Here is a 55,911-nt window from a genome sequence, read left to right on the forward strand (position 1 = left end):
GAAAGTAGTTTAGAGAGTGGTATGAGTGCAATGGCTAGTGCCAACCGTTGTTACGGTACTGGTGTTAAATTTCTTGACGTACAAGTGTGTCTGAACAGCAATGGTAATATTAAGGCTTCTGTTGGGGTATTTGGGTTAGTGGCAGATAGCATTGTCATTAAACCTGGTCAGGCACGCAGAAGTGGTCATGTCACCACTGCAATTCCTGGTCTTCCAGGTGTTGTTCAAGAATTCTCGACCACCTGGATTGTCCAGTGGTCAGGCACAACCGTTAGAAGAGTTCGTGTTCAGGCTACTCTCAAAGGCTGGGACTTTGGCAGAGGATGGTATAAAATAGCCAGTTTGGATAGAGTAATAATTGATTAATCTATAATAAATTCCCTATGGTGCCAATCGGTTCTTCCGGTCCTTCATCTTCTCCTCATAGTACGCAAACGTGAGTGGACACCACTCGGCAGCCCGCTTCAGCTCTTTTTATCCATGACACACCAAGTGACATTCTCGGATATCATCGACCAGCGAACGCTCACGGAAAGCGCGAATGCTGCGACTGACGATACCCCCGAGACACCGACGGCTCTCCTCGACCGAGCACGACAGCACGCGGCCGACGTTGCCACCGAACACTTCCCGGATCTACCGGTCGAAGCAATCGACTGGGAGGTCTCACATCGAGCACAACGACAAGCAGGGGTCACCAAGTACGACCCGACAACAGAGGGAATCACGATTACGCTGACCTGGACAGCCTACGAGAAGCACGGATGGGAGCAATTCAGTGCGACTGTCCGGCACGAACTCATTCACGCCTGGCAGTACCACGAGTTCGGTGACGCGGACCACGGTGCAACGTTCGCTCGATGGACGGACCGCCTCGACACCTCGCAACACTGCGAACGCTTCACCACGCCAAAGTGGTGGCTCGTCTGCGAGGACTGCGGCGGTCGGATTGCCCGGTATCGACGCTCGAAAACAGTACGTAACCCCGAACAGTACAGTTGTGGTGAGTGCGGCGGTGCGATTCACGTCGAGAAGGGCGATGGCCACTGACCGAATTCTCGTTTAAGTGGTTCTCGCGATAAGGAGTAAATACGAGGAAGATTTTCGCGGATTACTGCCTGTTGCGCAAATGGTTAGCATCGCTTTTGATTTTTGAGTAGAGCATGTTCTGGTTAGTATCTTATTCTAATCACACTTAATCCTCAAATACTCTGCCTCCATGCTGTCCAAACCCATGGGAGATGCCAGGAGAATTGGTACTTCAAAAAGACGCACGTTCCCATCGTTGAGCCAGCGATCTTGCCCATTGTGACTCTATTTTGGACTGAAGTAACGGAGGAACGGAGTGGAGCGAGGGATGGATCAGGGTGATGGCGCCAGATCCGGTGATGTCAAAGCATCCTCGCTACATGCTACCATTCGACATGGACAGTTAAATGTCTTGTGGTCATCTAAAAATGAATGTTCATCCTCAGAAAACCAATCAGAACGGCTTCTCTAATGACGTGAAACAATCACGAAGCGTTACAAGAGGTCTGTCGGTGGTAAAAAATGATGCCAAGCTAGAAGGCTGTGATTGTGATGGTCTCGATAACTTCCCGTGATGGCCCAGTTTAGGAATACAACTATTGTTGATCCGTAATTGGTGAAGATCCTGAATGAGAGGGCAATTTAATACTGTTGAATATACAAATAGGAAACACCAATATGACAGAGGAAGAAGATTTAAACGATTCTGATCTGGACTCTGCCTCTGATGACTGTCGTAATGAGCCAAAGTCTGACGAGTCAAAAGATTCCATTGCAGCCTCTTCTTCTGAGTTAATGGAGACGTTAGACATGATTGACACGTCAACAATTGCTGCAATGATGGGTGAATTAGATTCATTGAGGGCACTCCCCTTGTCAACAAAAGCAGCTATGATCGGGAAATCAGATGCACTGAAAGCGTCCAATCTATCAACAACAGCTGCTATGTTGAGAAAATTAGACTCGCTGGAGACCTCTAAACTTATTTCATCCCGAACTGCAACCCAGGCAGTTGCGTTATCGGTAGAGCATTCAGGTCTATTCCCAATGCATCGTGCATTTCAAGAAGCTACAAAATCGATAAATCAATTAGGAAAATATCCTGTTTCGAACACATTCCAGGAGGTTGCACAGTCTATAAATTACTTAGACTCATTCCCGACACAAAATGTATTTCAAGAAATCACACGATCAACAAATAATTCAGGACTTTTTCTAAACCAAAATGCACTAAATACCGCTTCTCTAGCCGTAGCACCGATAAATCATTCTCTAAAGATGAGTGCTCTTAACCAATTTATCAATCATCAACCTCTGTACTCTCAGAGCAAACTGTATAAGTCAGCGATTGCTTCTTTATCGGCGATCAACTCTACAAGTATTCAAAATGATTTGTCACTAATCTCATCAAAAACGAAATATAACACATTTAATGAGAATATAGAAAATGGTCAACCAAAAACTGAAATAGACGAAATTCGGCCACCTGAACTACGGATACATGATAATCTCATATGGGACGATGGAGGGTGGTATCGAAAAAGGTGTAGTAAAATTTCAATAACGGTTGTAGACTATATTTTCTGGAAAGCTAAAGAAGCAAATGAGCTATCTGATGCCTCTAATAACGAAATAGTTTCGGGTATGATCGCTTTAACACTAATCTTGACCTATATCCTAACTCAGGATTTGTTTTCATCGGTTACACTCGCGAGTCTTTCTAGTACGAGCAAAATGATGATGGAGGCAGCAGACGACCGATCCGAACGAAAGGATTTAGATGAAAAGTTTAGCAGGTAAACGCCACGAAGTATTCAACAATATGTAGACTGGGGGTGATTAAGCTGTTGTCGTAGTCGTATTCCAGCGACCGTAACTGCGGTGTTTGGCCTGCTGCTGTTTACGCATGAATTCCTTGCGCTTGCTGAACTGGTTGTCAGGCACGCGAGCGTAGCCGATACGGACCAAATCCGTGTTGAACATGAAATTCCCGATGTAGACGTACGCTTGCATGCGACTGTCGTCTGTTGTGTCCACCTGTGGATCAGAGACGACTGTCACGACTTGGTGATCCATTTGGGACTTCGTATAGCGAACTGCCTTCCTGTGAATCTGGCCACTATAAGGGACGCTCACACCAATCAAATCAACAGTGCGACTCTTCCCACTGTGGTTGATCTTGAGGCTCGTCGGATCGATGACCTGGGTCACACGTGCTTGGAAGCACTCGCTATTCTCTGGAGTATCAATATTCGTGGTCTTTGATTGCCGTAGATACGTCGTCTGCGTCCGTGCCCCCGCCTGAGGTTCTGTGATGGTTGTTGTAGCAGTCGGTTCTACTGTGGTCGTACTAGCGATCGAGGTCGTCATGTAGGGTTCGAGTGGCTGCATGACCCCGAGTACATCCGCTGGCTTCCGTTCCTGTACGAACTCACCTCCCTCTTCTCGTCTTCATCAGGTATTGCTTTCCTTGCCGTCGCTTGGTCTCTCTTCTCATCACGATAGTGGTCTCGGTGTTAGGATTTTATACTAACCTTGGACAATCTTGCAAACCCTAATCGCTTCCCAGACTACCCACACCGACAACCGTCCCATCACCCTACCACCCCCCAATAACTGGGACTGAGAACTCCCGTTCGCAGTTTTCAGCTGGGAATAGCAGCTCACAGCTGCCAAAGGCAAACTTATAACCGTCTTTACCAAGTAGAGATACATACGAACATGGCGCTGGAAAAGATACTCACGGTCGAACAATTGGCCGAGACAACGGGCCAATCGGAAGAACAACTCCGAAAAGACCGCGAAGCCGCAGAGAAGATGGCTGGCGACGCTGCAGACGACTAGCGCTACACCTTTTCATGACCGGTAGTGGTTCGACGAACACGATAGACCAATTACTCGGTCATACTGATGGTCCATCGAAGCCAATTGCAGACCGTGATCTGACTCGCGTTCGCTCATCTGCATATATTGTCCACGGTAATTTCGCCAGACTTGATGAGATCTGTGACGACATCACAACGTCTGGGCTCATCAGTGCCCGTGAGTCTGCAGCAAAGACAGACGTACGAAACGAAGTCTATCGACGCACGCATAATTATCTCTCGTCGCTCTACTCCTACAACGAACAGATCCGAACCATTCTCAACGACCGTCTCAGCGAGAACATCCACAAAGGCTACTTTTTACCAGCCCGCGACAACAAAGGCAGCCCGGAGTACATTCGACGAGGTACGTTTCTTTGGGGACTGAGAAATGACTTCCAGCACGGTGATTATTGGTGCCTATCGATCGAAAAACAGGGTTCAATGGATGGGCAGGACAAATACCACTTATTCTTTAAGAAAGAGTATTTCGAGGCGACTGCAAAAGGGAACCTCGATAGTTCCGGCGATTATCTGGCTCATGCACCCGATTCAGATTTAGAGTACCCACTGCCGTACATCGGTGATTTTCATCGAAATCTCTTCAACGAGTTCGAAACCGCGTTCGAGAATTGGTGTACTCGGAACTCTACCTAACTCTGTCTTGCTCTATCCCGGAAATCCCGAAAGAAGTATGCTAAGTCGAAATTATGCGTGAAACTCTGCACCACAGTTTCGGCAAGTCGTCCACTGTTATTGATACACCTTCTGCTTCTTCCCGCACTCTGGACACTCACGCCATACCGATCGATTTTGATGGGACATATTACCACTATCAAAGGATTGGGTAAATCTCTATCTCGTGTGGGTTCGATTTCGCACCCCGAGAGATTACTTTCACCCCGGTTAGTCAACATTCATGATATTCTGATGCATAGACAAAAATGCGCTAAAACCATGAACAATGTGATCTGCAAAGCAATTCAAGAGAAGAAGACAATCGAGTTCACCTACGATGGTCATCATCGGACAATTGAGCCCTACTGCCATGGCAGGAGTAAAGCGGGTAAAGAATCGCTCCGTGGTTACCAAATCGCGGGAGGCAGTAATTCGCGACGAGTCCCGTTTTGGCGGCTCTTCACGGTGGCAAAGATGGGGAATCTAACGCTAACAGATGAACATTTCACTGGGAACCGCCCTCACTATAACCCGAACGATAAGGACCTATCTCCGATTCACTGCAACATCTGAGTTGAGTAGTGGAAACTTTATTCCTCATTGTTTGGAATCCACCAGATAACCACCCGCGGACTCAACTTCCCGCGTTCTAACTCACCTCGCTCATGCAACTCCTCGAGCCGCTGGTGCACTGGCCGCCGCTCCATCTCCACCGTATCTGCGACCCACCGAGCGGTAACCGCCGGAAACTCGGACTCACGAATCACCCGAAGCATATCGTCATCGCTCGTTTGCTCCGCAAATCGCCCCTGCTCGTCGCGTTCACTCTCCCCCGATACTTCGCAAACGCATCATAGCTCGTCCTAACTGCTCGAATCCTTCTGAACCACTATATGGTCACAAACGCCATACTAAACCCGGGGAAGTCGAGCTAACGAAAAACGCTAGTCTTCAAGGTCGGCAACGTGCGCTGCAACAGCCGAAAGACTCTCAGCTGCAACACCGTTCTCTCGTGCCTCAACCCGCTCACGGGCACTCCGGATGTACTCCCGAGCGTCAATGTGCACGGATTCGTTCTTGCTCATACTACTAACTCGGGACAAAGGAACCATAACGATTGGGTCATAATCGATTTACGAAGGCGCGTTTCCCATCATCCCTCTGCGTAAGCAATTCAGGGGCCCCCGCTCGTTGGAGATAGTCTGTCGCAAACTCCTCCCAGACGTGTTCATGTTCGGCCGCATAGTACGCCCACGGATCGTCAACATCGGGCGGATACGTCTCAACTGAATCTGGCCCTTTCACTTCATTTATTAACCAAATAGAACAAACAATTTATATGTGCATCTGAAACAAAATGCTGTGAATTTCATCATACAGCTTGCTGCTATCGCGACGGGCCTACTCGGACTTGCATATATCATTGCTCCAAGGGCAGTCCATCGATATGAACTCAAATTTGCCTCTACTTCGGATGAGCCATCTCAACGAATGATCTGGGTGTATCGATTCCTTGGAATTGGGCTCATTACAATCAGTATCTCCCATATTGTCTAAGAACTATTTCGCGATCGCTTTGTCAGGAACATTAATCGCTACCCGCTGATTCTGGCATTGATTTCTGACCACAGCAAGCACCTCCTCAATACGACGCTTTTCAAGGAAGATCATATTGTAATCATCCGCAACCCATGACATTGCTGAGACGGCACAGAAACGCGCACAGGCCGACCAATTTGCCTTCGACATCGATGCCCCTGGACTCCTCACTGTCACCAACGAGAGCCATGACAAGCCTGTAGACCACCAGTACACAGTCACCATCGACGACATGACCGAGGAACTGATGGCCTGTACGTGCCCGCACCACGTCCACCGCAATCTCTGCTGCAAACACATGGCCGCTGTCGAAACCGCAACCGACGATGGGACGCTCGACGCCTTCTCATCGGACGACGAGCGTATCAGTGGCCCGTACACTGGCTACGACACGTACGGCAACCTCGATCACAAATACTGGCAGTGTAAGGACTGTGGCGCGGAAGCCACTCGGGAAATAGTACCCTTTTATGGGTTCAAAATTGTCTTAGTGTTGCCTAACACTCTTGACATCTCAATCTTGCCCAGGAATTGTAACCGTTGATTCGCCATCGACCACCCGAAAGCCACCGGCTTCTTCTCGAGCCAATACCTCTTGCTGTGGATATGGAATTTTGATTCCCTCTCGGTCATAGGCGAGTTTGACTGCCCGAACCACGGCGGTCACTGCCCGCCATTTCTTGCGGCTACTCGGCTTCTCGATCCAGAACCGAAGTTCAAGAAGGACTGAAGACTCCCCGAATTGCTTTAGAACGACGTCTGGACTCGGTACCGCCAAAATCTCGTCGATACCCTTCATTGCCTCCTTTGCAACTGCCATCGCATGATCGGGGTCAACTTCATAGTCTACCCCGACTTCCACACCGAGTCGAAGTCGTCCTTTGCGCCCGATATTGATGATTGTACTACTACTGACAACATCGTTTGGGAGCATGATGTATTTTCCTTCGAACGTCTCGATACGAGTCGTAAAAATCGTGATGTCAGTCACGATCCCTTCATGCTCATCGATTTGTACCCAGTCACCAATCTCAAACGGTCTGGAGAACATGAGTTGAAAGCCAGCAAGCAACGACCCAAGCGTTTCATTCGCTGCTAATCCAATCACGGCACCAAGCAGTCCAGCACCTACAAATAGCCCTTGGAGGTTTATTTTCCAGACACTTAATATCGCGAAAAGACCAACGATATATACACCAATAATAGACAACCGGGAAACGACTTTTCCCTGGTGGCGTGTAATCTCTTCGGTCTGTTGCAAGAGTCGGTCAATGACCCGATTGACCATTCCAGCACTAACATACGCTGCTGTACATACACCGAGTGTCAGCACGATCTGAACTCCCATCCTTTTGACTGTGCCGAGTGCTTTTACACTCTTTACCGCTTGATGCGTCTGTTCCCAGATTATAACGTAGAGGCTCCCACTCAACCCAATGAGAATCAAACTCGCGACAAGTATACTGACATTTACTAGACGATATGGATACTCACGCTTTGCAACCCGTGAGAGTTTCCAAAGTATCCACTCACAAAGGATGAACCCGATACCCACAATGAGTGAGAGGACAAACTGGCCCTCAGAACCTGGAAATTGGTTAACAATCCACTGAAGAAGCGATGCGAGAATCATCGATATTTCCTTCCATTGAATTGGTGGTGTGAAGTACTATCTGGGTGGTGTATCCAGGTTTGGGGGTGTAGTTTTTCTACGATGCGTGCCATGCGTCACATTGGAAGACAGTGGCGTCACAAGAGTGTACCGAAATTATATCTCACCAAATTCAGATATAATTAATCCACCGGCATTCCCGGACTCCTCACTGTCACCAACGAAAGCCACGACAAGCCCGCAGCCCACCAGTACACCGTCGCCATCGACGACGTGACCGAGGAACTGATGGCCTGCACGTGCCCGCATCACGTCCACCGGAACGCCGTCTGCAAACACATGGCCGCCGTCGAAACCGCGACGGACGACGGGACGCTTGAGGCATTCCCATCGGAGGACGAAAACGAACCCGAAGACTGCGACTGTGATGGCCTCGGCGGCTTCCCGTGCTGGCCGTGCGTAAGGATGGGACGAAAGGAACTGCCGAACTAACCCCCCGCTTCAGCTCTTTTTATCCAGAGTACGGCAAGTGACGGTCTCAGATAGCACCGACCAGCGAACGCTAACGAAAAGCGGGAATACAATGACGATGACATCTCCGAAACACGGGCGATCTTGCTTGACCGAGTGCGAACACACAAAGTGTACGTCACCGCTATGTAGTTTCTTGATTTCATTTGCTGAGTAAGTATCTGAAAAGATCCTGCGAATTGAAGACAGCCCTCGTCCCCCCTACAGGATTGGTTTGGCCATTTCTCCGTATCTATCGTCTACCCGAGTTCTAGTAACATATTTTTAACACAATATGCAGCAAGGATTTTTCCCGAAACGGTAGTCGAATCCACAAACAATATCGTCGGTGATTGACTAGGCTTTGATGAGAATCATGGCGACATTAGACACAATCTTTGACCTATTCAGTAAGGAGCGGCGGCGATATGCATTGTACTATCTTGATCAGCACAGCGGTACGGTGTCGGTTGATGAGGTTGTGGACTATGTTGCAAATCAGGAGAGTGATGCCCCTGATGGATCGATTCCCGACGAGCAGTACGATCGGATCGACCTCTCACTTCGCCAGGTAGATATTCCGAAAACAGCTGAAATTGACTCCATCGAATATAATCGCGATGAAGAGGAGATTAACATTCGGGGCACTTCAACGAAATTTAATGCAATTGTGGCCATTGCGAAGATCCTCGAACACCCCGACAGATCTGAGTAATTAACCGACCGATGGTCGCCTGTGGTGGCGCTCTCGGCAGTATACTTTCTGGATCTGGCAATCGAAGTAATTGCGAGGGAGAGTTCGAAGCACACCAGTGACAGATAGACATCAGGAAGTACGACCCAACAACAGAGGCAATCACGATTGCGCTCACCTGGACGGCTTACCAGCAACACGGCTGGGAGCAATTCAGTGAAACCGTCCGGCACGAACTCATTCACGCGTGGCAGTACCACGAGTTCGGTGATGCGGACCACGGCGCAACCTTCACCCGTTGGACGGATCGCCTCGATACCTCGCAGTACTGCAAGCGATTCACTACACCACAATGGTGGCTCGTCTGCGAGGACTGCGGCGGTCGGATTCCACGGTATCGATGCTCGAAGACCGTCCGCAACCCCGAGCAGTACAGCTGTAGCAAGTGCGGTGGTGGAATTCGTGTGGAAGAGGACAACGGCCACTAACCAATTCTCTTTTAAGTAGTTCTCGCGATAAGCAGTAGATATGAGGAAGATTCTCACGGCTCACTGCTTACTGCTTGAGTTCTTGCTATCGCTTCTCGTTCACAGAAAAGCCTGCACTCGTTAGTATTGTATACTAACTCTCGATGATCCAATTTCTCACTGTAACACAACCCGAGCAGAAGAGCTATTACGAATTATGCATAACTCATAACTACGATGGCACAGTCTGCCGCCTCCACCGATTCGATACCAATTGCGCAACTCCAAACAGTGGTCGAACTACTGGAGAACCCAACACTAGCGCGAATCTACACCTACGCGCTCCGTTCTGATGGCGCTACTGTCGCGGACTTCGTCACTGAACTAGATGTTCCACAGGGGACCGCCTACGACTACGTCCGAACGCTTGAGGGTGCGGGACTACTGACGAAACAAGAAGACAACCGTCCTTACGAATTCGAAGCCGAACCGCTCTCGCTCACGCTCACAACAGACGGCGAGACGCGAACCATCACGGACGAACTCGTAGACGCCGCCGCACGCCGCACAGAAAACGAGGATATCGACGTCTACATTGACCGGCATGGTATCGATGGCCTCGCAACTGCCCTAGAGTACGCTCATGAGTTCGTGGATGGCACCGTCAATCACCGAATCATGGCCCGTGAACTGGATCTGTCGCCACTCGAAGCAGAGATTATCTTGCAGGCCCTTGAACCGGTCATCCGTGCCCACTCCGACGACGAATGACGACGTACATCGCAGATACGGGTGTTTTTGTCCGGTGTGGCGGGCCGGACAACGAGAAGTACCAACGCCTTCGCCGCGCTGTCCGACAAGCTGATGTCCCGCTGCTTGTCCCTCGTCGAGTGTATGAAGAACTCGGTGGTGATCCTGACGACGAAGCCTATCCATCAAGCAACAGCCGGTGGCAAGAGGGAGTTGACGAGGGATGGATCCAAATTGCCGATGAACTCGATTACACCAATTCTCGAGTATCGCGGGTGATGGATGCAGCTCGACGGTTTATCGCGAACGACACTGATCGACCTGAGGACACAATCGAAAAGACGGATACTGCGCTTATCGGCCTCGGAGCACAGCTCTTCGACACCGGACAAGCAAACACCATTGTCTTGCTGACCACGGACAAACCAGCAGGACGGGCTGCCGAATCACTGCTTCCCAGCCATGGGTTCACAAACCATGTTGAATATCGGTATGTTAGTGTCGAATTCCTTGAAACGATCACAGCAGCTGAGTTCGACGACTAAGCTTCCACGAGCTCTTCACTCCATCGTAATAGTGTACAGAAGACAGGAGGGTTTTGACGACACGATACCTACCCGTTCCTAATGGCGGATTAACCACTAGACAACACCTCAGGACACCCTACAGCAAATGACGACTTTCCACCCAGAGATCCACGCCTCAGACTCGAATTTCATTCCGATGATCTCGCAAAGCCATTTCAAGAGGCGTTCGATGAACCGATAACGATCACAGTGAATTCCGTTGTCCAACTTGCCGATGGGACTCACCTCCAGTACTGGACGGTCACTCACACCTCCCCCGATCGACTTTCCAAAACAGTCGTGAACTTTCCAACCACTCTCGATGCCCGACTATTGAGCACGGTTGGCGATACCCACCGAATCGAGGTTCATGGTGATTCCTCGTCGTTATTCTCGACCTTCAATGCATTCGATGGTATCACTAGATCTGCTGTGTATGATGAGGATGGAGTCCATGTCCTCGCAGAATTTCCATCGAGTGTTGAAACAGACATGGTTGTCGATGCTGTTCACGACATCTATCCGGATCTCGATCTCGTGTCCTCTCGCACGATCCAAACAATCCCCGTCTTTCGACACATCATCGAAGACCAGTTGACCGACCGGCAACTGACTGCATTGCGGATCGCGTACTTCAGTGGATACTACGAGCAACCTCGAATGAGTACGGGTGAGGAACTAGCAGAGCGAATGGGAATTTCAAAGCAAGCCTTTCATGAACATCTCCGGAAAGCATACGCCACAATATTTGAACACCTCTTGGAGAACGATGAACTCAGCATGGAGGTTGACCAGTAAAGTACAATTTTAATGGGCCAGCAAATCCACTTTGCTGGCAGTGAAATTGATGGACTTTTCTTCGGACAACCCAGACAAGCGATGTTCGCTTGACGAGCTATTCAACCTCCTGGCAGATAGACACCGCCGTCATATCCTTACGTACCTCGTTACACATGCCGATCAACCTGTGCCGCTCGAAGCACTCGTTGAACATCTCGAGAGACACACAGACGCTGACCGAGAGCGCCTCGTGATCCGGCTCCATCATCTCCATCTGCCCAAACTTGCTGATTATGGCGTGATCGAGTACAATTCCTCACTGCAACTTGTTTCGTACACGGAACACCCTCGCCTCGAAGCACTGTTGCAGGCAGGAGAGAACCTCGGTGACGGTGGCAATGAGTCGGATATGAATGAATCCAACTCGTAGCACTCTAGCTCCTGATTGTAGGAGGTAGATCCGCCACGAGGCACCCCTAAAACCAGTGATCGACGTGGTTTCTCGAACGTTTTGTCCGTATACGCTTTTACCGTTGTCTCCACCGGTACTCTCATACTCATACCCCATCTTGTTCGCATATGCCAGAGTTTGTCGTCGAGATTGACGATCATCCGAAACTCGAGCTTGACAATCTTGACGTCGGCGTTGAAGAAGACGTCATCGCCTTCGATGTAACAGGCACGATCCGAGACCTCGACGAGGATCTCCTCGATGCACTCACTGACACAACCCTTCGACCAACCGAGGTCCACTTCACAACAGACGATTAGTGTACAGTACGACTTCTACTCGTCACTCGGCGACTGTTCACTGTCGGAACTTGATTCGGAGTGGTGAACCGTAATCTGCCCGCTGCTATCGACCTTGATGTGGTACGCATCGTAGTTGAACAGGACATGGCCATTCGGCTCACGTGGTTTCTCTGCAGCCCGTGCGCCGAAGAGCGCATCAAGTGCTTCGGGATCAACGAAATCCGAGAGGAGTGCTACTTCAGTTGGGTCAGCATCGTTCAGTGTCGCAACCGCTGTGATTAGCTCTTCACTGACGCTGTCCGTTATCGGATCGAATTCCGTTTGGTAGGCCGCATCGTCTTCCTGCTCGTGATCATCGTCGGATGGGGGTGTGTGATCAGTCATGGTGGGGTGCGAGAAGTACTAACTCTAGAATGCACCCCACATACGGCATGTGAAACAGCCAGACTGTTTCTGAAAGGTTCGCTTCCGCGCCTTGGAAACGGATACACAGTATGTTCTTGCTTCTCCGTCAGAGACCCTATGCACCCGTCACATAAAGTTCTGGCTGGGAACCGAGCACGACCTGAAGGACACACTTCGTACCACTCGTAAATCCGTTCATCCGGATGCAAGCGATAGACAGAATGGAGTCAGTCCCCGTACGCAGTAGGCTCGGACACCGTAATCCACCCATCACTGGCAACCTCGACGCGATACTGATTATATCGGAAGGAAACACTCCCATCGCTATCACGGGTATGCCCGGCGACCTTCGGCCCGAAGAAGCCGTCTTCAATCGCAGCGATATCCACACACTCGTATAACGGGGGATCCTTGAGATCCGTCGGCACGACGTCTGCGGCATCCGCAATCGCGAAGATGATTTCGGTGGTGAGATCGCGATGGCTCTCGCGTTCGTAGTGAGCCTGTGTTACAAACGTCATGCCGGGATCGTCGGGTTCGTTTCCGTCCTGTGCAAGTTTGGTGCCATCATCAGTGTGGTCATTACTTGACGTCATCTGTTATCCTCCGTCTGACCGTGTCCTATCGTACAGTCATGCCCGAGGTAGTAATACCTCTTTGGGTAGCCATGGGTTACTGAGTGTCTTCCCGGTCGAACTCGCTGCGAGCATGTGCTTCTTGTCGAGTGTCGAGACTGCCACCTGCACCCTCCAACGCCGCCAACACTTGCACTGCATGTGGACCTGGCGTGATCGTCTCAGTCTCGTCATCATACTCGATCACATCCAAATCCACGAGTTTCGGCACGTGGGAGTGATAGAGCGATGTATACATCTCCTGGTACGTGAGCGTCGCGATGTTCGCCTCTTTCGTATCAGTTTCCCACGCCGCGAGTTTGGTCGCGAGGTCATCGAGTGACCATTCTGTCTCTTCGGCGAGAGTGTAGACGAGGTAGCGTCGTCGTGGATGCCCAATCGCCTCGAAGACGGGTTGTAACTCGAGGACGACCTCTGAGACATCGATATCGAGATCGCGCTCGGCGGCGCTCTCCTCGCCGGACTGACTGGAATGGTTCTCCCACTCGTCGGGAGGTGGCTCGTTCCCCGTCATAGTCGATGCTGAGGCGTCAAACGAAAAAAAAAATTCCGGTAGACACTGTTTTCCCGACCATATTCGACAGATACGTACTTCGTCGCCGTATCGGACTATCCATAGGTACTGGTACATTCTCAGTGTGATTTTTCGAAGGTTCTCGATACTGACTAGCGATGATATCCAGAATCGTTGATGTGCCCGACCAGTGGACAGTCGGTCTGTATTCGTACGGAGGACAGTCGGCCATGCAGAAATAGTGCCCACCCTGACGTCAAACACCCCGCCTTTCAAGTGAAACCCAACAGCACAGACAACCAGCACTAGCCAGCCTGACAGTCCACTACTACCACACCGCAGTTCCGGAGTAAATCACCTGTCCACTACCGGGAGACACCTTCTCCTTCCACAATCACTCCCGGTCTCACAGACAGTCCCATTGGCTCATCCCCACTGACAGTCCGGCTGCTGATTCACGGAAAACAGTCCGGTGACCGCAACCAGTCCACGTCACACCTCGTCACAGCACGCTGGACAGTCCTCCCGGTCGTCACCAGATATGACCATCACCCGCTGGTGTCGGGATGACAGTCCCACGGGCTGTTACACTCCCAACGTCTGTTCTGCTAGTCGGTAGCGGACAGTCCAGAGTTGCTTTGTCCAACTCCGGGTTGGCTATCCTCACCTCCTGGAGCCAGTCCGGCAGTACGTTCATTGAAAACCCGGAGTCTCACCTAGTGGCACCCCCACCATAGCACCCGTGTTGGCACCCAGATCTTCGTGAAAACAGTGGGCACCCCAACCAATGCATCCACTGGCACCCCTCTCCCGTCGCTCATCGGATTTCATCACCTTGCCCGGGATAGAGGGACTGTCAGCACTCGTTGCTCTTAGTGACCGTCCTGTGCTGTCTCACAGCCAGAAAGTCATTCCGCTGGTGTTACCTCGTTGATCCGAAGTGAATACTGCTCGGGCAAATTCTCAATCCTCACCCGGATCTTCAACACCCGTTCCTGTGCTGCCAATTCCTCCATCACCATACCCTGCGATCGTTCGAACGACGCATTTCCTGTTTTGATCTCACAGTAGTACCTCGACAACACACATCCATCCCACCCATCCTTTGCCCGAACGATACAGTCGGGTGTCCACCGCTTTTCCCCATCTGGATGGGCAACCGAGATCGGCGTGCCTCTCTCAACCTCAAGGACTAGCCCAAACTCTATATCCCCATCATCGAATTCTAAATCCTCCCGAACAAAGTAGTAGAGTGCGTGCGGTTTCGATGCACCCGTCAAAATGGCCTCGCCAAGTGCCCCGTAGAGATTCGCACCAACATCGAACGTCCATGTCTTACCATCAGTTGCAGCCGGTTCCGAAATCGATGGTGTGTGATCAGCAAGAAGATAGGCATCCACATCGCGCGGGTCATTTACTGGTGCAGCTTGAATCCGTAGTGACCCATCGCCTGCCGACAACTGACTCGCATATGCCTCGGCATGGGCCCTTGATCCAAAGTCAAGAGTACGGTCATGCGTCGTAATGACTTCCGAAAGTGCGGAATTCACCGCGATGGCGTTGTCTTTCACTTCGACAGTGAATCCTATTCGATCGCCCGGCGTGATTGGTTCAGCGGTGTATTCCTCGCTCGCTGCCCCTTCCGGCGACTTCTTCACGAGACTCCCTTTGTCGAATTGTAGTTGTACCGTGTCTGACTCAGGATCGGGCATTGGGTCGATTTTGTCACCTCTTCATCTAAAGAGATTCGTCGATGGTTTCAGAAGTACCCTTGTTGGGTTGACCTCATCATCACGTACCTTGAGACAAAACTTGACGGTTGCAGACGAACCGTATGAGAGACTATAATAGTTAGAGGACGTGCCCCAACCAGCGAGCGACCCCTACCAACCAGGCGACAACGTACAGGTCTACATCTCCGAAACCGATCCCGACAGCGAACATCACGGAAAAGTTGACAAATAACCGTTGACAGTGGGGCCACCGATACGTTTTCACTCAAGTTCGATATCTCCCGAGATGACCCCAACGGCGAGAAGGGTATCCGACCATCCATGACGCTAGAATGAGGATCACTATTTATCCTAATTTTATTATGTTCGCCCTCGGTAGGATGCGCCTCTGAAAGATTTACTTACCAACCCTACGCCAGATTACCGTGTCTTCTCCAATTCAACAGTACAACCTGCCGACATTGAAATACCAAATACAACGAGGTCTACCAGCAAGCGAAGAGCCGAATATTTGAAACTATCTCTTTCAATAATGAGCCGATTATTTATGCACGTCCCTATCAGGCCAACAGGACAACCGAAACGTAGATAGGGTCGCAAGAAATAGAAAATTCAGAACGGATTGAAACACAATTGTCAATAAATCATAAAATAATCGGAGAGGGATTCCCGATAGTTATACTGCATGGCTGGTCTTTGGATCATCAAACGATGTCAAGCTGTTTGGAGCCAATATTCAAGGAACGAAGTGGTTGGAAAAGAATATATATAGATCTTCCCGGAATGGGCAAGTCACAGCCGCAAGAAGACATCAAAAATTCAGATGACATATTAGAGGTCATTCTGAAGTTTATTGATCAACTCATACCAAACCAGCCCTTCTTGCTTTGTGGACAATCATACGGTGGATATCTTGATCGTGGAATCCTTCATTTTCGCAGAGATCTGGTTCGTGGGATGTTGCTTATTGCGCCCGTGATTATTGCGGATCACGATGAAAGGAACGTACCTGATCATCAAATTTTGAGGAAAGATCCATCTCTTATCTCCCGATTGTCATCAGAAGATGTTGCCGAATTCGAACCAATGGCTGTGATACAAGGTGAACAAGAATGGAAGAGATTCTGTGAGGAAATTTTGCTTCCCTCACGAAACGCTAATACTGAGTTTATGGATCCTATTCAGCGGGACGGTTATGGGTTTACTTTCGATGTCGATAGTGACCCATCACCGTTTGAATATCCAACATTAATAATTACGGGTCGGCAGGATAGCAGCGTTGGATATAAAGATGCATGGGAGTTGATTGACGATTATTCACGGGCAACCTTTGCTACACTAGACATGGCAGGTCATAATCTGCAAATTGAACAACCCGATGTATTTGAATCACTAGTGAATAATTGGCTTGATAGAGCTGAATCTATACCGTCGGTGAAGCAATAAACAGTTTGTCCGATACGTGCAACGCGCTTGTCACCCCCGTCTTAGCACGTCCATCTCGTTGCCGTATCCCTATTCAACAGAGCAGGATGTTCCTGATTGGTATTTCGCTGAATCTCGCTTGTCGATTGGGTTGACTGCCAGAGTGATCTACAAGCTCGTCAGTTAGGGGTTAATCAGGGACCACCACTTCTTTACGCTATTTATTGCTTTCATGGCGATCCCGTCGTTGTACATTTACTTTCTCCGTCCCTGTACCCCCTATTACTTTGGAAGGATTTGGAGGTACAGATCGACATTTGACGGCTTTAAAATTGCATAGAATCGTGTAGGGCTGGTTTCCGGCCATAGAATCCAGCCTTAGGATTCTAAGGTTGGATCGAAATCATACATGTAGCCTTTCACAGCCTCAAACGACTGAAAACCGGTCTTACCCGAGTCGTCCTGGATGCTGTTACTCATCCAACCTTAGACGCTCCTACTCTTGTTACTATTCCAACCTTAGGTTTGTGGGTCGATATGGGCTCACACAGGTAGTATCACGGAATAGAACGTCTATATCCAGCCTTAGCTCCAAGATGTTAATATTCTATAAATGATTCCTCATATACTTGTGACTTTGGAGATATACTCTCCAACCCAGTCGTCGATTCAGGACATCTCTTGCCTTCCCAAAGTAGTTGGTACAGGAAGCCGTTGAGAAATGAAATGAGTCCTGGCTTCACTCAATGTCCTGACTGTGGATGGACCGGGAAGACAAGTGATCGCGTGATCGATGAACTCGAACGAAAGTGCCCTGTCTGCGACTATGTCTTTTGACGTAATTCGTGAACCGAGAGATTTATTCACTCTTTCTCCGGAATCCACCAGATCACAACCCGCGGACTCAATTTCCCACGTTCCAATTCACCTCGCTCGTGAAGCTCCTCAAGCCGCTGATGCACTGGGCGCCGTTCCATTGCAACTGTATCTTCGACCCACCGAGCGGTTACTGCCGGAAACTCGGACTCACGAATCACCCGAAGAATATCGTCATCACTCGTTTGCTCCGCAAATCGTCCCTGCTCGTCGCGTTCACTCTCGTTCTCAGTCAGAGCGCATCTATCACGGAATTCCGATATGTCGATGGCGGAAGAACAGATAGAGGCATGCAATTGGGACATTGAGCAGCGGAATGACCATGAGAAAATAGAGAATGGTTGGCTTCCACTCGGAGTGCTTCCGGACATATTGGCGGTCAGAATACACAGCCACCAGTGACAGAAGTGCAACTGCGTAACTCACGAGGATGATTCCCCCAGCAAGATACGTCGTCAAATACCCTGAGACATTGAGCGGGACAAATCTAGTGATACCCATTGTAAAGATCGTCACAACAGACCAGAGAACGAATAGCACCGGAATTGCGAGTATCACCAGCCACCATCCTCTCGAGTGAAGATATCGCTCGAACGACGACCTTGAAGAGAGTTCTGTAGTGACCATAGATGCTATATCGCTCCCCGGAGGTAAATCCATTCCTAGAATGATGAGTAACTTGTTCCCACACAAGAGCTTTGTTCAGATACGCACAACTACCAAATAATGCTTCAGCGTCCGGTACAGCGTACTCTCTTTGATCTCGCGTGTGGGATTTATACTAGCATTCTTGCAACAGTGGTCGTTACACTCCTCACGAGCACTCACTACTTCTCACGCATTTCACTCATTACAGCATGCTTCGGCCTCTTGTTTGGTATTGCTCTTGCAGTTGCTCGAGACGATCTCGCTGAATTGCTTGTTCGCACTCGTCTCTATCTCGCGCTCTCACTCGGTCCATTCTTGGTGTATCTGATCAGCGAAGGAGTTACCGCATTTAGGATGGGTCCAGATTCGACCGTACTACAGAATTGGATCGCTGAAGCTCTACTTCTCACAATTGCTGGATTCTTCCTCTATATCACAACGATGAACTACTATGCTGTGGTCCTCCGCCGTCATGAAGAAGTTCTCATCGAGTGGTTTGGGCGACCAGATACCTCGTATCTCCGTTTCGTTCGACTATTATCAATCGTGGGCGGTCTCATCTTCCTTGTGAGCGGATTCATACTCCACATCCCGATAGAACCAATCCAAGGTTTGTTCCCCTCGATCGGAGGCGTTCTCTTGGGCAATGCAATTGTCATAGGAAAAACCAAGCACTATACACTGGTTGAGAGCGGCCTCCTCGTAAAACGGAGTGGCACACTCGCTACCCGATTTATTCCACGCCAGCAGCTACGCTCGGTCGAATACAACGAAGATGTTCTCACGCTTCATCGGGGATTACCATGGCCACTGCCATTTCGATGCCGACTCGCACCGATTCCAGATTCTGACTCGGTTGTCCAGTCACTTCAGAAGTATGTAAACGAAAATTAGAACAAAGATTTCTACCGAGAGAGGACACGGCGAATCGGGGTCTGAACGAGATACAATGCGATTGTCGCACCAAGGAATGGCGTGAAAGCATCACTGACTGTGTGAATATTGCCGATGAGGAGATTGACGAGTACAGCAATGATTCCAACGAGAACAGAAAACGCCAGACGCTGCTTGTCGAATAAGAGTTCTCGAGAGGAGGGAGATGAGCGAGCGGAGTTTGCTGTCATACAAACCTATTGGATAGTGTTCTGAATAAACATTACGAGTGGATCGAAATTAGCGTATCCCTATCATTTTGAGGAACATTCAACACCCACTAAGTCATCGTACCGATGAATTGCTCTCTTTGTTCCTGGTCGGCCTTTGGTGTGGCTCTCATTTAGCAGCGAGCAGCACCTGATCACGACGCTGCCTTCTCGATAATCGCTAAAACAGTCTCACATGTTATAATAACTATTTGGCGTCGTGTATTCTCATAGAGACTACAGTATGGTTACAGAACAAACTCGAGCCCGTATGGAGTTTATCGGAAGTATCACTAGCCTACTGGCAATCTTGCTGTTTCGGAGACGCTCTGATGAGTATGAACCCCTCTCTCGCCGATGGATGATTGCTGGCTTTGTTAGCATGATCCCGTATCAGTGGGCGTACGATCGTGATTGGCATTCGCTCAAGAGTTCTACTCGACGACGGGGAATCGCGACGATGGGGTGGTCAGCTATTCAGCAATTCATCCTGCCAGAAAATGAGTCCGTCAAGTATAGTTTCTCAATCGGAATGCTCGCAGGCAGCATTGTATATCGACTTTGGTATGGTGTGCTTCAGCCTCTCCCCATCACCGATAACGAGTAGAACGGGACTGTCGGCGGTTCACTGGTTCACTATTTGGATGACCAACCAATAGTGACCCGCTTCTCTCACCCTTGAAGCTCAACCGTGACTCTCACTCACCACCACTGGTTTCGATACCAAGAATTTGGATATCACTCGCTTGCTCAGTATCAATCTCGGGCGTCGAACTGGGTAATAGAGACATGACTGGATCAGTTGTATTTCCCTACTCGGGCACACTATGGCACGCGGTCGAGCAGGAAGGAGGGGGTGGCGAGGGAGAGGGCGTGCGGATCCGGAGTGATGGCGCCAGACCCACGCGAGACCGATTCAGGGTGTCAGAGGCAACCGCGCCACACCTGGTCCTTTGGGGGGTTCGGTATATGCTTTGTGCTACTGTTAAAAAATAAGACAGTCAGACAAACGACCATAGACGGGATTTCGACTATCGTGACCGTTCAACGCAGTTTGTGATTCTATCTTATCATCATCGATGTATGAACGTCGAGATATAGAGCGGCAACCGACCAAGGAAGATGAGGCTGAAGTACGTTACTCCGGCAATTCGAACTAATATCGGAAATAGGTTGAGCAACGCTTGTACACCGAGGACAATCGCCAGTATCAATGAAAATCGGAGAAGCGGACGCTGGAATCGGTTCATCACAAATTCACTGTTGAATAACACCAGTGATATTCCAGCTAAGAAAACACCAATACCCGCACCAACAATGAGTGTGGTCACACTCGCCGAGGCTACCATTTTCGAAGTCAGTAATATAGACCCATACAACCCAAGAGCAAGCAGTAAATTCGGCGACGCAGATCACGGCGCAACGTTCACCCAGTGGACAGACCGCCTTGACACCTCACAGCACTGTAAGTGATTCACTCCACCCAAGTGGTGCTCATCTGCGAGGACTGCGGCGGTCGGATTGCCCGATATCGTCGGTCGAAGACGGTCCGCAATCCGGAGCAGTACAGCTGTAGTGAGTGCGGCGGTGCAATTCGTGTCGAAAAGGGAGCCGATCAGTAACATCGCGAGAATCGAGAACCCGCAATTACTACTCAATATTTTAAGCACGGGCAAGATATATGTTGTGGTAGTGCGAAGAATAGGATATGACTCCAGACGACACCTCATCCACGCCGCCAAGTCTCTCTGAGGAATGGACCGAAACGTGGGAAAACGAATCGACACGAGACCGGGTGTATACCACAGCCCTGCAGTTGTATGAGCCAACACGAGTTGCTGCGATCGCCGAGAGAGCAAACGTCTCGAAGGAAACCGCTCGAGACTATCTGCAGTGGTTCACGGAAATCGGGATGCTAACGCAAACCAACGAGGCTCCAGATGAATTTGTCCGTGACGAGGATTACTTCCAATGGCGACGGATTCATCGGCTGTGTGGACTCCCCATGGAGGAACTCGAACAACGATTGAAAACAGAAATCGAAAAAGAGCGGCGCTACCGCGAAAAATACGATGCTGAGGGACCCGACCAAGTGGATGCGCTCGATCATGCAGACTATGCTGATGTCGAGGATATCTGGTCGGAATTGCAAGAGTGGAAAACCGTTCGACGGCGAATTGAAGAACTCGAACAGGCACGGCAGAATCACGACAACACCACGCAAGCGTCCGCCTAATCGATGAGCGACGATACCGAGAAAATACTCGATGAGACACTGTTACGGCACATTGCTCGTCGATTGGACGCTCTCACTCGTTGAATCTGTCTCTGTCTTTCCGCACGAACGTCCGGAATCGGTTGTAGCGTGGTTTGATCTTCGGTATTTTCCTGACACAATTCAAAAGGTTGTATTCGAGATCCGTGTCTACACGAACCTTCTGCAAACACATGGCTGCCGTCGAAACCGCAACAGACGACGGATGCTCGACGCCTTCCCCTCCGAGGACGACAACGAGACCGAACCCGACGATTGTGATTGTGACGGTCTCGGTGGCTTCCTGTGCTGGGCAAGCTTCATACAATCGTCACACTCATGGAGTAAATGACCAACACGAGGGATCGGAATGGTCATCATTCGGTTAGCTATCTACTCAGTGACCGCGTCCATTCGCTCATCGCCGCGCTCGTTTTCGTCGCCGTTCAGGCTTGCGGTCACTCGTTCGACGAGCAGCGGAAGAGTCGAAACCCCGGTACCAATCACGGCTCCCGTGACTTTCCCCTTCGTCCCAAACCGTTTGCCGACCTCGTATCCTGTTCTTGCGTGCCGAACACCGTCTAAATACCGCTCAATGTCACTCACCCCACTGAACGGTTGTGGTGGTTCTTCGGGGTCAAATGTCTCACGGGTGCTGTTGTACGCACCGTACATCGTACCTATCCCGCCCCCGAGAACCGCACCGTACGGTCCGGCGATGTATCCTCGTCGCGCCCCTTGGAACGCGCTCTTCGCTGCGTAGCGATGGTCAATTGCGTCGACAAACTCTCGAATTTCGATTGCAAGCGTGGTCGTCGATCGGTTTGCTGTTGCCGCAATCGCCAATGGGTCCGACGGTGTTTTCAAACTTTGGTTGTTCATGTGTTCCCGAACGATATCGACCGCTTCTCTCGCCGACGTGGCGGCGCTCGATAGCTCATTGTATGCAATGGTCCCATTTCTGACCGTCTCTCGTGCGGCGGTTTCTCCCACGTTACGCCCTACGTGTGACACCGCTTCTGTTTGCTCCGTTACGTCCTCGGCAACCTCGCGTACGCGATTTCGGAGTTGAAGTTCCATACATCTTGATAGTGGTTCTACAGTCCTGGCCATTCGCTTTGCGCATGTAAGGTCCTTCTAAGGGAAGCACGATTGGCATCAAAGAGGAAAGATATGGAGAGCCTGAGCAATATTTCATATATTTTGGATTACTATCAATCGGTTGCTTAGGCCGTCGGATGAGCGCTCACTATCCACTCGGTATGTGACGTATGCTTCTTATGGACAGTTACTAGCTAACATGTTATCAACTAGCTGTCCGATCATAGTCTGTTTGGACTATTGTTTTGCTTGATCAACACTCTTATGGAAAACACGTTCTAAGAGTAGATGTGACAATGAGTGTAACGGCTAGTTCACAGTCTCTGGATGGTATGTGTGCCAATCGAGCGAGCGCCGTCGCTCTTGAGGCATTAGTACAATACGACGACCTCGATCTCGACGAAATGGGCCTTCGACTCTACGATTTGGTTGATCCAGAGGCACTCGATAGCCTGTTTTGCCATCAGGAAGAATCTGCCCCTTCTGTAGAGTTCGAGGTTTGCGATGCTACGGTCCATGTATGGCAATCAGATGGCGAGATCCGAGCACGGGTCAATGATGAACATGACTAGCTCACTGGGGCGCACAGAGAAGAAATCGAGAGCCTTGAAATCGAGCCCCGGTAGAGTTGTTACCCTCGTTAGCAACACCTACGGCAAACATATGGCCGCCGTTGAGAATGCGACTGACGACGGAACGCTCGACGCCTTCCCCTGGAGACGACGACGATACCCAACCCGACAACTGCGACTGTGACGGTCTTAACGGGTCCCATGCTGGCCGTGCGTGCGAACGGGACGAACAGAACTACCGAACGAACCACCGCTGCAGCCCTTTTTATCCATGGCACGCCAATTGACGTTCTCGGATCTCACCGAGCAGCGAACGCTCAGGGCAGATCCTGGAATAGTTGTGGGTTGTATTTGAAATACTGTGTGGCTGTTTGAGGAGATGAGATACCTCTTGATTTGAGATATAAAGGAATGCCTAAGCTCACGTATTTAGAGATAACCTTCTGAATGTCGAATATTCACTACCTCAACACAATCACCCGCTTCCAACGGATTTAAGACATGGTGTTCCATAGTATTGGGTACAGTGAGCAATACCAAATTCAACCCATCCGAGATTGCGCGACGTGTACAGGACGATGACGCCGAAGAGCTGTTCGTTCTCGACGTCCGTCGAGAAGAGGACTTCGAAGAATGGCAGATTCCGGGAAGTACGAACGTACCAGTCTACGACGAACTCCTGGAGTACAATTACGCCACGCTCGAAGATCACCTCGACGAACTCCCTGAAGACAAAGAGATAGCCGTCGTCTGCGTTGCTGGCATTACGTCCGCTCGCGCGGCCGAGTTCCTCCGCGAACATGGGTACGACGCCGAATCCATCGACAACGGAATGAACGGTTGGGGTCGCGTCCACCGCCAGTATGACCTCACCGCTGCTGATGGCGTAATTCAAACCATCCGTCCCGGGACAGGCTGTGTCTCCTATCTCGTCCACGACGATGACGAAGCGGTCGTTGTCGATCCCACTCAATACATTGAGGAGTATCTAGCCATTGCCGACGAACAAGACCTCGAGATCATCGGCGTCGCAGACACACACGCACACGCCGACCACGTTTCCGGTGCTCGTCGCCTCGCTGGCGAACTCGACGTTCCGTACTACCTCCACGGCGAGGATGCAGGGGAACTCGATGGTGTGACCGAACTCACGGATGATGATGCAATCACTGTCGGTGACCGAACGCTCGATGTCATCTATACACCCGGCCATACGCCCGGTAGCGTCTCCTTCGAGTACGGCAACGTGCTCCTCTCCGGGGACACCCTGTTCCTCCGAAGCGTCGGTCGTCCCGATCTCGAAGACAGCTCCGAAGATGCCGTCCGCGAAGCTGCAAGCAAGCTATTCGAAAGCCTTGAGCGTCTCACCAATTACAACGATGGAACGCTCGTCCTCCCCGGGCACTTCAGCGATGAGACGGTTCGTCCACTTGCCACTGATCTCGATGAGCTCCAAGAAGAAACGACGAACGAACTTCTAAGCTACGTTGAGGCAGACGACGAGACTGCATTCGTCGAAACCATCGTTGACAGTCTCGCTGACGAGCCCGCCAACTATAACGAGATTAAGCAGATCAACTGGGGGAAAGAACAACCTGGTGGAGACGTCGAATCCCTCGAACTCGGTCCGAACAACTGCGCGGCAAACTAAACGCTAAACCGTTCTTCTATGACCTACAGGCAGGGTATTCGACGAAATTGGTCGCAATTTGCACTGCAACTCCTCATCGTGTTTGCAGTTGGACTAACGATCGGTACCGAGCGGAACGTCGTCCCCGTCCTTGGCGAGATATTTTAGGGGTCAAATCGATACTCGTCGTCGGATCGTTCGTGGTGAGCTTTGGCTTCGTCAAAGCGTTACTCAACCTCTATGGAGGAAAGTGGTCGGAATCGTATGGTCGCAAGCCGATTCTTATTGGTGGGTGGCTCATTGCATTACCAATTCCGATCATCCTGATCTATGCACCAAACTGGTGGTGGATCACGCTGGGGAACGTTCTCCTCGGAATTAATCAGGGATTGGCATGGAGTATGAGCGTCAACGCAAAGATCGATCTCGCCGGAAGCGATGCTCGTGGGCTCGCCGTCGGACTTGACGAAGCATTCGGGTATGGTGGAGTCGCCCTCGGCGCATGGGTCACGGGCATCATCGCTGCACAATACGGACTTCGACCTGCCCCCTTCTACTTCCTTGCAAGCGTTATCGTACTCGCATTCGTTATCTCGGTTCTGTCTGTGAAGGAGACGCTTCCCTATGCAGAGGCCGAAGCTGCGAATCAGACTAGCGAGACGGACGCTGAGCTTCCGTTTCAATCGATACTGAAACGTGCGACATGGGGTGACAAAACGCTGTTTGCAGCATCGCAAGCCGGAAATGTCGAGAAGTTCGTCGACGCGCTAGTCTGGATCGCCTATCCCCTTTTCTTAACGACTGCTGGGTTGTCAGTCGTGGAGGTTGGGACAGTTATTGGGGTCTATGGAGGTCTCTGGGGGGTTCTTCAATTATACACCGGAAAGCTCGCAGATGACATCGGTCGGCGTCCGCCTGTCGTGACTGGGATGTTCATTGCTGGCATCGGTGTGCTTACGACAGTGATCGTCAATGGATACTTGTTCTGGCTCATAACCGCTGGCATCACAGGGGTTGGAATGGCGCTTCTCTACCCCAACCTCATCACAGTCGTGGGTGATGCCGCTCACCCATCGTGGCGGGCGACTGGCCTTGGCGTGTATCGAATGTGGCGTGACGCGGGGTACGGATTCGGAGCCATCGTGATCGGCCTAACAGCTGATCTTGTCTCAATGGAAGCCGCGTTCTATCTCGTTGCGATAGCGATGTTCGTCTCAGGGGGTATTACACTCGTGTGGATGCGAGAGACGCATCCTGAACAGGATACGGATGGAGGCCTTACAACTCAGATATCGGGATCCTCTAGCGACAATTGATGGCTTGTACGTGCTCGCACCATATCCACCGCAACGCATTTTGCAAACACATGGCTGTCGTCGAAACCGCAACTGACGACGGGACGCTCGATGCGTTCCCATCGAAAGACAACGAGTCTGAACCCGAAGACTGCGACTGTGACGGCCTCGGTGACTTCCCGTGCTGGCCGTGCGTACGAACGGGCCGGAAGGAACTACCGAACGAACCACCGCTTCAGTTCTTTTTAGACATGGCACGCCAACTGACGGCATCGGATATCCCCGCCCAGCGAATGCTAATCGAACACGTGGATACTAGAGATATTATTGCTGAATAGTATAATTGTGTGTTCAATTTTGGAACGAATGGAGAGTGCAGTGGCGACATAGAAATAAACGATCCTGCCTAAGTTCTATTGAGGGAGGAGTACTCCTGAGGAGCAAGCTATGTCATGTGTGGGGTGAATAGGGGGAACGAACGCCATGTTTTCGGGGGGACCAACAATGGCACACGATGAATCTAATCGACCAACAGATAATGCGGGAACGGACGAGCAAACGAGCGAAGAAGAGCGACAGCGTGAACGAGAGGGGACTCTTGTTAAACGTGCGGATGGTGATGGATATGAGTATCATCCACCAGAGATGTCACGGCGAACGGTAGCAAAATGGCTGGCAGCAGTCGGTGGCGGCGTTGCAATTGGTAGTATCGGTGTGAGTACAATCGGCGCAATCTCGGATGCTGGTGTCGGCGCTGGCCGGGGATCATCCTACAAGACGGTATATGTGAAGGGAACCCACCTCGTGGATAAGAACGGTGCCCGACTGAACGCAAACAATGCGCTACCATCCGGATCCGGGAAGGAGCGTGTCGTTCTTCCGGAGCTGAGATCAGGAAAACCACTCAAAACCTCCGCGGCACCGACCTTGTTGCTTCGATTTCCCGAAGGGAAGTACACGAAGCCGACTCACACCGATTGGACAGCCGACGGGTACGTGGCGTACTCGATGGTTTGTACGCATGAAGGGTGTCTTGTTTCGGAGCGAAGCGGCGAGAATCTTCACTGTCCCTGCCATAATAGTATATATGATCCACTCAAAGGAGCGGAAGTCCTCAGTGGTCCTGCACCCCGGCCACTTCCACAACTTCCCATTGGTATCAGTACGAAAGGTCATCTCTTGGTCGCAACCGGGCCGTTCGATGCACCCATCGGACCCCAATAAGATCGTTATCTTTCCCTAATTCACGTACTCTCTCACTCATCGGTATGTTTTAGACATGAGTTGCACTAGCCGGTACAATATTCCCAGTCTTACTGTCAGTTAATTTCGTTCGTCAATGAACGGATGAAGGAACGAACCACAATATCGATCGTGGTGATCTCGAATCTCACCGATCAGCAAACGCTGAAAGAGCGAACGCTGCGACCGACGATTCACCCGAGACACCGATAGCCCTCCTCGACCGAGCACGACAGCACGCAACGAACGTCGCCGCTGAACACTTCCCTGACCTGCCGGTCGAAACGATCGATTGGGAGGTATCACATCGAGCCCAACGACAGGCAGGCGTCACGAAGTACGACCCTGCAACAGCGGCAATCACGATCGCGTTGACCTGGAAAGCTTACCAGCAACACGGCTGGGAGCAATTCAGTGAAACCGTCCGGCACGAACTCATCCACGCCTGACAGTACCACGAGTTCGGTGAGGCGAATCACGGCGGAACGTTCACCTGTTGGACGGACGCCCTCGATACCTCCCAGCACTGCGAGCGATTCACTACACCACAATGGTGGCTCGTCTGCGAGGACTGCGCCGGTCGGATTGCTCGGTATCGACGCTCGAAAACAGTGCGCAACCCCGAGCAATACAGTTGTAGCAAGTGCGGCGGGTCACTCCATGTTGAGGTGGGCAACGGCCACTGACCGAATCCTCGTATTAAGTAGTTCTCGCAACAAGGAAAAGATACGAGGAAGATTTTCGCGGACTACTAGTTTCTGCTTGAGCCCTTGCTTTCACTCTTCGTTCACATCCCACAAGACAGAATGGCGCTGCTCGATCGAGGAGTACAACAGTACGCACCGAAAGTGATGATCCTCGACCGTTGTTTCTAAAATCCTTTTTCTGTTTCTTGATTCTGCCGAACACCCTATCCAAGCTCCATTAGTGCTGTTTGAATCTGTATTTCACCTGAAAGAATCTCGAACGTCTCCCCATATGTACTCTCTAGGGAGAGCGCAGTGACGAGTGTTCCGGCGACATCGGCACGCGGAATATCTCCATCTCGCTCAAGATCATCCCCGATTTTGATTTGACCAGTACTCGGCTCATTCGTTAACGGGCCTGGCCGAATGATCGTATAGAGTAACTCACTTTCTTGGAGTGCTTTATCGGCTTCAGCTTTCGCAGCCAAATACTCTTGGAGCGCTTCGGGGCTCTCTTCGGGCGAGTCAGCATTGATTGAGCTTAGCATCACAAACCGTTCGACATCTTGATTTTCTGCAGCTTCAATCAAATTGATCGCTCCATCTCGATCAACTCCCCACACGTCATCGCCACCAGATCCGGCAGCAAAAATAATTGCATCACATCCTTCAACTGCATGCGACACATCCTGGGTGAGGTCTGCGACGACCGCCTCTGCCCCGAGATCTTCGATATCTTCTACTTGGCGATCGTCTCGAACCATTCCTCGAACGGTATGATCACTCTGACTCAGTAGATCGATAATGTGCTGTCCGACTTGACCGTGAGAGCCTGCAACCAGTACATCCATTGTTCGTACAGGTACTGAAACGATTGCCATCCCAAAGACTCTGATGACCCCATAGCTAATCGGGATGTGCTATGTCCACTAGACCACACCACCAAGTCTATGCGTAGAAAAACAGAGACCAATAATCCGTGCGACGAAGATGTTTTTGCCGTTATTCTGCGCTCTCTTCGACGGGCAAGAGGATGTCTATTATGTTACGTTCTTAATAACAAGAACACCATTGTTGAATCGGTGTTCTGCCTCCTGTTCTGGGAGGGTAAGGTCAATCTCTGTTTTGAGTGTTGGTGTATCGATGCCAATAACAGCTTCCTCTTCAAGATAATCGACTGTGACGTATTCGGTGTCGATAGCCAATTCGAGAAGGTCGACAGCAACGACCCAACCTGATTCGTATTCATAACGTGCAACGTGAAGGTCTGTATCAGAACGTGATTTGTTCATTATCTACCTGTTCTTTGTGCTACGATCGAATAGTCCCTGGTTCGGCGTATGCCGAGTATTTAGCAACTTTGGTATTCAGTATAATCGATAGATGGACGAGGTACTGGAATACGGCAGCACTATTCCATGGGTAGCCGCGTCAACCCCAAGCATTTTATTCGGTATAGGCCAACTTCCCTTGATGCGAGAATTCGTTTTCAGAATTGAGTACGAACATGGGATCAATCCGATTATGGATGTGTTCATGGACTACCCCAGTGCTCACGCTCGGACGCTTACATGCCATGTCTCGAAAAGCGGCATCTGGCGTATTGATCGGATCGCTGGACCCACAGAAGCGCTTGATCAGATAGACAGCGTGTATGACTCGCATGAACAGTGCCTTGAATGTGTAACTGATGATCACGCACACCTCGATTGGGAGTACGAGTTGCTCGATGCTGATCGCCATACTCGGACCGTGTATCTGTACCGACCGGCGACAACAGACTGTCACTCGATTCCATGTCTAGCGGCCCATTATCTTGGAGACGGTCTCCTCGCTGAGGCTGAACGACGAACAAACACCTACGAATGGCATCTGCTTATGCGGAATGATGAGAACGTTGGTGATCTATACGAATCGCTCAATGCACATCTCCAAGATGGACTCTCGGTACATTTTGAACAGCTTGGAGAGCCTTGTCATTGGGCTGAGCGGACTATCTCAGTGGCTGAACTTCCCTATGAACAACGAGCAGCCGCTGAAGCTGCAGTTGCTAATGGCTACTATGAGACACCACGTGAGATCTCACTCAACGAACTCGCAAACACAATTGACGTTCCACGGTCGACACTCCAATATCGGTTGCAACAAGCTGAATCGTGGATTATGACTCGCTTCGTAAAAGACTCGACACTAAATGGTGTCGCGTTGCTCGATCAAGAGGTTGAGAGACGGAGATAGAAGGATAGTGGAATATCTAAAACTAGTACGTTTTCGTGGGAATACTACTCAGATATGCTCCAAAAATGACGGTTCACTCTGGGATTAGCGAGCGTAACTAGGTCTTGACCTGAAAGCCTTCTTCTCCGAGTATTTCTCGTAATCGGGAACGATGCTCGCCTTGTAGTTCGATATGCCCATCAGTGACGGTGCCACCGACAGCGAGTTTGCTCTTCAGTGTTGAGGCGAGTTCTTCGAGATCAACGCTAGATGAATCTAAGCCTTCGACAATCGTCATCGCTTTGCCATAGCGACGCGTATCGATACGGATCAAGGCCCGTTGCTCGGAACGAGCGAGGTCATCTCCGATGTTAAGCTCGTCAGGTAGTCCAGCGATGTCGTTGAGGTTGTTGCTCACTACATTCTACCTTTAGAGGTATTCCCTTATGAGTGCTTGTTTGGACTATGCCAAATCGAATGCGGACATTCATAACGTATTTGACAGACTCAATTTAGTCTAGAACGGATTATACCGTCTTATTCTTGCGATAAAGGAGGCAAAGAATGTGATCCATTTATTCGGCATATACCGAACAAGCATTCTTGATTGACTGGCTCTTACTTACTGTTGAAGCGTTGACTACGCTTACAGGTGAGAAACCACTCTCATCGAATTCAGTCACCTCTGAAAAAACCACATTTGAACGTGGACCGACGTCAAAGGCCACGTCCCGGACCCCGGAAACAGAGCACGAAAACAATGAGAACACGATTACCGAGCAAACCGTCTGTCCAGAATGCGGCGGTCAGTTAGAAGCGGACAGCAAGCGGGGTGAAACCGTGTGTACCGAATGTGGACTCGTCGTTGATGAAGATTCCATTGACCATGGACCAGAATGGCGAGCATTCGATTCAAACGAACGAGATCAGAAGTCCCGTGTGGGTGCCCCAACGACGAAAATGATGCACGATAAGGGACTTTCGACGAACATCAGTTGGCAGAACAAAGACGCCTACGGAAACTCGCTTTCAGCCCGTCAGCGTCAGAAGATGCAACGTCTTCGCACATGGAATGAGCGCTTCCGCACCCGTGATAGTAAAGAGCGTAACCTCAAACAGGCGCTCGGAGAGATCCAACGCATGAGTTCCGCGCTTGGTCTATCCAAGGCCAATCGTGAGACTGCCTCCGTTGTCTATCGGCGTGCGCTTGACGAAGATCTCTTGCCTGGTCGTTCTATCGAGGGCGTTGCAACTGCTGCAGTCTATGCAGCGATCCGACAGACACAGACACCAAGAACGCTTGAAGCGGTAGCGCAAGTGAGCCGGGTCGATGAACTGGAGTTCAAACGAGCCTATCGCTATATTAATCGCGAGCTTGGCCTCGAGATCGGACCACCGGATGCAGAGAATTACATCGCTTCGTCTGCATCAGAGCTCGCAATCAGCGACACTACCGAACGGCAGGCCCACGACCTACTCCGGATCGGCAAAGAAGCCGGACTTCATAGTGGCCGGAATCCAGTTGGACTTGCTGCTGCGGCCATTTACGCAGCTGCGTTACTGACTGATGAGAAGGTGACGCAAGATGAGGTATCGGCAGTAACTGACGTGAGCACCGTTACGATTCGGAATCGGTATCAGGAACTCCTTGCGGCTGCAAGTGAATGCGACTCTGACATCCAAGTAACGGCACAGACGAAGGGCGACAACAGTCAGCTCCGCGCTATATCTGCAGCCAAGTGAGTTTGCTATCAATAATGATCTTCCGATTCGGGTACCCGCTAGAGCCCTTGTTATATTCCACTACATCTGCAGCCCGTGAAGCTGACGAGACGGCACAGAAACGCGCACAGACCGAACAATTTGCCTTCAACGTCGATGCCCCCGGACTCATCGAAGTCACCAATGAAAGCCATGAGAACCCCGCTGACCACCGGTACTCCGTCTCCATCGACGACGTGACCGAGGTAACTGATGGCCTGTACCTGCCCGCATCACGTCCACCGCAACGCCTTTTGCAAACACATGGCCGCCGTCGAAAATGCAACCGACGACGGCACGCTCGACGCATTCCCGTCTGAGGACGAAGACGAAGCCGAACCAGACAACTGTGACTGCGACGGCCTCGGTGGCTTCCCGTGCTGGCCGTGCGTACAAACAGGACGGAAGAAACTGCCGAACTAACCACCACTTCAGCGCTTTTTATCCATGGTACGCCAGTTGACGTTCTCAGATATCACCGACCAGCGAACGCTCACGAAAAGCGCGAAAACTGAGACCGATGATACACCTGAGACACCGACGGGTCCCCTTGACCGAACACGACAGCACGCTACGACGGTCGCCGCCGAGTACTTCCCGACTTCTGGTTTTCGATACCATTCCGTCGTAGGAGAAGAGTTAATACACTATCCATAGAACATGTATTGTGATGTCAACGGACGACCGAATCTCGACAACCCCCAACCACGAGGAAACGTTCAACGACCTTCTCACCTACGCTGAACTCCTGAACACACCTCAACTTGCCCGCCTCTACATCTACATTCTCCAGAATGGGCCAGTCGCAATCGAGACGATCAAAACGGATCTCGATATGGCCCACTCGACGACCTACAAATATATCGGGCAACTCGAGGAGATGGGTGTGCTGTCCCGCCACGACGATGAGACACCAGCAATGGTCACCGTCGAACCGATTCGTCTCCAAATCGAGACCGAGCATGGCAACGTGACTGCAACACCAACCCTCATCGACGCGATTGGCCGCCAGCACGATACAGAGGACATCCGCGTCTTCGTCGAGCGACAGGGAATCGCGAAACTGGCCGCGGCGCTCCACTACACGCTCCGGGTCATGAATGGTGAACTCACACAACGGACTGGGGCATCCAAACTTGGTGTTCATCCCGTTGAGGGAATGACCGTTTTCACTGCGTTACAGGACGTCGTCGAGGAGGCGACTAACTACGATCCCTATCTGGAGCGAGCCGAATAATGGGAGGGGCCGAGATTCCGAGCGACAGCACTGCGATTATCGACAGTAGTGTCCTATTCGCAATGGGTGGGCCGTCGAACGAGAAATACCAGGCGTTCGAGCGATTCGTTCGCCAGCGGAACCTCACCGTCACAGTCCCAGAACAAGTTGCTGCGGAGTTAGGTGAGAGCCCTGATGCATACGCCTACCAGCGCGATCGATTGCGAGCAGCCCAAGATGCAGGATGGTTGGAGCCAGGTCGAATTGACTTCTCAATTCCTCGTGTTCCGGAAGTCGTCGACAAAACGCGAAGACGGATGTTGAGTCTCTCAGCCAATGACGTCACGGAAGACGAAATCGAGAAAACGGATACTATTCTCGCTGGATTGGCCTATCAATTCGTCGTCGAAGATGCAGCTCACGTTGCGGTACTTGTGAGTGATACGATCGCGGAGCAAGCGATTCGAGATGTCTTGGTAGCTGTTGGTGTAGAGGACCGGATCTCAGTTGTGGAGGGCCGAGTGTTGTTGAACGATCTTATTGACCGATAGCTGTGATAAACCACGATCTCTCGTTCACTCCGGGAACTGGATATCCGTAGGTACCCGAGTGAGTCCGAGCGTCGTGAAATCCCGATCAAAGGCAAAGACATGGTCGATCTCATATTCACGAGCAAGCACCGCACTCGTGTGATCAACAAACGAAATCTGCTGGTCGTCATAGCGCTCGAATTCATCATACGCTGCGGCAAATACACCCTCTCCAACGGGAAGAATATTGAAACTCTCCGAACGCCGAATCGTCTGAAGCAGATCCACCGCTGTCTTGTAGTTATTTTCCGAGTGGTGAGCATTGCTAACTCCGAGAGCACATACCGACTCGTGAACACCGGACCATATTTACCCGATTCCATCCCATCGAAGACCGCACTTGCTGCGTCGTGATTCACATCGTCTTCATCAAAACCAATACGGTTTTACAGACTGTCTACTGAGTCTTCGCGAACGTCGAAGACATCAAGGCTCTTAACGTTCGAAAAGTCCCCATCGGCCGTGACAAGGAGCATTTCCTTCCGACGGGCGATTCCGGCGATCAGGATGTCTGCCCCGTTGATGAGCTCGCCTTGTGACGCCAGTTCTGATTCGATCTCCGCTGCTTCGAGCGCAGAATACCGATCAAAACCAACGGTATTTGCCCACCGAAGTTTGTAATCGAGGTCAGGAATATCGGCTGGGCCGTCGCTATGCAACCGGCCTCGATACATTTCGTAGAGGACAAGCGTGGGAATCGAAATGGGTTCGTTGCGTTCGCCTTTGTACTCGGTGAGAAACGCTTTCGTTTCGGGCGTTCGGTCCGTATAGTCGATCAGAAAGCTGGTATCGAGGAGTGCACCAGGTGACTGACTACTCATCGATCGTTCTCATCTCGCTGTTCAGCGTGCCGATCGGCGCGCTCGTCAAAAGCGGCACCGAGATCGTCATGTGCTTCGCGAACGCGTTCTCCGAAATCCGTTCCGGCAGCAGCACCCCAGCCAGCCAGGTAGTCCGGCTCGCCGCTCTCGTCACCATTCTCGTCGGCAACCCACCACACCTGGCCGCGTGGTCCGACCTCCATGCTCTCGACGACACCGCGAGATTCAAGGGATTTGAGACGGTCGAGGACGGCGCGCCTGGTGATCGGCAACTCATCCGCCGCCATCTTGGTTGTTAGCACGGGAGTGTCAGCCCGGCGAAGAACGCGGAGGAGTTCATCGTCAGTGACTCGGGGGTTTCGCCCCGGGCCCTTGTCAGTGCTTTCGCCCATGTTTCACTGTATCAGTGCGACCACTATAAACATTCCCTTTGTGAGAAGGGATATTAGATATGGAGCCTTATAGTCCCATTTGGCAGTATTAAGCTGATTCCCATAGTGGGAAGTAATAGGAAGAACGGTGCCCCTCAGGGCGTAACAATCCGAGAAACGCGCCGGGTGCGACAACACCCGGCACCGGTCTTCCTAATGGACTCAGGAAAGACCATGTCAACGATAATGCCTAGTGACTTTGAAGCTGACGAGACGGCACAGAAACGCGCCTAGTGGGAACAATTCTCCTTCGATGTCGATATCCCTGGAATGGTCGACGTCTCCAACGAGAGCTACGAGAACCCCGTTGACCACCAATACACCGTCTCCATCGACGACGTGAACAACGAACTGATTGGCCTGCACGTGTCCGTATCACGTCCATCGCAACACCTTCTGCAAACACATGGCCGCCGTCGAGAACGCAACCGACGACGGGACGCTTGAGGCCTTTCCGTCCGAGGACAACGAGACCGAACCCGAAGACTGTGACTGTGAGGGCCTCGGTGACTTCCCGTGCTGGCCGTGCGTAAGGATGGGACGGAAAGAACTGCCGAACTAACCACCACTTCAGCTGTTTTTATCCATGGCACGCCAATTGACGATCTCGGATATCACCGACCAGCGAACGCTCACCGAAAGCGCGAGCACTGTGACCGACGATACTCCCGAGACACCGACGGCTCTCCTCGACCGAGCACAGCAGCACGCAACAAACGTCACCACAGAACATTTCAAATTTCCGTTATTCTACCGCATTCCCGACAGATCATCGAGACGCACCACTAACATTTCCTTGGCATAGAACCTGGCTTTTTGCTCATCGAGAGTGACTACTGACGACGCCAAAATATCGTCGTCAATTCCGTGTGTATGACTGGCACATAACCGAGACCCGCGGTCATGGTATTCACTGGAGGGTGTAATCATCGAAAGACCGGGCCGCATACCGATACGCGACTGCTCCGACACCGAGTGCTGCGACCAAAATCACGACGAACAACACTCGTGCTATGGTGGATAAAATCGATAACGAGTGCCAACCCGTGCTGTGAAGCCACGACACGGGAAGGTCGACACCAAAACTCACTACTAAATCAGCAAGTATTGCTGGGGCGAGGAGTGCTACGATCGCAATGCCACCGAGACCACTAACTAATACAGAATAAACACTCATTGCGGTCAAACCGGGTGAGACGTCCTCACGGCTTCGTCCAGGAAGAAGGGCACTGAAACGGGGGAAGCGAATCCCGACCGCAGGAGCAACAGCGGTTGCGAAGCCAGTGAGTACGACGCTGAGAATGACGAGACCAAGTCGTTCCCACGGTGTATACGGGCTAAATATGGCTGCGACAAGTGTTGAGAGAGCGGCGAGCGGCAGTCCAAACAACAATCCAGGAAGCATCAGCCCGCGGACGAACTGACGCCCGGAAATCGAGGACGTGAGCGTTGTAGGGAGGAGTGGTCCCTCATCACCGAGCGGGTTGAGTCCGAATGTAGCCCCCGCGAACCATGGGACGAACAGTGCACAAACTGGTGGGACGAAAGCACTGACTTTGTCCGTCTGAACGACCACATTACTCAGTGTCGTGCCGACTGTGAGGACCACGACGAAGAGCAATGACAGCCGGCGGGGCGCACGACGAAAGCGAAGCATTGCCAGTTGTGAGACGCGATAAGCCGGAACGCTCGTGAAACGCGGAATCAAAAGCGGTGAGAGTGCGTCTGCAAGCGTCTTGACGCCGTGACCGATGTTCGTGTCGTCGACCAGATGCACTGTTGATTCAGTGTGCCAATACGTGGTGGCGAGACATTCAGTGATGGTTATTCCGCCGAGGATGACGACGAGTGCTCCGAGGAGTCCGCCAACTGCTCGACCTAACGAGACGACGACTGGCGTCCCAAGGAGTGCGAGATCGATGAACCATCCAATCGGAATCCATGCCACCTTGCTCACGTCAGACGACTCGAAAATAGCCAGTTGTATTATCAGGTAGATAGCGATGGCAACGACAACGCTAAGCGCACCAAGTTCAGTGGCGTACCGATTAGCGAATCGTGACCGTGTAAACAAGAGCGCCTTCCCGAACCCGAATACGTACCCGATTGCAACCGCACTCGCGGTGAACGCCATGACTGCGAGCGGGACGAACAACACACTGAGTGGAGTTCGAAAGGCGTAGATGACGATTCCAACAGCCAGTGTCGTCGGCAGGAAGAGATACGTAACCGACCGTAGGAGCTCAGCGATGAGGAGTCCACCGACCGCTGCTCTGTCGGAGACTGTCGTGAGTACGAATGCTTCAGCGTCAAGGCGTGTTCTGAGCGAGATTGATCGCTGGGTTAGGAAAATCACCAGTGCCCATCCTATGACGACCGTCCCTCGGAAGGTGTCAGAGAGCACTATCGGTCGTTCCATTGAGCGGAGTAACACGGCATAAAGGACGCCAATACCACCAAAGCCAATGCCAACTCCAAGCAAACCGACGCCGAGAAAGAGCAATCGTGTCGGGTTGTACCGAAACTTCCTGACGGTTCGCCGGTAGTCGGTGAAGCCAATACGGACGCTGTGACGTATCCAATGGAGGTCACGCATCGTTCGATTCTCCTTCGAAGGCCGATTCGTCGTCGGTCACTTCAAGGAACACGTCTTCGAGGGTGTCTTGCTCGCCCGATTCGGCGCGACGTTTCAATTCAGCGGGCGAACCCTCGGTAATGAGTTGTCCGTCGAACAGCACGCCAACCGTATCTGCAAGTTCGTCAACGATGGGTAAAATGTGTGTCGAGAGAAACACCGTCGTTCCATTGTTAGTGAGTTCGATGATGATGTCCCGCACTGTACGTGCCGATCGTGGGTCAAGACCGCTTGTCGGTTCGTCCAGAAAGAGAACATCCGGGTCGTGGAGAATTGCCTGTATGAACGCAGTTTTTTGGCGCATTCCCTTCGAATATCCAACGATCCGATCGTCTGCGTCGCCAGTCAAATCGAGACGGTCGAGGAGTGTTTCAATTCGGTTAGTTGTTTCCGGTGTTGCGATGTCTCGCAGACCGGCGGCGTAGTCCAACTGTTCGTATGCGGTTAACTCCGGGTACAGCGGTGGTTCTTCCGGTAAATAACCAATGTGTGTCGTTACGGCGTTACGATCGGTAATCGACTCACCTCCGACGAACGCCTGTCCACTGGTCGGCCGGATAAGCGTTGTCAGCATTCGCATCGTTGTTGTTTTTCCCGCACCGTTCGGACCCAAGAACCCATATACAATGCCATTGGGGACCGTCAGGTCAAGCGAATCGACTGCTGTCGTGTCGCCGTACCGTTTCGTCAAGCTAGTTGCTCGTATTGAGTTCATGTGTTGAATTATACTTCCTTGGAGGGCGGATTAGCACGATTATGGAAATATCTGATGCAGTCACGAACTACTGCTCACGTAACCGATTGTTCTCGGATGTCTATTTATATTCGTCTATTCTAATTATAAAAATATTTGGAAAGAATTCACCTTGGAGGTCAGAAGATGCGTAGCTATTGTCTCTTCGTCATATATTATTCCCATCCTTCCTGAGATCGCTGAAAAACGTCACTCTTCACCGCTCAGACTTCCAGTATGAGCCCTTTTTCGGCCAGTAGACCACGTCGCTTATGCCAATTCGGAAACCGAGACCGTCCGATGTGAATCAATCGTGATTTGATAGCCAATATATTCAAAATGAACCGTCGGCGACGAGTGTTGGTACAGCTGTTCAAGCGCATCCGGATCAATGGCTTGATACAGCGGTGTCTGGGGTTCAGATCCATGAACCTCAAGGACAGCCTCAATGACCGCTTCGATAATTGACTCGGGCTGGGTGTCATGTGGCTGTGCCGATGTGGTGGAGGAGCTACTCATACTCGAGTAAACAGACAACAGATAGCTAAATATCACTTTGGGGATGAGCGGTAACACACAGCATTCTATCGTCGGATTATTACTGCCTATGAAAGGCCGAGATACCACTTCCCGAGTTTTTTCGATGGGTAGCTAAATGTGGCGGGGAGCGGATCAGGAGTGATGGCGCCAGATCCGTGATGTCAAAGTATCCTCGCTACATGCTATTCTCTGACACGTCTTGATAAATGCTTTGTGGTCACCTGAAACATAGCGACGGCCAAGACCTATTCTCGTCTGCGACGACTGCAACAAATTGCTTTCCATCGAGAAGGAGGCAAATCGATGGAGACAGAGTGTCGATACCCGTACTGCCTGCGGCTTGTTGGGACCATGACGGTGGCGAGTCCGTCACGGTTCCATGTCAGTCCGTGCGGCCATCGTCTCGCTACACCTGATGCGGTGCTTGCAATGGGCGATTTGCATCCCCCTGCCCTGGTGTGTGGTTGACGGATTTCTTCGCTGACTCTCGCGAACGCTTCTGGTCCTCTTTTATTCTCGCATTCGTTCGTTTTTCCGCGGTACAGACACTAATAAGAGTTAGTATATTATACTAACTTCGACGTATTCATTTCCAGTCTGGCTAGCGATGAACCCCACCAGACAATTTGATTTAGATCGGTGACAACGAGCGTGGGAATTGATGGCAGTAATCGCTACCAAGCTAGAAGTTCCATCCGGTAGTCTGCTCGATACGATTGACAATGTCTCCACCGACGAGGACAAACAAAACGATTGAACCTGATTTCCTGCCGGTTAAATCCATAAGCGGAAGTAAAAGACCCCCGGGACCCCTGTTTCGATCTGTGCGCAACGCGTCTTCACCCCGAACTGGATGATCTGAGATGGTTGTAGCGAACGGCCATAGACCGGTCAAGATCTGGGAAAACCGGTCACTCTATTCATTGGTATCTTCTGGCGTAAACAAATCTTCAATCGTACAGTCGAAATAATCTGCCAGTTTAAATGCTAATTCGAGACTAGGATCGTACCGTCCAGTTTCGATTGCATTGATTGTTTGCCGACTAACTCCGAGCGCCGTTGCAAGATCCCCTTGTGTGAGGTCGTGGATTGCTCGTTGCACTTTGAGCGTGTTTTCCATCTCGCCACCTTAGATGAGATTGCGATGCTGTATCTCGGATACTCCCATAACGAGCGTCGTTACAGTTACTCCTGCGAGAATACTCCCGACGAAAATGGTCTCTATCGACATGGATGAGAGTATAGTATATGTCATTCCGAGCATAAACCCGGCAACAATCGTTAGAAACCCCCATGCCATCGCTGAATCCAGAATCTCTTGATCACGCTCATCAACTGTGGTTTCAGGGGCAGTTTCTTGGCGAAAGTTATATCCAATATTTGAGCCGATGAGTGCCCCGATTGGAAGCCCCCAGAGAAGCACGAGATCGAAGCCACCAAAGTATAATCCTAATGCAGCTCCGACAACAGCGGTTGCACTGAATAAGAGACCGTTGTATTTCGGTGGTAAGAGTTCTATCCCGGCTATAGATCGATTGGAAACCATACTTTACACAATGTCAACGTCACTTATCAATATTTCCCTTCTTCATTTTCACTGAAATCTATTGGCGAATGTAGATAGCGAAGATGTAATGTCAATTCAAGCCCTTTCCTGGCTACCGCTTTCAATCCTCTCGTATTCACTCATTCGTTCGTTTTTTCCGGTGTTACCGGAATTCACAGAGTTAGCACAATATGCCAACTTGGGTGTATTCACTTCCGATCTGGCTGGCGACTGTTTACGGTGCGTTCTAGCGAAGTAACCGCATTATACTCGGTGAGACGGCTCTGTTTGATGCGCTCTAAAGTAAGCTTGCTATCGTGATGAATGAGACTCTCCCGGTCAATTGGTGGGAAGTTATCTGATTTCTGGAATTTCGGCACATTTCAACACGCAAGATTGATTTATTAACACAGGTAGAACGTACGACGGCAGCGAGGTCGGTTTCTTGAATTTGGCCGATTTAGCGGATTTACTTCCTGTGGGCAGTCTAAGCGGCAGTGCAACCACTCCAGTCTCCGCTGATCAAAGGAATGAGAACCTATGTGCGGTCGTAGAGACTGCCACAGTCTCGCTTCCGCAAGCAGGTGCGTGTATCTTGTCACCCAGATTGTCAAAGGGTCTTTTATTGATCACGACGAAAGTACCCTACGATGAGTAAGGAGAATCCCCCGAACTCTGACGATGACACCGAATCCGATGGGATTTCCAACCACTATGACTGGTCCTCGACCGCCCCGAGTACCGCGATTGTCGAGACCATTGCCCAGGCAATGAACTGTGAATCACTGGAGGTCGGTCCACTCTACGAGTGGGTAGATCCCGATTCCCTTGACGCGATCTTCGATGGACACTCGACACGAACCCGCAACTCGGCTACTTCAATCTCTTTTTCCTACACTAACTATACCGTCACTGTCAACAGTACTGGTACCGTTCACGTTGCTCCCGCCTAGCACGTACCCCTCTCACAGTACATCCCCATTGTTACGGACCGTCATGCAACCGCCTCATTCTGCAAATCCAGTTCTGCAGGCTCACTACTGAAACTATTCGTCTGCGATTCCAGGATCCTGTGTCGGTCGCAATCCCGTCGCCATTAATCGTCGGGCTATCACCACCAATCCGTTGTTGAATCCTCGGCCGAAGACGGCCTGCTCGGATTCAATTTCACCCGTTGGACGCTCGTGTGCGGTACTCACGAGGATCGTAGACCGGTCTACAAGCAATAATCGCGTAATTGTCGTTTCGCCCTCGTGATCGAGTGAGGAACTATCCAACCATTCCAAGCCAGAATGAAACACTGTTGCGTCGGGCACTACCGTCGTCACCCGATCCCGGAGTTTTTCGGTGAGTGTCCCAACCACCACCTTAACTCCTCTCTCTTCGCTGCCTGCAGTTGCTCACCGAAGTGATCAGTAAGAATCTCATCGCGCCCAACAATCAGAACGATCTCATCGGTTGCGCCATCGATAAGCTGCCTCGTTCGATTTGCAATGGGAGTCGTTCCCCAGAGAGCCCAGACGTCGTGAGTTACCTCTTCGTCCACATTCGATTCGGCTGGCTCTAATGCATTCAGTGTCTCCGCCAGCGTGGCAGTTCGAGACTCGTACTCGTGCCGTAGCGTCTCGCTCGCTTCCTCGACCGAGACAGCCCGATACTGCTGTGGGTTCGTATTCTGCACCTCGACTAATCCTTTGGCTTCGAGCACTTTGATTGCATCATACACACGCGTTCGTGGCACTTCTGAAATATCACTGACCTCTTTGGCTGTCGCTTTGGAGACGCGTGAGAGCGCCACAAGACAACGTGCTTCGTACTCTTTGAGTCCGAGTTGTTGGAGCAATTCGACTGCTTGTTGGTGATTAGACAGTTCACTCATGGGTCCCAACCATTTGCCCAGGTATCCTGGGGCTGTTCAGACCGTTGTGTCGTCGCCCGTAAGTCAGTTGTTGTCTCACTCCCCGAGCGACCTCGACAGAGCGATGTATCATCAGTATCCATTCTCTGTCCAGACGTATCAAAGACCCTATTCTCTAGATTGCCATACTGCTATATCCTCAGTCTAGCCCCCATTCACTCGCATAATAACAATATAAAATTCCTCATTCCGCAATATATGATGGGTAGTCTGCCAATTCAGCAGCCGACGCCGAACAGATTCGAATCATTTCTTCGCTATTCGTTCGTATATATCTGTGTGCCAATACACAACTGCCGTCTCTGAATAGTATCTGACGATGTCCAAGTCTGACAGTGTCATTCATGTCATATTCATGCGATTAAATATCATTAACTCAGATGATCACAGTAGGGTTATACACGGCGAGCATATACCTTGAAATGGTACGGAGTTCGATTAGGGTCCCAACCAATCACTGCTCCGTACCAAGACTGCCACTTTTGTGGCAGTTTTTCGTCTACACTACTCATACACAGACCGCATGATACGGGTTGTCCGGCGTTTGAAGAAGTGAATGGACGGTGAAACAATTGCTCTCCTGGTTCACTCATATTCTCACACATCTTCTTTACGTCTCCTTGATGTACTCTGGGGTATGAGTCGAAACCTCGACAACGTTGATCGCGGAATCCTGTATCATCTTCAGCGTGATGCACGCAACACGACCACCCAAGAAATCGCCGAAACAGTTGGTACCTCGGCGAGCACGGTCCGTAATCGCATCGAAGCACTCGAAGAGGACGGGATCATCAAAGGCTACCACCCTGAAATCGATTACGAGGCGGCGAACCTACCCCTTCGGATTCAGTTTGTCTGCACAGCCACACCAACCAAGCGGGCCGAGTACGTCAGGGAGATTCTTGAGATACAGGGCGTGATTGACGTTCGTGAGATGCTGGTCGGACGCCAGAATATTTACGTCGAGGCAGTCGGGACGAGTACCAAAGATATCACACGCATCACGGACGTGCTGCATGAAATGGGTCTCACGGTTGAATCGGCCGAAATGATGCGTAAGCGTCACATCCAACCGTTCAACCATTTCCATTTCAGAGAGGATATCACCGAAGACACACCTGAGAGCTAAGCGAAATTTTGATCGACGCGTCAGCATTCTACCGTCTCTCGGTTCGCTAGCAGTCCCGCTAGAATGCCGTCGTTCTCACTGAGACGAAGAGTAATTCGTAGTCATCTCTACCAGACTCGAAGGGTTGCAGATTAGGGCCAATCGTCGGGTAACTCGTCTGCATGATCACTCATCAGTGTGAGCAGTGGGGCAATCTCGTCAATGCTGGGCCCACGACAGATCGCCCCTGTGTCCGGGTTCCAGTCAATATAGCCCGCATCCGCTAATTTAGGGAGATGTGTGTGGTGGAGTTGTGTTTTCAGCGATTCTATCTCTGCCTCATTCATCTTGTCTAGGGTAAACTCATCTTCAGCACGAGGATTCTAATTCAGGACTGCGGCGATTGGAGTGCTCGACATCGACACTCGAAAACCGTCTGCAACCCAGAGCAGTACAGCGTAGTGAGTGCGGTGGGTTGATCTACATCTGGAGGAAAACTGTTCCCATCGATATCGACCGTCGAGATTTTCACGCTATTTTGTCTTCTCATTGAATGTACAATTCATACCATCTACCGGATGTGTGCAGATGTGAGTTAACGCTGTTTTTAACCATGTCAAGTGCCTCTGTGTACCAGAAGCCAGAACGCACATTGTTGGTAGTACCGATTGCGATAGTAGGAGTAATTCAGTAATATGACACAAGATAACGATGACGACGATGGGACGGCATCGGAGAGACCATCCGATGCCGGGACCATACCGGAGATTCCTGAGCACATCTTGGAGTTAGACTACGTCTTTCAATCGATTGCAAAGTCTCGCCGCCGCTATCTGCTCTACACACTTGAATCAAAAACGGAGTGGTCAGTGACTGAGCTTGCAACCAAGCTTGCCGCCTGGGAGGGTGACACCCCTGAGAAAGATATTCCACAGGAGGAGATTGATCGGATGTTCGCTTCACTCTATCATGCCCACATTCCCAAACTTGTTGATGAACGGGTCATCGAGTTTGATGACGAAACCGAGGTTATCAGGGCGGGAGAGTACGCCGAGCAGGTACTGGCCGCCTTGGCAGGAGCGGGTGCGAGTCTCGACAACCGCCAAGAAGCCCACGCACGGAGTGAGATGGATGACGAGAAGTTTTGACGAGGAAAGTGAATCCAAGGTCAGCTTAGACGGTGGCGAACAAATCCTCGAGCAAGCTCAGTATAAGCGGGCCGGTTGCGACGATCTGACGACCACGATTGTTGTGGCGATTGCAGCGGCCGAGGGTATCTCACCGGCCGAGCTGAAAGAGCCGATACTCTACGACTGTGTTGATATTGCGGCGTTGGAGGATTCCTTTTTCGGGCCGAGAGTCGCAGGCGACCGCCGTGATGCGGTTGGCAGTGTCGAATTTGAGTTTGGCACGTATCGGGTTGAAGTCAGTAGTGATGGTTGGGTTTCGGTGTATGGACACCCCTGAGTTCGTATACACTCTCGTGACGAACAAATCATCGCACTCAGTAGACATCGGCCGGTGAGAAACGAGACGATTAGGGACTACGGGTGACAATTCACTGCCGAACTGGGTTATGTTTTAGCCTGGCTTCGTTCTGCCGCGCCAATTGACGCTCTCGAATATCATCGACGAGCGAATACTTACCGCAAGGTTAGTGGTCAGTGGACTCCAACGTGGATGGATAACTGGACGAGTGTAAGCTAGTGATTGTCTCAGGCGGTGCTGGATACCCGGAGTTCGAATTAATGATTGTGAGTGTGACAACAGGGATAGCGGGTTTGTCCCTTGAATTTGATCGATATTAGATGTAAGTAGAACATCCACACCCGCTTAGTGCAACATGGGGTAGTGATACGAACGGATCTCAACGAAGTCAGCCTGAGTTCACTGTCGTAAAAATCCGAAATGAGCAGTGGATTCAGTAGTTCTCAACATCGACACCTCGGATGTAGTCAAAATCCGAATCACGGGTGACAACAGTGCCACCGATAGACCGAACAATGGCACCAATCATTACATCGGGTGTGCCAACAGGCGTCCCGTTCTCGCGCAACTCTCGCTGAATTTGTGCTGATTCACGGGCCGCAGTTTCATCGAAATCCAACACAGTCGCCCAATCAAACGTGTCGAACACATCGTCCATCGTCATTGGAGAATGCGACCACAAGACGCCCCGATACGTCTCATACAATGCGACTGTTGTGGTTGCCAGCATCGTGTCTTCACGGTCATCCAACCACGCTTGTGCACCGTCATCCCCCTCAAGATAGTCGATGAGAAAGCTACTGTCCAAACAGTTCATCCTGTCTCTCTTTGAAATCCTTGTCAAATTCTTCGCGCTGTTCTTCGTAGGCTTCTCGGAGTCCCGTGCCTTCGAGTTTGCCAAAGCCTTTCCATACATCCTTTTCGTTACCGAACTCGCGGAGAATCACGTCAGTGAAGCTTTCCCCCTCCCGTTTTCGAGATTTGAGTTTTTCGTAGGCCTCTTCTGTGAGGCTAATGTTCTTTGTACTCATACACATACACATACACAGTACACAGACATAAGGTTTGTGTCAATCTTCCAACGTGCGATTAGGAGTACAACCGACGGTGCAGATTGACGCAGTGCCCGTTTGGATGTCCGGATTGCACGGTCGCGCCGATCAGCACTTGTCTTCTATTGGCATGTGGTGGGTTAGTATACTATACTAACTCTGACTTCTGAACGAGATCAGATTATGTGAGTGGTTGAATTTCGTGTTTATCCATAAAAAAACGTGCAATCAAAAACACCGACAACCCGCGAGACTACCGAAATCACCCGACTCAACATATCGATAGCGCCGTCCCCAACCTCTCTATTGCACGAAATTCATAACTAACACGCAATAAAGACGGAACGAAACAAAGACGGGACGTTCAATGTGTGGCTCAGTCGGGAGGAGTATCGGGCGATCCCGCGCGCAGCTGATTCGTTCGAACATGAGATCGCCATTCGGTTGATGGGCGACTGTGGCCTCCGTGTGACCGAAGTTCTCGGCGTCACGCCCTCGGACATCGCACGGATGGACGACGGCCGTCACTACGAGTTAGAGGTGACGAACGGCAAGGACAGACCGGGAGCTACGACGGTGGGAAGCAACGTGAGACGTGGTTACCGGTTGAGGTCGGAGCGACGATCAACCGATATGTCCAGCAAGCCGATCTTCGGGACGACGACCCCCTGATTGGACGGTCGAAACGCACCGTCTAGTACTGGGTTGAGCACGCTGCTGACCGCGCTGTCGATGAAACGGACAACGACGACTATCGGCGGGTGTCGACCCACGACTTGCGCCGCTGTTGGGCGAATCACCTGCTGGTCGAAGAGAACGTGTCTCCGCGGATTGTGATGGCGCTCGGTGGCTGGTCAAGAGTCGATCCACGAAACTGCTTTGGATACGAAACCGAAGACGACATCGCTCGCTTTACTGGTGCCCAACGACCGGGACCGGTTCGTATGGCTCCTCCAGATAGTCGACATCGCGCGCCGAGAGCGAGAGGTCGAGGGCTTCCACCGCTTCTTCGAGGTGTTCAATTCTAGAAACGCCGACAATTGGTGCGGTCACGACATCCTTACTGAGCAGCCAGGCAAGCGCTACCTGGGCCATGGTGGCGTCGTACCGGTCGGCGAGTTCTTGGACGCGCTCGTTTATCTCGCGTCCACCTCCCCCTACGTAGGAGGCTCGGAATCGATCAATGTACTCGTCGCTGTCTTTCCGCAACGTGTTCGCAGTCATGTGAGGACGAGCAAGGTAGCCTCGCGCGAGCGGGCTCCACGGTATAACGCCGATTCCCTCCTTTTCGCAAAGGGGGAGCATCTCGCGCTCCTCTTCCCGGTAGACGAGGTTGTAATGATTTTGCATCGTTTGGAACCGTTCGCGGTTCTCTAAGTCGCTGGCAGCGAGCGCATGGGCGAGCTGGTAGGCCCACATCGAACTCGCGCCCGCGTATCGTACATCACCCCGGTGGATGGCATCGTCAAATGCCGAGAGAGTTACGTTTATCGGCGTGGCGTCGTCCCAACGATGGATCTGGTAGAGGTCTATTGCGTCTATGCCGAGCCGGTCGAGACTCCCGCGGAGTTCCTGTTCGACGGTCTTCCGCGAGAGACCCAGTGCGTTTGGGTACTCGGCTCCAGACGCGAACCGGACCTTCGTCGCGATCACTAACTCGTCATGGTCGTAACCGTCGATAGCTCGTCCGAGGATACGTTCGCTATCTCCGACCGAATACGAATTCGAAGTGTCGAAGAAGTTGATGCCGAGGTCGATGGCGCGCTCGATTAGCTCTCCACCCTCCTCCTCATCGAGCATCCACGCCTGTTCGTCGCCGAAGCTCATACAACCGAGCCCGATTTTGCTCACTGTCATTCCCGTGTTGCCGAGAGTTGTGTACTCCATCACTCAGCCTGATGCGACGGGAAGAAATATACTGTCAGGACCTAGAAAACGAACTAACGCCGAACCTTCGGCGTTACTTCCGTTCGTATCCCAGCACCTATAATATCGCTCCGGCCTCATCCCTTACAATGAGTTATCCCGACTCCTTCCCTGACGATTCGTTCTTGACCGCGCTTGAGAACACTCCAGAACCCTCTATCGACGTCGAAGCCAAGACCCAGTTGTTCACCCTCTTAGGGAGTGCACACACGCTCCCCATCCTTCACGAATTCGCGTTCAGCGCCGAACCTCGTAGATTCAACGAACTCCAAGATAGACTCAACGTCCCGACGACGACACTCACCGACCGACTTCAGGAGCTGACAGACGCCGATTTCCTGCGCCGACACTCCTACGACGAAATCCCTCCGCGGGTCGAGTACACCGCAACCGAGAAAACAACCAACCTCAAGCCATTGTTCGAATTCCTCTGCGCTTGGGCGGTCTATCACGGCTACGAGTAATAGAGATGGATACTTCCGAATCGACCGAACGTCGTCGCACTGTGATATAGCTCTATGCCCTTCTTCGGAGTTGAATACCCAAACTCAGTACCTCACAAAGCATCCTCAGTTAACTGTTTCTGAGACCTGAGTACTGTGTCGGAGCGGTTGCTCTGACGATCACAACGAGAGAAGCGTGGACAAATCAAAGGCGAGCCGTCGCTGTCGGCGGCGGTCTGCCGCCGACGCAACAGCGTCGGCACTCATACCGCAGGCTAGCCCGACCGAAAATTACCGGGTAAACCGGTCATCCGGTGGTCGATTCGCGTGGACGGCCCTCGTGACGCGTCGGGCCGTCGCCACGTATTCCCAGTGCAAAAACCGCCAGACGTTCTGTAACAGCAAGCTCACCACCACGTACAACAGCCGTACAACCGGATTTTGTATTGAGGTCGTCGAAATACTTTGTTCGGAGAGTCGATAGCTGGCCTCGATACCGAAGCGTTTCGCGTAGTGGTATCGAGCGTCTCGTGGCGTGTCGACAAACGGTGCGTCAGCGGCGTAGCCGTGACGCACCACGTCCTGTTCGCCGTACCGCCCGTTCTGGTAGGTACAGTCGATGTAGACGGGAAACTCGACGCTCCAGCTGTGACCGTTGAGTTTCACCGTCAGACTGTGTTGAATCATGCGACTCCAGCCTTCCGAGAGTTCGTGCTTGATCGTCCGTCCCCAGCGGACGATCGGCATAACGTAGGCGTGGTTGTGTGCCTGAAGCAGCGTCAAACACTTGCCATCGTAGAATTCGCGGTCAAGGTAGACGTGACACCGAAGTCAAGGCCGTCGAGGATACCAAGGAACTCTGCGGGGACACTGCTGGCGGTGTCGCCGTCTTCGAGACGGCGCACCGCCATGTGTAGCGTTTTGTTCTTCACACGCGCGGAGAGTGTGGCGTAGGCGTGGAACGCGGTGGTTTCACGCTTCGCTTGCGAGTGATAGAGGCCGTCCGTGTCATCTTCGTCGACATAATAGGACCGCAGGTGGAGGTCAGCGATGACCTCCATCTGCTCGGGGATGATATCGAGAACGTCCTTCTGGAGGAGTGTGTTGCCAATTTGTTCGAGTGTCTCCAAGTCGAACTTGGTGCGAAGATGGTAGAGAACTGAGTTTTCGTGAGGCGCATCTTCGCTATTCTCACAGAGCGTAGTGACCGGGGTCTCTCGCGCAGGCGCCGACGAGGACCCCATAGATGTCTTCAGCATCAAGTTCGGTGTTTTCAGCGAGTGTGAGGCTAACTTCCTTCAAGTGGGATTAACGACGGATCTGGTGTATACTTCCCACTAGGCCTCGGCGAGTCTGGTTGTGTTACTCTCTGTCGGCAGAGAAAAGATCGAGGCTACGCTTCTACTTCGTCTCGAATACGGACTTCGTCGCCGACGCTAACCGACTTCCCGTAATCGAACTCCGGGATCTTCGTAATGAGCATCACCGTGAAGAAATGCTCGAAGGCGTCTCTGTCTGCCCACTCGGGGAGCGTTGCTTCACGCTTCTCGGCGAATCGCTGTTGGAACTTCTCTATTGGCTCGCCAGTATCGGGGTCGCGCGAGGGGACGACACAACGTGCGCAGGCTTCCGCACCCTCGAAGGTGACTCCATTCACTTCGAAAGTCGGTGCATCGCCGCCGAGGAAGCGATCTTCCCAGAATGCAGGGACACCGCCGATCTCGATGTTCGGTCGAAGACGGATTCGCGCGCCGTCGACGGTCATCTCGTCGAACCAAGATGCGACTTTCTCGAGTGTCCCGGTACTGATGACCGACGGACCCAGGTTCGGTCGGTCGATAAAGGACGGCGGTTCTCGACGTCGTAATTCGACTGGTTCGCCGACAAATTCACTGAACCACTCGCTTGCTGCGTCGCGCTTGGAGGTCAGGTCGAATTCATACGTCTCGCCAGTCTCAGCCATCCGGAGGGTGAGTACGTCGGTCTCCGGGTCGAATGACGAGGTGACCTCGTGTGTGTGATTGATCTCTTTCCCGTTGAAAGTCTTGCCGACAGAGTCGAAGCGGTCTTCGATGACGTTGTCCTCTTCAGGGTCGAGCAATGCGTATTCTCGATCGCCTTCGAACGTCCCCGCCCCATTGATACTGATCGACTCAACGTTCATCCTGTCGAGTCCCTTGACTGGGTAGACCCAGAGATTCTCAATGTGTGCCATCACTACTTTATGTACAGTTCAATTTGATAACTATTGGGCATAATTCTCAATAACTAGAATTGTGGGGGACTCACGCCCACGGCCAGAATCCGGCTGCCATCAAGTAGCCGACCAGTGCCGTCGCGGCGCCGACGAGGGCTGTAAAGGTCGCAACCGGCTCGGTGTATTCATCGCGCTCGAGCGCCAAGAGCAGACAGAACGTTGCCCAGAGAACTCTCCCAAATCCACCAGAGGAGAGTGAATCCGATGTCTCCAGCCAGAAAGGGAGAGAGCCGATCGGCATAGTGATGACGGCGATGAACGCACAGTACCAGCCTGTCGTCGTTCACGACGTACAGTACGTTCGCCCTCGAAACCGTACAGGTGTCACCGGTTCTCGGCGTCGTCAACGTCGTGGCGAACTACGGCGTCGGATTCGCCACCGTCTTGCTTGGCCGGTCGCTTGTCGCCCGCTTCGGAGGAGAGGCGAGTGATTGACCCCGCGTATCTCGTCGGCGCCGGCACTTGTGTGGGCGCTCGTGCTCGGCTTCGCCGCAGGCGAGAGCCGAACATTCGCTGGTTTCAGACGTAGCTACAACTCGATAGCCGACGAGACGCTCTCTCCCGGCGAGTGGCTCACGGCGTTCCTCGCCGAATCTGATGACTAATTCCCTTTGATGCTCTCGGCTCTCTCCCTTTTCGCTTCTTTTTTGGACTTTATTCTAACTATATCAAATTGAAATATTGTAATGATGCTATGAGTATGATTCCGATAACCAAGATTGCTTTTTGTATCCTTGGGTCTACGTCTACAAGAATCCGAAAGCCGTCGTTCATCTGTATTTCATCAAGAAAATCATTTCTTCACATCTTATTATAATTTATCAAAAATCACTTGGTCTACATATCTGTCCTTCCTCTCTTCATTCCTATTCGGCTGGAATCTCCCGGTATTCGTCACTGAACAGCCAGCGAACGCGTGGATGCACTCATAGAAAGTAGTCTTCGCCAAGTCTGCGAATCGCGGCCCACATGTGTTGTGGTACGTGTGATTTATCGAGATGGGTTCTATACTGGCCGTTCAGTCGGTCCTGCCCAATATCGATACGAACAATCGAATAACCAAGCATATCGTGGATGACCGCCCCCCGCCGTCGTCAATTAGGCCGACAAGCTGGTGTCGCGGCGAATCATTCCCGAGCAAATCGCCGACGGCGCGCTCGGTGTCTTTCTGGGGTTGTTCCGCTTCGATCACGGCGGCCATTTCTTCAGAGAGTTCGTCAACAAGTGGCTGGCCTTGTCCCATACCCGTGCTCGGGAGTGGCCGCGTGAAAGTGTCCGCTGGACACTGAATGTATTAGTTCGCCGTCGTCGTGTTCCACAGGCCGTAGCCGCCCTGTTTGGCTTGACGCTGCTTCTGGCGGAACTGCTGGCGTTTGCTGAACTCGCCGTCTGTTACTCGTGCATATCCAGTCCGGAGTAACTGGGTGTTGTACAGCCACTCTCCCGTGTAGATATACGCTCGAAGATGGCCGTCTGCGTCACTCTCAATGGTCGGGTCTGTGACGACGGTGACGACACGATGGGCAAGCTGGGCGTCAGTCGTCTGGAGTGCTCGTTTGTGGATCTGACCACTGTCAGGCACGCGCACACCGATGAGGTCGACCGTCTGATTCTCACCGTTGTGTTCGATGGTGACGGTCGTCGGATCGACGACTTTCGTTACTCGTGCTTGGAAGCGCTCGCTCTCCTCGGGTGTATCAATGCGAGCGGTGGTTGTTGTCCGGAGATACGTCGTTTGGGTCGGTTGAGTGGTATGCGTTGTTGTGCTGGCTGTTTGCGTGGCTGTTGTGGTTGTGGTCGCTGGCTCGGTTGTCGTCGTTGATGCCGTGCTGGTCGCCGTCTGCGTCGGCTCTGTGCTGGCCGGTGTTGTTGTGGTATCGTTACTACTCCCGCCGAGTCCAAGGCCGCCGAGACAGCTACGAGGACGATGAGCAGGGCAAGGGCGAGTAGTGGAAGTGACCGCTGCATACTGGAGGTGGTTTCCGTGTTTAGTTCAAGGTTGGGGGTGCCGAATGATGCACGAAAGCGAGCGATTGAATGCGCCGAGCCGAACGCTCGACTGAATACTGCGGCGAATGTCCCGCTGCTGCTAACGCGGGTGGGACAGTCAGACTGCTATAGCCGGTGGACAGTCGGATTGTTCGGAGAGAGAGAGGACACCAGACTTCCTTTGTAATCTGGGTGCCTACAGGCGCTTCACCGCCGTTTGTGGCCGGTCCGCTCTCAGTGACAGTCCTCCAACACGGAGCTCACGGCTGACAGTCCCTCTGGGGATCTGCCGGAGGACAGTCATCCCTGCTGATACTGGCACTCGTGGAGTGTCCTTACAGACAGTTCCTCGTGCTGTCGCTGCTCGCCGTCCACCTGCTTCGGTAGGGTGGACAGTCCCACCGGCTAGACCATGCCGGAGCCCAGGGCGTGCTGGTCGCCAGATCTGACAGTCCCCTTTGTCGGTGGCCGGCGGGTACGGCAGTCTGTCGCTCGTGGACAGTCCTCCGTGCTGGTCCGCTCCCACTGACGCGGCTCACTTCAGTGAAACTGCGGTGTGTCGCACACACTGGCACCCCACTAGTGCGCTCACAGTAGCACCCAGATGATGCAGTCACACCGGCACCTGGACAGTGCGCTCGTGCTGGCACCCCAGCTTGTCTCTCACCGTGCATTACGGTGTGTCGTGCACAGTGGCACCCCCTCTGTTCGGGTGGAGAGGTTGGCACCCCACATTGTCGCTTAGCGGCGTTTTCGCTGTGTTCTGGCAGGCCAGACTGTCCAGTGTTCTCTTCACGTCTCTTTTCACAGGTATCCCGGCCATTCTCGTCTGTGCTGGCCGTCACTCGGTTTCTGGGGTGCTGTCGCGGTACTGTTGCTGTTGCGGTCCTGTTACAGTCTTCCTGCTGTCCGGTCCTCCTATTCAGTGTTGTTCATGGCGTCTTGCCGCCAGTGCTGTTCGTTCCTGTTGGAAGTCCGCTCTTCGTTGCGGGCCCGCTGGTCGCATCCGTGGACTGTCCCCTGTTCGCTCGTCTGTTGTTCCCCGCCGGGTCCGTCATAGCCTGACTGTCCCACAGTGTCGCTCCCTGTGTTCTTCGCGTGACCTCAGGTGGACTGTCCCAGTGCTGTCGCTCTGTTTTTCGGTGGTGGATCTGCTTAATGGACTGTCCCATTCGTGTTGCTCTGGTTTCCTGTGGTGGTTCTGCTTGGTGGACTGTCCTCTGTGTCGGTGTGTTGTATCCGCCGCTTCTCGTGGGATCTGTCCGGCTCTGTGTCGCCCTCTGGGGTGCCCTCTGTGCGCCAGTGTTGTCTACGTCTATATTATGATATATTGGGGGTGCAGTCTCTGGCGCTTTGTTGGGTGCCCACTGTTGGCTATGATCTATTTTTTCTTCTCTGGATCGGGGGTGGTTGTCCCCCGCGGTGTGTCGCGTACATCTATCTCATCATTTTGACAGTACTGTTGTTCATCCCCTCCGCGTTATTTTTTGGTCTCTTTCACTGCTTCATGCACCGCCGTCGGGATGCGGTGGCTCAATTGAATCCAACCATAATATTATAGTTGGTGTAGTTCGTTAGCCTTGCGTATAGCTTCCTATGTCATCTGATAACTCCGCCACTTTGACCACGGGACACGCCGACGAGATGGAAGAAAAACTGAATCGTGGAAATGAACATCGGCGCAACATCCTGGGTGCCCTTGCCACTGCTGACAGCGACACCCTCAACACGTCACAAATCCGAGAACGGGCTGACGTCCCCAGTGGGAGTATGAACCACTATCTGGAAACTCTAACAGAGTGGGGCATCGTCGAGGATACCGGACAACGAGAATACAGTCGTGGCGGAGGTCGGAAAGCGCGTGTCTGGCGACTCTCCGAGATGGGCGAGACATTCATCGAGGAACGACCAGATGCACTCAGTACACCAAAGACTGCCGCGACAGCAGAGCGGGTCACAGCGCTCGAAAATCGCATCGAAGACCTTGAAGCTGAAACGAGGAAACGGCGGAAGACAATCGTGGAAATTCTGAAAGTGATCGCAGATGCCCAAGATGAGCACACTCAACAGCAGGTCACAGAGATTGTGACTAACGCCGATTTATAACAAGCGGTCAAGGGAATCTGTCGTCGTCTCCTTGTCGTTCGCGTTCTCACTGTTGTCTGTGGTTCCACTGGCTGTCGCGGGTGTAGAGTTCGCCTCTGTGCTGTTGGCAGTCGGCTCGGAGCAATCGTTGTGTACGTCTCTCTCAGTTGGTGTTGTCTCGTCCTGCGTATCTACCACCCTGTCGGCTGCCTCTGCTTCTTCATCGTCCAGCAGGTCCGTCAGCGGCGTCTGGGTGTTTCCTTCGTATAGACGGAGATCCATCGGCGTCTCTGTCTCCGGTGGCACCACAACTACGTCCCACTCCACAGTGTGGAGATCATCGTCCATCTCGTACTCGGGAATGATCGGCGGCTTCACATTCCGGTTACCACCCCTTGGATAAGCACTCACATCGGTAAAGATGTCCGCCGCTGAATCAAACCGGGCGTGAACCGTCCCATCCCTGTCCCGAAGCACGTACTTCCCTGTTTGTTCGTCGTGAATCCACACGTTCTCACGATTTCCTGGCCGGGTGATCGTCTCACCCTCGATACTGAGCGTATTCGTTCCCGTGTAGAATCGCCGTTCACCCTCGACGCCGTGGTTGCTCCGACAACAGAATGGCTCGTGGGCAACTGTATCGTAAACCTTCTCGGCCACTTCCTCGCGGGCAAAGAACAAGCACCGATGTCCGT

65 protein-coding genes and 5 pseudogenes (1 of these 70 only partly in view) are annotated in these 55,911 nt (G+C 51.8%); 40 read left to right on the forward strand and 30 right to left on the reverse strand.

Going from position 1 to position 55,911, the window contains the following annotated elements; all coding sequences use genetic code 11:
* Positions 1-366, forward strand: a 366-nt coding sequence (locus A4G99_RS26280; protein ID WP_190303854.1) for a hypothetical protein, incomplete at its 5' end; no start/stop codon positions are given.
* A gap of 15 nt (positions 367-381) precedes the next feature.
* Here the strand turns inward: A4G99_RS26280 and A4G99_RS28100 are convergent.
* Positions 382-468 (reverse strand): annotated as a pseudogene (locus tag A4G99_RS28100) (thymidylate synthase (FAD)); the annotation flags it as partial.
* 24 nt (positions 469-492) lie between these two features.
* Here A4G99_RS28100 and A4G99_RS22660 point away from each other — a divergent pair.
* A complete protein-coding gene (locus A4G99_RS22660; RefSeq protein WP_223302171.1) occupies positions 493-1,050 on the forward strand; it encodes a SprT-like domain-containing protein in 558 nt (185 codons plus the stop codon).
* A 657-nt stretch (positions 1,051-1,707) separates the two neighbouring features.
* Complete coding sequence (locus A4G99_RS25455) at positions 1,708-2,829, forward strand: hypothetical protein (protein ID WP_150123208.1); 1,122 nt, start codon at positions 1,708-1,710, stop codon at positions 2,827-2,829.
* A 39-nt stretch (positions 2,830-2,868) separates the two neighbouring features.
* Here the strand turns inward: A4G99_RS25455 and A4G99_RS22665 are convergent, their stop codons facing one another.
* Complete coding sequence (locus tag A4G99_RS22665; RefSeq protein ID WP_342764554.1) at positions 2,869-3,420, reverse strand: thermonuclease family protein; 552 nt, start codon at positions 3,418-3,420, stop codon at positions 2,869-2,871.
* A 330-nt stretch (positions 3,421-3,750) separates the two neighbouring features.
* On the opposite strand from A4G99_RS22665, the gene A4G99_RS29135 reads away from it, so the two are divergent.
* The 3 genes from A4G99_RS29135 to A4G99_RS25460 all read left to right on the forward strand — a co-directional run bounded on the left by A4G99_RS29135 (position 3,751) and on the right by A4G99_RS25460 (position 5,428).
* On the forward strand, positions 3,751-3,873 hold the full coding sequence (locus A4G99_RS29135; protein WP_255359189.1) for a hypothetical protein: 123 nt from the start codon (positions 3,751-3,753) through the stop codon (positions 3,871-3,873).
* A gap of 14 nt (positions 3,874-3,887) precedes the next feature.
* Positions 3,888-4,550 (forward strand): hypothetical protein, encoded by a 663-nt coding sequence (locus A4G99_RS22670; RefSeq protein WP_066148517.1) that lies wholly within the window; start codon positions 3,888-3,890, stop codon positions 4,548-4,550.
* 686 nt (positions 4,551-5,236) lie between these two features.
* Positions 5,237-5,428 (forward strand): hypothetical protein, encoded by a 192-nt coding sequence (locus A4G99_RS25460; protein WP_150123209.1) that lies wholly within the window; start codon positions 5,237-5,239, stop codon positions 5,426-5,428.
* Between the two features lie 87 nt (positions 5,429-5,515).
* Here the strand turns inward: A4G99_RS25460 and A4G99_RS26285 are convergent, their stop codons facing one another.
* Positions 5,516-5,656 carry a hypothetical protein gene (locus tag A4G99_RS26285; protein ID WP_190303855.1) on the reverse strand — a complete coding sequence of 47 codons (141 nt, stop codon included), beginning with the start codon at positions 5,654-5,656 and terminating at the stop codon, positions 5,516-5,518.
* Between the two features lie 746 nt (positions 5,657-6,402).
* Here A4G99_RS26285 and A4G99_RS28105 point away from each other — a divergent pair.
* Positions 6,403-6,714 (forward strand): hypothetical protein, encoded by a 312-nt coding sequence (locus tag A4G99_RS28105; protein ID WP_082838003.1) that lies wholly within the window; start codon positions 6,403-6,405, stop codon positions 6,712-6,714.
* Here the strand turns inward: A4G99_RS28105 and A4G99_RS22690 are convergent.
* Complete coding sequence (locus A4G99_RS22690) at positions 6,685-7,803, reverse strand: mechanosensitive ion channel family protein (protein ID WP_066148525.1); 1,119 nt, start codon at positions 7,801-7,803, stop codon at positions 6,685-6,687. The two genes, A4G99_RS28105 and A4G99_RS22690, sit on opposite strands and share 30 nt — an antisense overlap.
* Before the next feature lie 252 nt (positions 7,804-8,055).
* Between A4G99_RS22690 and A4G99_RS26295 the strand changes: the two genes are divergently transcribed.
* The 8 genes and pseudogenes from A4G99_RS26295 (at position 8,056) to A4G99_RS22720 (ending at position 12,320) form a co-directional block, all read left to right on the forward strand.
* Entirely contained in the window at positions 8,056-8,274 is a 219-nt protein-coding gene (locus A4G99_RS26295) for an SWIM zinc finger family protein (protein WP_190303872.1), read from the forward strand.
* A gap of 394 nt (positions 8,275-8,668) precedes the next feature.
* Positions 8,669-9,007, forward strand: coding sequence for a hypothetical protein (locus A4G99_RS22700; RefSeq protein ID WP_066148769.1), 339 nt, complete (start codon positions 8,669-8,671; stop codon positions 9,005-9,007).
* 146 nt (positions 9,008-9,153) lie between these two features.
* Entirely contained in the window at positions 9,154-9,474 is a 321-nt protein-coding gene (locus tag A4G99_RS24770; protein WP_223302193.1) for a SprT-like domain-containing protein, read from the forward strand.
* A 216-nt stretch (positions 9,475-9,690) separates the two neighbouring features.
* Positions 9,691-10,224, forward strand: a complete 534-nt coding sequence (locus A4G99_RS22705; RefSeq protein ID WP_066148529.1) for a helix-turn-helix domain-containing protein — start codon at positions 9,691-9,693, stop codon at positions 10,222-10,224.
* A complete protein-coding gene (locus A4G99_RS22710; RefSeq protein ID WP_066148531.1) occupies positions 10,221-10,748 on the forward strand; it encodes a hypothetical protein in 528 nt (175 codons plus the stop codon). The genes A4G99_RS22705 and A4G99_RS22710 overlap by 4 nt, the downstream gene beginning before the upstream one ends.
* A 165-nt stretch (positions 10,749-10,913) precedes the next feature.
* Positions 10,914-11,315: pseudogene (locus tag A4G99_RS28110) on the forward strand (bacterio-opsin activator domain-containing protein); the annotation flags it as partial.
* Entirely contained in the window at positions 11,307-11,567 is a 261-nt protein-coding gene (locus A4G99_RS28115) for a helix-turn-helix domain-containing protein (protein WP_223302194.1), read from the forward strand. The pseudogene A4G99_RS28110 and the gene A4G99_RS28115, both read left to right, overlap by 9 nt.
* A gap of 561 nt (positions 11,568-12,128) precedes the next feature.
* Complete coding sequence (locus A4G99_RS22720) at positions 12,129-12,320, forward strand: hypothetical protein (RefSeq protein WP_066148535.1); 192 nt, start codon at positions 12,129-12,131, stop codon at positions 12,318-12,320.
* Positions 12,321-12,335: 15 nt separating this feature from the next.
* On the opposite strand, the gene A4G99_RS22725 is transcribed toward A4G99_RS22720, so the two are convergent.
* The 4 genes from A4G99_RS22725 to A4G99_RS22740 form a co-directional block, all read right to left on the reverse strand.
* A complete protein-coding gene (locus tag A4G99_RS22725; protein WP_066148537.1) occupies positions 12,336-12,686 on the reverse strand; it encodes a HalOD1 output domain-containing protein in 351 nt (116 codons plus the stop codon).
* A gap of 248 nt (positions 12,687-12,934) precedes the next feature.
* Entirely contained in the window at positions 12,935-13,303 is a 369-nt protein-coding gene (locus A4G99_RS22730) for a HalOD1 output domain-containing protein (protein ID WP_082838005.1), read from the reverse strand.
* Between the two features lie 76 nt (positions 13,304-13,379).
* Positions 13,380-13,856 carry a hypothetical protein gene (locus A4G99_RS22735; RefSeq protein WP_066148539.1) on the reverse strand — a complete coding sequence of 159 codons (477 nt, stop codon included), beginning with the start codon at positions 13,854-13,856 and terminating at the stop codon, positions 13,380-13,382.
* Between the two features lie 908 nt (positions 13,857-14,764).
* A complete protein-coding gene (locus A4G99_RS22740) occupies positions 14,765-15,568 on the reverse strand; it encodes a hypothetical protein (protein WP_066148541.1) in 804 nt (267 codons plus the stop codon).
* A 654-nt stretch (positions 15,569-16,222) separates the two neighbouring features.
* Between A4G99_RS22740 and A4G99_RS24775 the strand changes: the two genes are divergently transcribed.
* Positions 16,223-17,035, forward strand: coding sequence for an alpha/beta fold hydrolase (locus A4G99_RS24775; protein ID WP_082838006.1), 813 nt, complete (start codon positions 16,223-16,225; stop codon positions 17,033-17,035).
* Positions 17,036-18,136: 1,101 nt separating this feature from the next.
* Here the strand turns inward: A4G99_RS24775 and A4G99_RS22745 are convergent.
* Positions 18,137-18,517, reverse strand: a complete 381-nt coding sequence (locus A4G99_RS22745; RefSeq protein ID WP_150123211.1) for a hypothetical protein — start codon at positions 18,515-18,517, stop codon at positions 18,137-18,139.
* Positions 18,518-18,616: 99 nt separating this feature from the next.
* Here A4G99_RS22745 and A4G99_RS22750 point away from each other — a divergent pair, with 99 nt between their 5' ends.
* Together A4G99_RS22750 and A4G99_RS22765 are read left to right on the forward strand one after the other, a co-directional pair.
* Positions 18,617-19,432, forward strand: coding sequence for a hypothetical protein (locus A4G99_RS22750; RefSeq protein WP_066148545.1), 816 nt, complete (start codon positions 18,617-18,619; stop codon positions 19,430-19,432).
* A gap of 1,956 nt (positions 19,433-21,388) precedes the next feature.
* Positions 21,389-21,916, forward strand: a complete 528-nt coding sequence (locus A4G99_RS22765) for a hypothetical protein (protein ID WP_066148550.1) — start codon at positions 21,389-21,391, stop codon at positions 21,914-21,916.
* A gap of 411 nt (positions 21,917-22,327) precedes the next feature.
* Here the strand turns inward: A4G99_RS22765 and A4G99_RS22770 are convergent, their stop codons facing one another.
* Positions 22,328-23,014, reverse strand: a complete 687-nt coding sequence (locus tag A4G99_RS22770; protein WP_066148551.1) for a hypothetical protein — start codon at positions 23,012-23,014, stop codon at positions 22,328-22,330.
* 353 nt (positions 23,015-23,367) lie between these two features.
* Here A4G99_RS22770 and A4G99_RS30085 point away from each other — a divergent pair, with 353 nt between their 5' ends.
* From A4G99_RS30085 to A4G99_RS29590, 6 genes are all read left to right on the forward strand, one after another.
* On the forward strand, positions 23,368-23,607 hold the full coding sequence (locus A4G99_RS30085) for a HalOD1 output domain-containing protein (RefSeq protein ID WP_223302195.1): 240 nt from the start codon (positions 23,368-23,370) through the stop codon (positions 23,605-23,607).
* A gap of 526 nt (positions 23,608-24,133) precedes the next feature.
* Entirely contained in the window at positions 24,134-25,258 is a 1,125-nt protein-coding gene (locus A4G99_RS22775) for an MBL fold metallo-hydrolase (protein ID WP_066148553.1), read from the forward strand.
* A gap of 47 nt (positions 25,259-25,305) precedes the next feature.
* A complete protein-coding gene (locus A4G99_RS22780) occupies positions 25,306-26,553 on the forward strand; it encodes an MFS transporter (protein ID WP_255359190.1) in 1,248 nt (415 codons plus the stop codon).
* Positions 26,554-26,603: 50 nt separating this feature from the next.
* Positions 26,604-26,870, forward strand: coding sequence for a hypothetical protein (locus A4G99_RS28120; RefSeq protein ID WP_066148555.1), 267 nt, complete (start codon positions 26,604-26,606; stop codon positions 26,868-26,870).
* A gap of 166 nt (positions 26,871-27,036) precedes the next feature.
* A complete protein-coding gene (locus A4G99_RS24785) occupies positions 27,037-27,756 on the forward strand; it encodes a ubiquinol-cytochrome c reductase iron-sulfur subunit (RefSeq protein WP_190303856.1) in 720 nt (239 codons plus the stop codon).
* Positions 27,757-27,983: 227 nt separating this feature from the next.
* Positions 27,984-28,223, forward strand: a complete 240-nt coding sequence (locus A4G99_RS29590) for a SprT-like domain-containing protein (protein ID WP_394337489.1) — start codon at positions 27,984-27,986, stop codon at positions 28,221-28,223.
* A gap of 461 nt (positions 28,224-28,684) precedes the next feature.
* Here A4G99_RS29590 and A4G99_RS22795 read toward each other — a convergent pair whose 3' ends face one another.
* Both A4G99_RS22795 and A4G99_RS22800 read right to left on the reverse strand, forming a co-directional pair.
* Positions 28,685-29,311 carry an SDR family oxidoreductase gene (locus A4G99_RS22795; protein WP_066148557.1) on the reverse strand — a complete coding sequence of 209 codons (627 nt, stop codon included), beginning with the start codon at positions 29,309-29,311 and terminating at the stop codon, positions 28,685-28,687.
* 189 nt (positions 29,312-29,500) lie between these two features.
* Complete coding sequence (locus A4G99_RS22800) at positions 29,501-29,752, reverse strand: hypothetical protein (RefSeq protein WP_066148559.1); 252 nt, start codon at positions 29,750-29,752, stop codon at positions 29,501-29,503.
* A 91-nt stretch (positions 29,753-29,843) separates the two neighbouring features.
* Between A4G99_RS22800 and A4G99_RS24795 the strand changes: the two genes are divergently transcribed.
* A complete protein-coding gene (locus tag A4G99_RS24795) occupies positions 29,844-30,698 on the forward strand; it encodes a helix-turn-helix domain-containing protein (RefSeq protein ID WP_150123214.1) in 855 nt (284 codons plus the stop codon).
* Between the two features lie 97 nt (positions 30,699-30,795).
* Here the strand turns inward: A4G99_RS24795 and yciH are convergent, their stop codons facing one another.
* A complete protein-coding gene (yciH, locus tag A4G99_RS22815) occupies positions 30,796-31,095 on the reverse strand; it encodes a stress response translation initiation inhibitor YciH (protein WP_066148566.1) in 300 nt (99 codons plus the stop codon).
* A 185-nt stretch (positions 31,096-31,280) separates the two neighbouring features.
* Here yciH and A4G99_RS22820 point away from each other — a divergent pair, with 185 nt between their 5' ends.
* From A4G99_RS22820 to A4G99_RS22830, 4 genes are all read left to right on the forward strand, one after another.
* The gene (locus tag A4G99_RS22820; RefSeq protein ID WP_394337485.1) at positions 31,281-32,420 is read left to right on the forward strand and encodes a transcription initiation factor IIB family protein; all 1,140 of its coding nucleotides are present in this window, start codon (positions 31,281-31,283) and stop codon (positions 32,418-32,420) included.
* Positions 32,421-32,651: 231 nt separating this feature from the next.
* Positions 32,652-32,861 (forward strand): SWIM zinc finger family protein, encoded by a 210-nt coding sequence (locus tag A4G99_RS26300; protein ID WP_190303873.1) that lies wholly within the window; start codon positions 32,652-32,654, stop codon positions 32,859-32,861.
* 247 nt (positions 32,862-33,108) lie between these two features.
* Positions 33,109-33,675 (forward strand): transcriptional regulator TrmB, encoded by a 567-nt coding sequence (locus A4G99_RS22825; RefSeq protein WP_066148568.1) that lies wholly within the window; start codon positions 33,109-33,111, stop codon positions 33,673-33,675.
* Positions 33,675-34,205, forward strand: coding sequence for a hypothetical protein (locus A4G99_RS22830; RefSeq protein ID WP_066148570.1), 531 nt, complete (start codon positions 33,675-33,677; stop codon positions 34,203-34,205). The genes A4G99_RS22825 and A4G99_RS22830 overlap by 1 nt, the downstream gene beginning before the upstream one ends.
* Positions 34,206-34,229: 24 nt before the next feature.
* Here A4G99_RS22830 and A4G99_RS22835 read toward each other — a convergent pair whose 3' ends face one another.
* Positions 34,230-34,472: a type II toxin-antitoxin system VapC family toxin gene (locus A4G99_RS22835; protein WP_223302172.1), complete on the reverse strand. Its 243-nt coding sequence runs from the start codon at positions 34,470-34,472 to the stop codon at positions 34,230-34,232.
* A gap of 158 nt (positions 34,473-34,630) precedes the next feature.
* On the reverse strand, positions 34,631-35,065 hold the full coding sequence (locus A4G99_RS22840; RefSeq protein ID WP_066148571.1) for a PIN domain-containing protein: 435 nt from the start codon (positions 35,063-35,065) through the stop codon (positions 34,631-34,633).
* Here A4G99_RS22840 and A4G99_RS29140 point away from each other — a divergent pair.
* Complete coding sequence (locus A4G99_RS29140) at positions 35,050-35,364, forward strand: hypothetical protein (protein ID WP_066148572.1); 315 nt, start codon at positions 35,050-35,052, stop codon at positions 35,362-35,364. The genes A4G99_RS22840 and A4G99_RS29140 overlap by 16 nt on opposite strands.
* A gap of 487 nt (positions 35,365-35,851) precedes the next feature.
* Positions 35,852-36,058, forward strand: a complete 207-nt coding sequence (locus A4G99_RS26305) for an SWIM zinc finger family protein (RefSeq protein WP_190303874.1) — start codon at positions 35,852-35,854, stop codon at positions 36,056-36,058.
* A 348-nt stretch (positions 36,059-36,406) separates the two neighbouring features.
* Here A4G99_RS26305 and A4G99_RS22855 read toward each other — a convergent pair whose 3' ends face one another.
* The 5 genes from A4G99_RS22855 to A4G99_RS22865 form a co-directional block, all read right to left on the reverse strand.
* Positions 36,407-38,092 carry a hypothetical protein gene (locus tag A4G99_RS22855; RefSeq protein WP_066148574.1) on the reverse strand — a complete coding sequence of 562 codons (1,686 nt, stop codon included), beginning with the start codon at positions 38,090-38,092 and terminating at the stop codon, positions 36,407-36,409.
* Positions 38,085-38,846: an ABC transporter ATP-binding protein gene (locus A4G99_RS22860; RefSeq protein ID WP_066148575.1), complete on the reverse strand. Its 762-nt coding sequence runs from the start codon at positions 38,844-38,846 to the stop codon at positions 38,085-38,087. Before A4G99_RS22860 ends, A4G99_RS22855 begins: the two co-directional genes overlap by 8 nt.
* Positions 38,847-39,134: 288 nt before the next feature.
* Positions 39,135-39,383 (reverse strand): HalOD1 output domain-containing protein, encoded by a 249-nt coding sequence (locus A4G99_RS24810; protein WP_190303857.1) that lies wholly within the window; start codon positions 39,381-39,383, stop codon positions 39,135-39,137.
* Positions 39,384-40,320: 937 nt separating this feature from the next.
* Positions 40,321-40,524: a helix-turn-helix transcriptional regulator gene (locus A4G99_RS24815; protein WP_082838011.1), complete on the reverse strand. Its 204-nt coding sequence runs from the start codon at positions 40,522-40,524 to the stop codon at positions 40,321-40,323.
* 9 nt (positions 40,525-40,533) lie between these two features.
* Entirely contained in the window at positions 40,534-40,950 is a 417-nt protein-coding gene (locus A4G99_RS22865) for a hypothetical protein (protein ID WP_150123215.1), read from the reverse strand.
* A 650-nt stretch (positions 40,951-41,600) separates the two neighbouring features.
* On the opposite strand from A4G99_RS22865, the gene A4G99_RS22870 reads away from it, so the two are divergent.
* Entirely contained in the window at positions 41,601-41,903 is a 303-nt protein-coding gene (locus tag A4G99_RS22870) for a HalOD1 output domain-containing protein (protein ID WP_082838012.1), read from the forward strand.
* A 371-nt stretch (positions 41,904-42,274) separates the two neighbouring features.
* Here the strand turns inward: A4G99_RS22870 and A4G99_RS22875 are convergent, their stop codons facing one another.
* Positions 42,275-42,748 (reverse strand): TrmB family transcriptional regulator, encoded by a 474-nt coding sequence (locus A4G99_RS22875; protein WP_255359191.1) that lies wholly within the window; start codon positions 42,746-42,748, stop codon positions 42,275-42,277.
* Between the two features lie 757 nt (positions 42,749-43,505).
* On the opposite strand from A4G99_RS22875, the gene A4G99_RS22880 reads away from it, so the two are divergent.
* From A4G99_RS22880 to A4G99_RS22890, 3 genes are all read left to right on the forward strand, one after another.
* Positions 43,506-43,997 carry an Lrp/AsnC family transcriptional regulator gene (locus A4G99_RS22880; RefSeq protein WP_066148579.1) on the forward strand — a complete coding sequence of 164 codons (492 nt, stop codon included), beginning with the start codon at positions 43,506-43,508 and terminating at the stop codon, positions 43,995-43,997.
* Between the two features lie 674 nt (positions 43,998-44,671).
* Positions 44,672-45,124, forward strand: coding sequence for a hypothetical protein (locus A4G99_RS22885; RefSeq protein ID WP_066148581.1), 453 nt, complete (start codon positions 44,672-44,674; stop codon positions 45,122-45,124).
* The gene (locus A4G99_RS22890) at positions 45,108-45,443 is read left to right on the forward strand and encodes a HalOD1 output domain-containing protein (RefSeq protein WP_082838013.1); all 336 of its coding nucleotides are present in this window, start codon (positions 45,108-45,110) and stop codon (positions 45,441-45,443) included. The genes A4G99_RS22885 and A4G99_RS22890 overlap by 17 nt, the downstream gene beginning before the upstream one ends.
* 454 nt (positions 45,444-45,897) lie before the next feature.
* Here the strand turns inward: A4G99_RS22890 and A4G99_RS22895 are convergent, their stop codons facing one another.
* Both A4G99_RS22895 and A4G99_RS22900 read right to left on the reverse strand, forming a co-directional pair.
* Positions 45,898-46,281 (reverse strand): type II toxin-antitoxin system VapC family toxin, encoded by a 384-nt coding sequence (locus A4G99_RS22895; RefSeq protein WP_066148583.1) that lies wholly within the window; start codon positions 46,279-46,281, stop codon positions 45,898-45,900.
* Positions 46,262-46,495, reverse strand: coding sequence for an antitoxin VapB family protein (locus A4G99_RS22900; RefSeq protein ID WP_049972753.1), 234 nt, complete (start codon positions 46,493-46,495; stop codon positions 46,262-46,264). Before A4G99_RS22900 ends, A4G99_RS22895 begins: the two co-directional genes overlap by 20 nt.
* 390 nt (positions 46,496-46,885) lie before the next feature.
* On the opposite strand from A4G99_RS22900, the gene A4G99_RS28125 reads away from it, so the two are divergent.
* Positions 46,886-47,188 carry a hypothetical protein gene (locus A4G99_RS28125; protein ID WP_223302174.1) on the forward strand — a complete coding sequence of 101 codons (303 nt, stop codon included), beginning with the start codon at positions 46,886-46,888 and terminating at the stop codon, positions 47,186-47,188.
* A gap of 240 nt (positions 47,189-47,428) precedes the next feature.
* On the opposite strand, the gene A4G99_RS22910 is transcribed toward A4G99_RS28125, so the two are convergent.
* On the reverse strand, positions 47,429-48,403 hold the full coding sequence (locus tag A4G99_RS22910) for an aldo/keto reductase (RefSeq protein WP_066148584.1): 975 nt from the start codon (positions 48,401-48,403) through the stop codon (positions 47,429-47,431).
* Positions 48,404-48,531: 128 nt separating this feature from the next.
* Between A4G99_RS22910 and A4G99_RS22915 the strand changes: the two genes are divergently transcribed.
* On the forward strand, positions 48,532-48,906 hold the full coding sequence (locus A4G99_RS22915) for a helix-turn-helix domain-containing protein (protein ID WP_082838014.1): 375 nt from the start codon (positions 48,532-48,534) through the stop codon (positions 48,904-48,906).
* 270 nt (positions 48,907-49,176) lie between these two features.
* Here A4G99_RS22915 and A4G99_RS22920 read toward each other — a convergent pair.
* The 3 genes and pseudogenes from A4G99_RS22920 to A4G99_RS30090 all read right to left on the reverse strand — a co-directional run.
* Positions 49,177-50,184 (reverse strand): annotated as a pseudogene (locus tag A4G99_RS22920) (ISH3 family transposase); the annotation flags it as partial.
* 94 nt (positions 50,185-50,278) lie between these two features.
* On the reverse strand, positions 50,279-51,100 hold the full coding sequence (locus tag A4G99_RS22925) for an MOSC domain-containing protein (protein WP_066148587.1): 822 nt from the start codon (positions 51,098-51,100) through the stop codon (positions 50,279-50,281).
* 70 nt (positions 51,101-51,170) lie between these two features.
* Positions 51,171-51,383 (reverse strand): hypothetical protein, encoded by a 213-nt coding sequence (locus tag A4G99_RS30090; protein ID WP_066148590.1) that lies wholly within the window; start codon positions 51,381-51,383, stop codon positions 51,171-51,173.
* A 32-nt stretch (positions 51,384-51,415) separates the two neighbouring features.
* Here A4G99_RS30090 and A4G99_RS25495 point away from each other — a divergent pair.
* Together A4G99_RS25495 and A4G99_RS25500 are read left to right on the forward strand one after the other, a co-directional pair.
* Positions 51,416-51,577: pseudogene (locus tag A4G99_RS25495) on the forward strand (chromosome condensation protein CrcB); the annotation flags it as partial.
* Positions 51,578-51,597: 20 nt separating this feature from the next.
* Positions 51,598-51,735 (forward strand): annotated as a pseudogene (locus A4G99_RS25500) (IS4 family transposase); the annotation flags it as partial.
* Positions 51,736-52,160: 425 nt separating this feature from the next.
* Here A4G99_RS25500 and A4G99_RS22935 read toward each other — a convergent pair.
* Together A4G99_RS22935 and A4G99_RS22940 are read right to left on the reverse strand one after the other, a co-directional pair.
* Positions 52,161-52,385: a hypothetical protein gene (locus A4G99_RS22935; RefSeq protein ID WP_150123218.1), complete on the reverse strand. Its 225-nt coding sequence runs from the start codon at positions 52,383-52,385 to the stop codon at positions 52,161-52,163.
* A gap of 51 nt (positions 52,386-52,436) precedes the next feature.
* Positions 52,437-52,844: a thermonuclease family protein gene (locus tag A4G99_RS22940; RefSeq protein WP_066148594.1), complete on the reverse strand. Its 408-nt coding sequence runs from the start codon at positions 52,842-52,844 to the stop codon at positions 52,437-52,439.
* 1,931 nt (positions 52,845-54,775) lie between these two features.
* Between A4G99_RS22940 and A4G99_RS25505 the strand changes: the two genes are divergently transcribed.
* Positions 54,776-55,237: a helix-turn-helix domain-containing protein gene (locus tag A4G99_RS25505; RefSeq protein WP_190303858.1), complete on the forward strand. Its 462-nt coding sequence runs from the start codon at positions 54,776-54,778 to the stop codon at positions 55,235-55,237.
* On the opposite strand, the gene A4G99_RS22950 is transcribed toward A4G99_RS25505, so the two are convergent.
* On the reverse strand, positions 55,232-55,911 hold the end of the coding sequence (locus tag A4G99_RS22950) for a type IV secretory system conjugative DNA transfer family protein (RefSeq protein ID WP_066148597.1). The gene runs 2,164 nt beyond the window's last position; the window shows 680 of its 2,844 coding nt (coding positions 2,165-2,844); its start codon lies off the right edge, out of view; the stop codon is at positions 55,232-55,234. The genes A4G99_RS25505 and A4G99_RS22950 overlap by 6 nt on opposite strands.

Origin of the sequence: Haladaptatus sp. R4, from assembly GCF_001625445.1 — an archaeon.
Lineage (GTDB): Archaea > Halobacteriota > Halobacteria > Halobacteriales > Haladaptataceae > Haladaptatus.

Excerpts from the sequence above, each read along its gene's own strand:
- A4G99_RS25455 (WP_150123208.1), top strand. The coding sequence starts at position 1,708 with ATGACAGAGGAAGAAGATTTAAACGATTCTGATCTGGACTCTGCCTCT.
- A4G99_RS22665 (WP_342764554.1), bottom strand. The coding sequence starts at position 3,420 with ATGCAGCCACTCGAACCCTACATGACGACCTCGATCGCTAGTACGACC.
- A4G99_RS29135 (WP_255359189.1), top strand. The coding sequence starts at position 3,751 with ATGGCGCTGGAAAAGATACTCACGGTCGAACAATTGGCCGAGACAACG.
- A4G99_RS22670 (WP_066148517.1), top strand. The coding sequence starts at position 3,888 with ATGACCGGTAGTGGTTCGACGAACACGATAGACCAATTACTCGGTCAT.
- A4G99_RS25460 (WP_150123209.1), top strand. The coding sequence starts at position 5,237 with ATGCAACTCCTCGAGCCGCTGGTGCACTGGCCGCCGCTCCATCTCCAC.
- A4G99_RS26285 (WP_190303855.1), bottom strand. The coding sequence starts at position 5,656 with ATGAGCAAGAACGAATCCGTGCACATTGACGCTCGGGAGTACATCCGG.
- A4G99_RS28105 (WP_082838003.1), top strand. The coding sequence starts at position 6,403 with ATGACCGAGGAACTGATGGCCTGTACGTGCCCGCACCACGTCCACCGC.
- A4G99_RS22690 (WP_066148525.1), bottom strand. The coding sequence starts at position 7,803 with ATGATTCTCGCATCGCTTCTTCAGTGGATTGTTAACCAATTTCCAGGT.
- A4G99_RS22700 (WP_066148769.1), top strand. The coding sequence starts at position 8,669 with ATGGCGACATTAGACACAATCTTTGACCTATTCAGTAAGGAGCGGCGG.
- A4G99_RS22705 (WP_066148529.1), top strand. The coding sequence starts at position 9,691 with ATGGCACAGTCTGCCGCCTCCACCGATTCGATACCAATTGCGCAACTC.
- A4G99_RS22710 (WP_066148531.1), top strand. The coding sequence starts at position 10,221 with ATGACGACGTACATCGCAGATACGGGTGTTTTTGTCCGGTGTGGCGGG.
- A4G99_RS22720 (WP_066148535.1), top strand. The coding sequence starts at position 12,129 with ATGCCAGAGTTTGTCGTCGAGATTGACGATCATCCGAAACTCGAGCTT.
- A4G99_RS22725 (WP_066148537.1), bottom strand. The coding sequence starts at position 12,686 with ATGACTGATCACACACCCCCATCCGACGATGATCACGAGCAGGAAGAC.
- A4G99_RS22730 (WP_082838005.1), bottom strand. The coding sequence starts at position 13,303 with ATGACGTCAAGTAATGACCACACTGATGATGGCACCAAACTTGCACAG.
- A4G99_RS22735 (WP_066148539.1), bottom strand. The coding sequence starts at position 13,856 with ATGACGGGGAACGAGCCACCTCCCGACGAGTGGGAGAACCATTCCAGT.
- A4G99_RS22740 (WP_066148541.1), bottom strand. The coding sequence starts at position 15,568 with ATGCCCGATCCTGAGTCAGACACGGTACAACTACAATTCGACAAAGGG.
- A4G99_RS22745 (WP_150123211.1), bottom strand. The coding sequence starts at position 18,517 with ATGGTCACTACAGAACTCTCTTCAAGGTCGTCGTTCGAGCGATATCTT.
- A4G99_RS22750 (WP_066148545.1), top strand. The coding sequence starts at position 18,617 with ATGCTTCAGCGTCCGGTACAGCGTACTCTCTTTGATCTCGCGTGTGGG.
- A4G99_RS22765 (WP_066148550.1), top strand. The coding sequence starts at position 21,389 with ATGACTCCAGACGACACCTCATCCACGCCGCCAAGTCTCTCTGAGGAA.
- A4G99_RS22770 (WP_066148551.1), bottom strand. The coding sequence starts at position 23,014 with ATGGAACTTCAACTCCGAAATCGCGTACGCGAGGTTGCCGAGGACGTA.
- A4G99_RS30085 (WP_223302195.1), top strand. The coding sequence starts at position 23,368 with ATGTGTGCCAATCGAGCGAGCGCCGTCGCTCTTGAGGCATTAGTACAA.
- A4G99_RS28120 (WP_066148555.1), top strand. The coding sequence starts at position 26,604 with ATGGCTGTCGTCGAAACCGCAACTGACGACGGGACGCTCGATGCGTTC.
- A4G99_RS24785 (WP_190303856.1), top strand. The coding sequence starts at position 27,037 with ATGGCACACGATGAATCTAATCGACCAACAGATAATGCGGGAACGGAC.
- A4G99_RS22795 (WP_066148557.1), bottom strand. The coding sequence starts at position 29,311 with ATGGATGTACTGGTTGCAGGCTCTCACGGTCAAGTCGGACAGCACATT.
- A4G99_RS22800 (WP_066148559.1), bottom strand. The coding sequence starts at position 29,752 with ATGAACAAATCACGTTCTGATACAGACCTTCACGTTGCACGTTATGAA.
- A4G99_RS24795 (WP_150123214.1), top strand. The coding sequence starts at position 29,844 with ATGGACGAGGTACTGGAATACGGCAGCACTATTCCATGGGTAGCCGCG.
- A4G99_RS26300 (WP_190303873.1), top strand. The coding sequence starts at position 32,652 with ATGGCCTGTACCTGCCCGCATCACGTCCACCGCAACGCCTTTTGCAAA.
- A4G99_RS22825 (WP_066148568.1), top strand. The coding sequence starts at position 33,109 with ATGTCAACGGACGACCGAATCTCGACAACCCCCAACCACGAGGAAACG.
- A4G99_RS22830 (WP_066148570.1), top strand. The coding sequence starts at position 33,675 with ATGGGAGGGGCCGAGATTCCGAGCGACAGCACTGCGATTATCGACAGT.
- A4G99_RS22840 (WP_066148571.1), bottom strand. The coding sequence starts at position 35,065 with ATGAGTAGTCAGTCACCTGGTGCACTCCTCGATACCAGCTTTCTGATC.
- A4G99_RS22855 (WP_066148574.1), bottom strand. The coding sequence starts at position 38,092 with ATGCGTGACCTCCATTGGATACGTCACAGCGTCCGTATTGGCTTCACC.
- A4G99_RS22860 (WP_066148575.1), bottom strand. The coding sequence starts at position 38,846 with ATGAACTCAATACGAGCAACTAGCTTGACGAAACGGTACGGCGACACG.
- A4G99_RS24810 (WP_190303857.1), bottom strand. The coding sequence starts at position 39,383 with ATGAGTAGCTCCTCCACCACATCGGCACAGCCACATGACACCCAGCCC.
- A4G99_RS24815 (WP_082838011.1), bottom strand. The coding sequence starts at position 40,524 with ATGGAAAACACGCTCAAAGTGCAACGAGCAATCCACGACCTCACACAA.
- A4G99_RS22865 (WP_150123215.1), bottom strand. The coding sequence starts at position 40,950 with ATGGTTTCCAATCGATCTATAGCCGGGATAGAACTCTTACCACCGAAA.
- A4G99_RS22870 (WP_082838012.1), top strand. The coding sequence starts at position 41,601 with ATGAGTAAGGAGAATCCCCCGAACTCTGACGATGACACCGAATCCGAT.
- A4G99_RS22880 (WP_066148579.1), top strand. The coding sequence starts at position 43,506 with ATGAGTCGAAACCTCGACAACGTTGATCGCGGAATCCTGTATCATCTT.
- A4G99_RS22885 (WP_066148581.1), top strand. The coding sequence starts at position 44,672 with ATGACACAAGATAACGATGACGACGATGGGACGGCATCGGAGAGACCA.
- A4G99_RS22890 (WP_082838013.1), top strand. The coding sequence starts at position 45,108 with ATGACGAGAAGTTTTGACGAGGAAAGTGAATCCAAGGTCAGCTTAGAC.
- A4G99_RS22895 (WP_066148583.1), bottom strand. The coding sequence starts at position 46,281 with ATGAACTGTTTGGACAGTAGCTTTCTCATCGACTATCTTGAGGGGGAT.
- A4G99_RS22900 (WP_049972753.1), bottom strand. The coding sequence starts at position 46,495 with ATGAGTACAAAGAACATTAGCCTCACAGAAGAGGCCTACGAAAAACTC.
- A4G99_RS22910 (WP_066148584.1), bottom strand. The coding sequence starts at position 48,403 with ATGGAGTACACAACTCTCGGCAACACGGGAATGACAGTGAGCAAAATC.
- A4G99_RS22915 (WP_082838014.1), top strand. The coding sequence starts at position 48,532 with ATGAGTTATCCCGACTCCTTCCCTGACGATTCGTTCTTGACCGCGCTT.
- A4G99_RS22925 (WP_066148587.1), bottom strand. The coding sequence starts at position 51,100 with ATGGCACACATTGAGAATCTCTGGGTCTACCCAGTCAAGGGACTCGAC.
- A4G99_RS30090 (WP_066148590.1), bottom strand. The coding sequence starts at position 51,383 with ATGCCGATCGGCTCTCTCCCTTTCTGGCTGGAGACATCGGATTCACTC.
- A4G99_RS22935 (WP_150123218.1), bottom strand. The coding sequence starts at position 52,385 with ATGGGACAAGGCCAGCCACTTGTTGACGAACTCTCTGAAGAAATGGCC.
- A4G99_RS25505 (WP_190303858.1), top strand. The coding sequence starts at position 54,776 with ATGGAAGAAAAACTGAATCGTGGAAATGAACATCGGCGCAACATCCTG.